51 protein-coding genes and 1 riboswitch (2 of these 52 only partly in view) are annotated in these 57271 nt (G+C 71.1%); of the genes, 33 read left to right on the top strand and 18 right to left on the bottom strand.

Annotated elements, in window-relative coordinates; translation table 11 throughout:
• Together rpe and OG709_RS05220 are read left to right on the top strand one after the other, a co-directional pair.
• On the top strand, positions 1 to 142 hold the end of the coding sequence (rpe, locus tag OG709_RS05225) for a ribulose-phosphate 3-epimerase (protein WP_250303588.1). The gene continues 545 nt to the left of window position 1, outside the view; the window shows 142 of its 687 coding nt (coding positions 546-687); the start codon falls outside the window, past its left edge; its stop codon occupies positions 140 to 142.
• Between the two features lie 108 nt (positions 143 to 250).
• Positions 251 to 1267 (top strand): sugar-binding transcriptional regulator, encoded by a 1017-nt coding sequence (locus OG709_RS05220; RefSeq protein ID WP_442815381.1) that lies wholly within the window; start codon positions 251 to 253, stop codon positions 1265 to 1267.
• Between the two features lie 49 nt (positions 1268 to 1316).
• Here OG709_RS05220 and OG709_RS05215 read toward each other — a convergent pair whose 3' ends face one another.
• Positions 1317 to 2681, bottom strand: a complete 1365-nt coding sequence (locus tag OG709_RS05215; RefSeq protein WP_250303599.1) for a cryptochrome/photolyase family protein — start codon at positions 2679 to 2681, stop codon at positions 1317 to 1319.
• Positions 2682 to 2723: 42 nt separating this feature from the next.
• Positions 2724 to 4250, bottom strand: a complete 1527-nt coding sequence (locus OG709_RS05210) for an SDR family oxidoreductase (protein WP_250303601.1) — start codon at positions 4248 to 4250, stop codon at positions 2724 to 2726.
• Positions 4251 to 4543: 293 nt separating this feature from the next.
• Between OG709_RS05210 and OG709_RS05205 the strand changes: the two genes are divergently transcribed.
• Both OG709_RS05205 and OG709_RS05200 read left to right on the top strand, forming a co-directional pair.
• Positions 4544 to 5986 (top strand): GuaB1 family IMP dehydrogenase-related protein, encoded by a 1443-nt coding sequence (locus tag OG709_RS05205; RefSeq protein ID WP_329165026.1) that lies wholly within the window; start codon positions 4544 to 4546, stop codon positions 5984 to 5986.
• A gap of 219 nt (positions 5987 to 6205) precedes the next feature.
• On the top strand, positions 6206 to 7075 hold the full coding sequence (locus OG709_RS05200) for an RNA polymerase sigma factor SigF (protein WP_266644012.1): 870 nt from the start codon (positions 6206 to 6208) through the stop codon (positions 7073 to 7075).
• Positions 7076 to 7130: 55 nt separating this feature from the next.
• Here the strand turns inward: OG709_RS05200 and OG709_RS05195 are convergent, their stop codons facing one another.
• Positions 7131 to 7490, bottom strand: coding sequence for an ATP-binding protein (locus OG709_RS05195; protein ID WP_250303645.1), 360 nt, complete (start codon positions 7488 to 7490; stop codon positions 7131 to 7133).
• Positions 7491 to 7728: 238 nt separating this feature from the next.
• Between OG709_RS05195 and OG709_RS05190 the strand changes: the two genes are divergently transcribed.
• The 3 genes from OG709_RS05190 to OG709_RS05180 all read left to right on the top strand — a co-directional run bounded on the left by OG709_RS05190 (position 7729) and on the right by OG709_RS05180 (position 10946).
• Complete coding sequence (locus OG709_RS05190; protein ID WP_250303606.1) at positions 7729 to 8181, top strand: Lrp/AsnC family transcriptional regulator; 453 nt, start codon at positions 7729 to 7731, stop codon at positions 8179 to 8181.
• Positions 8182 to 8337: 156 nt separating this feature from the next.
• Positions 8338 to 9135, top strand: a complete 798-nt coding sequence (locus tag OG709_RS05185) for a carbon-nitrogen hydrolase family protein (protein WP_250303607.1) — start codon at positions 8338 to 8340, stop codon at positions 9133 to 9135.
• 101 nt (positions 9136 to 9236) lie between these two features.
• The gene (locus OG709_RS05180) at positions 9237 to 10946 is read left to right on the top strand and encodes a flavin monoamine oxidase family protein (RefSeq protein WP_266644015.1); all 1710 of its coding nucleotides are present in this window, start codon (positions 9237 to 9239) and stop codon (positions 10944 to 10946) included.
• Positions 10947 to 10985: 39 nt separating this feature from the next.
• Here OG709_RS05180 and OG709_RS05175 read toward each other — a convergent pair whose 3' ends face one another.
• From OG709_RS05175 to OG709_RS05130, 10 genes are all read right to left on the bottom strand, one after another.
• Positions 10986 to 11834: a fumarylacetoacetate hydrolase family protein gene (locus OG709_RS05175; RefSeq protein ID WP_250303609.1), complete on the bottom strand. Its 849-nt coding sequence runs from the start codon at positions 11832 to 11834 to the stop codon at positions 10986 to 10988.
• Between the two features lie 42 nt (positions 11835 to 11876).
• Entirely contained in the window at positions 11877 to 12890 is a 1014-nt protein-coding gene (locus OG709_RS05170; protein ID WP_250303610.1) for a hydroxyacid dehydrogenase, read from the bottom strand.
• Complete coding sequence (locus OG709_RS05165) at positions 12874 to 13911, bottom strand: dihydrodipicolinate synthase family protein (RefSeq protein ID WP_250303611.1); 1038 nt, start codon at positions 13909 to 13911, stop codon at positions 12874 to 12876. Before OG709_RS05165 ends, OG709_RS05170 begins: the two co-directional genes overlap by 17 nt.
• Positions 13912 to 13919: 8 nt before the next feature.
• A complete protein-coding gene (locus OG709_RS05160; RefSeq protein WP_250303612.1) occupies positions 13920 to 14948 on the bottom strand; it encodes an NAD-dependent epimerase/dehydratase family protein in 1029 nt (342 codons plus the stop codon).
• A 6-nt stretch (positions 14949 to 14954) separates the two neighbouring features.
• Positions 14955 to 15917, bottom strand: a complete 963-nt coding sequence (locus OG709_RS05155; RefSeq protein ID WP_250303613.1) for a carbohydrate ABC transporter permease — start codon at positions 15915 to 15917, stop codon at positions 14955 to 14957.
• Positions 15918 to 15919: 2 nt separating this feature from the next.
• Positions 15920 to 16825 (bottom strand): carbohydrate ABC transporter permease, encoded by a 906-nt coding sequence (locus OG709_RS05150; RefSeq protein ID WP_250303614.1) that lies wholly within the window; start codon positions 16823 to 16825, stop codon positions 15920 to 15922.
• A 204-nt stretch (positions 16826 to 17029) separates the two neighbouring features.
• Positions 17030 to 18283 carry an ABC transporter substrate-binding protein gene (locus OG709_RS05145; protein WP_326695225.1) on the bottom strand — a complete coding sequence of 418 codons (1254 nt, stop codon included), beginning with the start codon at positions 18281 to 18283 and terminating at the stop codon, positions 17030 to 17032.
• A gap of 41 nt (positions 18284 to 18324) precedes the next feature.
• The gene (locus OG709_RS05140) at positions 18325 to 19581 is read right to left on the bottom strand and encodes a Gfo/Idh/MocA family protein (RefSeq protein WP_329165017.1); all 1257 of its coding nucleotides are present in this window, start codon (positions 19579 to 19581) and stop codon (positions 18325 to 18327) included.
• Positions 19582 to 19627: 46 nt separating this feature from the next.
• On the bottom strand, positions 19628 to 21820 hold the full coding sequence (locus OG709_RS05135) for a peptidase C14 (protein WP_329165016.1): 2193 nt from the start codon (positions 21818 to 21820) through the stop codon (positions 19628 to 19630).
• 210 nt (positions 21821 to 22030) lie between these two features.
• A complete protein-coding gene (locus tag OG709_RS05130; protein WP_329165014.1) occupies positions 22031 to 22876 on the bottom strand; it encodes an IclR family transcriptional regulator in 846 nt (281 codons plus the stop codon).
• Positions 22877 to 23109: 233 nt separating this feature from the next.
• Here OG709_RS05130 and OG709_RS05125 point away from each other — a divergent pair, with 233 nt between their 5' ends.
• From OG709_RS05125 to OG709_RS05100, 6 genes are all read left to right on the top strand, one after another.
• Positions 23110 to 24480 (top strand): aspartate aminotransferase family protein, encoded by a 1371-nt coding sequence (locus tag OG709_RS05125; RefSeq protein WP_250303647.1) that lies wholly within the window; start codon positions 23110 to 23112, stop codon positions 24478 to 24480.
• Positions 24480 to 25667 (top strand): mandelate racemase/muconate lactonizing enzyme family protein, encoded by a 1188-nt coding sequence (locus OG709_RS05120; protein ID WP_250303648.1) that lies wholly within the window; start codon positions 24480 to 24482, stop codon positions 25665 to 25667. The genes OG709_RS05125 and OG709_RS05120 overlap by 1 nt, the downstream gene beginning before the upstream one ends.
• The gene (locus OG709_RS05115; protein ID WP_250303649.1) at positions 25664 to 26509 is read left to right on the top strand and encodes an amidohydrolase family protein; all 846 of its coding nucleotides are present in this window, start codon (positions 25664 to 25666) and stop codon (positions 26507 to 26509) included. The genes OG709_RS05120 and OG709_RS05115 overlap by 4 nt, the downstream gene beginning before the upstream one ends.
• Before the next feature lie 270 nt (positions 26510 to 26779).
• Positions 26780 to 27619 (top strand): SDR family NAD(P)-dependent oxidoreductase, encoded by an 840-nt coding sequence (locus OG709_RS05110; protein ID WP_250303650.1) that lies wholly within the window; start codon positions 26780 to 26782, stop codon positions 27617 to 27619.
• 41 nt (positions 27620 to 27660) lie between these two features.
• Positions 27661 to 29829, top strand: coding sequence for a peptidase C14 (locus OG709_RS05105; RefSeq protein WP_329165008.1), 2169 nt, complete (start codon positions 27661 to 27663; stop codon positions 29827 to 29829).
• Positions 29826 to 30788 carry a GNAT family N-acetyltransferase gene (locus OG709_RS05100; protein WP_329165006.1) on the top strand — a complete coding sequence of 321 codons (963 nt, stop codon included), beginning with the start codon at positions 29826 to 29828 and terminating at the stop codon, positions 30786 to 30788. The genes OG709_RS05105 and OG709_RS05100 overlap by 4 nt, the downstream gene beginning before the upstream one ends.
• A 77-nt stretch (positions 30789 to 30865) precedes the next feature.
• Here the strand turns inward: OG709_RS05100 and OG709_RS05095 are convergent, their stop codons facing one another.
• Positions 30866 to 31798, bottom strand: a complete 933-nt coding sequence (locus tag OG709_RS05095) for an LLM class F420-dependent oxidoreductase (RefSeq protein ID WP_250306491.1) — start codon at positions 31796 to 31798, stop codon at positions 30866 to 30868.
• On the bottom strand, positions 31740 to 32618 hold the full coding sequence (locus OG709_RS05090; protein ID WP_329165002.1) for a DUF5995 family protein: 879 nt from the start codon (positions 32616 to 32618) through the stop codon (positions 31740 to 31742). The genes OG709_RS05095 and OG709_RS05090 overlap by 59 nt, the downstream gene beginning before the upstream one ends.
• Positions 32619 to 32994: 376 nt before the next feature.
• Here OG709_RS05090 and OG709_RS05085 point away from each other — a divergent pair, with 376 nt between their 5' ends.
• Positions 32995 to 34380: a uracil-xanthine permease family protein gene (locus OG709_RS05085; protein WP_250306492.1), complete on the top strand. Its 1386-nt coding sequence runs from the start codon at positions 32995 to 32997 to the stop codon at positions 34378 to 34380.
• A gap of 488 nt (positions 34381 to 34868) precedes the next feature.
• Positions 34869 to 36158 (top strand): alginate lyase family protein, encoded by a 1290-nt coding sequence (locus OG709_RS05080; RefSeq protein ID WP_266644039.1) that lies wholly within the window; start codon positions 34869 to 34871, stop codon positions 36156 to 36158.
• A gap of 71 nt (positions 36159 to 36229) precedes the next feature.
• Here OG709_RS05080 and OG709_RS05075 read toward each other — a convergent pair whose 3' ends face one another.
• On the bottom strand, positions 36230 to 37444 hold the full coding sequence (locus OG709_RS05075; protein ID WP_329164997.1) for an MFS transporter: 1215 nt from the start codon (positions 37442 to 37444) through the stop codon (positions 36230 to 36232).
• A gap of 118 nt (positions 37445 to 37562) precedes the next feature.
• On the opposite strand from OG709_RS05075, the gene OG709_RS05070 reads away from it, so the two are divergent.
• From OG709_RS05070 to OG709_RS05020, 11 genes are all read left to right on the top strand, one after another.
• Complete coding sequence (locus OG709_RS05070; RefSeq protein WP_250306495.1) at positions 37563 to 38735, top strand: ROK family transcriptional regulator; 1173 nt, start codon at positions 37563 to 37565, stop codon at positions 38733 to 38735.
• 112 nt (positions 38736 to 38847) lie between these two features.
• Positions 38848 to 38977, top strand: a riboswitch (FMN riboswitch).
• A 182-nt stretch (positions 38978 to 39159) separates the two neighbouring features.
• Entirely contained in the window at positions 39160 to 40206 is a 1047-nt protein-coding gene (gene ribD, locus OG709_RS05065; RefSeq protein ID WP_266645123.1) for a bifunctional diaminohydroxyphosphoribosylaminopyrimidine deaminase/5-amino-6-(5-phosphoribosylamino)uracil reductase RibD, read from the top strand.
• 5 nt (positions 40207 to 40211) lie between these two features.
• Positions 40212 to 40853 carry a riboflavin synthase gene (locus OG709_RS05060; protein ID WP_250306496.1) on the top strand — a complete coding sequence of 214 codons (642 nt, stop codon included), beginning with the start codon at positions 40212 to 40214 and terminating at the stop codon, positions 40851 to 40853.
• On the top strand, positions 40850 to 41503 hold the full coding sequence (locus OG709_RS05055; protein WP_329164991.1) for a nicotinamide mononucleotide transporter family protein: 654 nt from the start codon (positions 40850 to 40852) through the stop codon (positions 41501 to 41503). Before OG709_RS05060 ends, OG709_RS05055 begins: the two co-directional genes overlap by 4 nt.
• Positions 41500 to 42783 (top strand): bifunctional 3,4-dihydroxy-2-butanone-4-phosphate synthase/GTP cyclohydrolase II, encoded by a 1284-nt coding sequence (locus tag OG709_RS05050; protein WP_266644042.1) that lies wholly within the window; start codon positions 41500 to 41502, stop codon positions 42781 to 42783. Before OG709_RS05055 ends, OG709_RS05050 begins: the two co-directional genes overlap by 4 nt.
• Positions 42784 to 42803: 20 nt before the next feature.
• A complete protein-coding gene (ribH, locus tag OG709_RS05045) occupies positions 42804 to 43289 on the top strand; it encodes a 6,7-dimethyl-8-ribityllumazine synthase (RefSeq protein WP_250306499.1) in 486 nt (161 codons plus the stop codon).
• A 34-nt stretch (positions 43290 to 43323) separates the two neighbouring features.
• A complete protein-coding gene (locus OG709_RS05040) occupies positions 43324 to 43596 on the top strand; it encodes a phosphoribosyl-ATP diphosphatase (protein WP_250306500.1) in 273 nt (90 codons plus the stop codon).
• 64 nt (positions 43597 to 43660) lie between these two features.
• A complete protein-coding gene (gene hisG / locus OG709_RS05035; RefSeq protein WP_329164990.1) occupies positions 43661 to 44509 on the top strand; it encodes an ATP phosphoribosyltransferase in 849 nt (282 codons plus the stop codon).
• 23 nt (positions 44510 to 44532) lie between these two features.
• On the top strand, positions 44533 to 44979 hold the full coding sequence (locus OG709_RS05030; RefSeq protein ID WP_250306502.1) for a PH domain-containing protein: 447 nt from the start codon (positions 44533 to 44535) through the stop codon (positions 44977 to 44979).
• A gap of 188 nt (positions 44980 to 45167) precedes the next feature.
• Positions 45168 to 46511 (top strand): hemolysin family protein, encoded by a 1344-nt coding sequence (locus OG709_RS05025; protein ID WP_250306503.1) that lies wholly within the window; start codon positions 45168 to 45170, stop codon positions 46509 to 46511.
• Positions 46508 to 47608 (top strand): hemolysin family protein, encoded by a 1101-nt coding sequence (locus tag OG709_RS05020; RefSeq protein WP_266644044.1) that lies wholly within the window; start codon positions 46508 to 46510, stop codon positions 47606 to 47608. Before OG709_RS05025 ends, OG709_RS05020 begins: the two co-directional genes overlap by 4 nt.
• A 91-nt stretch (positions 47609 to 47699) precedes the next feature.
• Here the strand turns inward: OG709_RS05020 and OG709_RS05015 are convergent, their stop codons facing one another.
• Positions 47700 to 49577, bottom strand: a complete 1878-nt coding sequence (locus tag OG709_RS05015) for an AAA family ATPase (protein WP_250306505.1) — start codon at positions 49575 to 49577, stop codon at positions 47700 to 47702.
• Positions 49578 to 50011: 434 nt separating this feature from the next.
• Complete coding sequence (locus OG709_RS05010) at positions 50012 to 50593, bottom strand: hypothetical protein (RefSeq protein WP_250306506.1); 582 nt, start codon at positions 50591 to 50593, stop codon at positions 50012 to 50014.
• A gap of 172 nt (positions 50594 to 50765) precedes the next feature.
• Between OG709_RS05010 and OG709_RS05005 the strand changes: the two genes are divergently transcribed.
• The 7 genes from OG709_RS05005 to OG709_RS04975 form a co-directional block, all read left to right on the top strand.
• The gene (locus OG709_RS05005; RefSeq protein ID WP_329164983.1) at positions 50766 to 52148 is read left to right on the top strand and encodes a peptidase C39 family protein; all 1383 of its coding nucleotides are present in this window, start codon (positions 50766 to 50768) and stop codon (positions 52146 to 52148) included.
• A 558-nt stretch (positions 52149 to 52706) separates the two neighbouring features.
• Positions 52707 to 54005 (top strand): molybdopterin-dependent oxidoreductase, encoded by a 1299-nt coding sequence (locus tag OG709_RS05000; protein WP_374211381.1) that lies wholly within the window; start codon positions 52707 to 52709, stop codon positions 54003 to 54005.
• Positions 54006 to 54007: 2 nt separating this feature from the next.
• Positions 54008 to 54487, top strand: coding sequence for a hypothetical protein (locus OG709_RS04995; protein ID WP_266644047.1), 480 nt, complete (start codon positions 54008 to 54010; stop codon positions 54485 to 54487).
• Positions 54488 to 54691: 204 nt separating this feature from the next.
• On the top strand, positions 54692 to 55399 hold the full coding sequence (locus OG709_RS04990; protein WP_250306509.1) for a glycosyltransferase family 2 protein: 708 nt from the start codon (positions 54692 to 54694) through the stop codon (positions 55397 to 55399).
• Positions 55396 to 56040 carry a TIGR04282 family arsenosugar biosynthesis glycosyltransferase gene (locus OG709_RS04985; protein WP_326695235.1) on the top strand — a complete coding sequence of 215 codons (645 nt, stop codon included), beginning with the start codon at positions 55396 to 55398 and terminating at the stop codon, positions 56038 to 56040. Before OG709_RS04990 ends, OG709_RS04985 begins: the two co-directional genes overlap by 4 nt.
• Positions 56037 to 56681 carry a methyltransferase domain-containing protein gene (locus tag OG709_RS04980; protein ID WP_250306511.1) on the top strand — a complete coding sequence of 215 codons (645 nt, stop codon included), beginning with the start codon at positions 56037 to 56039 and terminating at the stop codon, positions 56679 to 56681. The genes OG709_RS04985 and OG709_RS04980 overlap by 4 nt, the downstream gene beginning before the upstream one ends.
• Positions 56682 to 56804: 123 nt before the next feature.
• Positions 56805 to 57271: the beginning of a glycosyltransferase family 87 protein gene (locus OG709_RS04975; RefSeq protein WP_329164977.1), read on the top strand. The gene runs 967 nt beyond the window's last position; 467 of the gene's 1434 nt are visible here — the first part of the coding sequence; it begins with the start codon at positions 56805 to 56807; its stop codon lies off the right edge, out of view.

Below are 57271 nucleotides of genomic sequence, written 5' to 3'. Positions count from 1 at the left end.
GCGGTGCGCGGAGGCCGGCGCGGACGTCTTCGTCGCGGGCTCCGCCGTGTACGGCGCGGACGACCCGGCGGCGGCCGTCCGCATGCTCCGGCACCAGGCGCAGGAGACGACCGCCGCGGCGGCCTGGTCCTGCGGCCATTGAGCCACCAGGAGATGAACGCGGCCCTTCGGGGCCGATCAAGATGTGCCCGGTCTGACAGGATGGCGGATTCGGGGAGTGAACAGCAGTGAGGAGATCGCGGTGTCTGCTATGTCGGCGGGTCGATCAGCCCTGCGGATGGGACCCGCGGAGCTGGTGCAAGCGGCGGCCATGGCCCGTCGTTTCTACCTGGAGGGAAAGTCCAAGATCCAGATCGCGGAGGAGTTCGGCGTCAGCCGCTTCAAGGTCGCGCGGGTCCTGGAAACGGCGCTGGAGCGTGATCTCGTACGGATCGAGATCCGGGTCCCCGCCGAGCTCGACGCGGAGCGCTCGGACGCCTTGCGGGCGCGGTACGGACTGCGGCACGCCGTGGTCGTCGAGTCCCCCGCGGACGCGGCGGACGACGCACCCGACCCCGAGAACCTCGGCGAGGTGGCGGCCGACCTGCTCGGCGAACTGGTGACCGAGGGCGATGTGCTGGGCCTGGCCTGGGGCCGGTCCACGATTCACATGGCGGCGGCGCTGGACGCCCTCCCGCCGTGCACGGTCGTCCAGCTCACCGGTGTGTACGACGCGGGGACCGCCGAGCGCGGCTCGGTCGAGGCCGTACGGCGTGCCGCCCAGGTGTCCGGCGGCGAGGCCCATCCCATCTACGCCCCGATGCTGCTGCCCGACCCGGCCACCGCCGCCGCGCTGCGCAACCAGACCGGGATCGCCCGTGCCTTCGAGTACTTCGACAAGGTGACGGTGGCCGCGGTGTCCATCGGCTCCTGGGAGCCGGGCATCTCCACCGTCCACGACATGCTCAGCGACGCGGAGCGGGCGCACTACGCCTCGCTCGGTGTGGCCGCCGAGATGTCCGCGCACCTCTTCGACGCCCAGGGGCGACGGGTCGGCCGCGATCTGGGCGAGCGGTGCATCACCGTCGAGGCCGACCGGCTGCGCCGTATCCCCGAGGTCGTGGCCATCGCGGGCGGCCAGCGCAAGGCGGCGGCGATCGGAGCGGTCCTGAAGTCCGGTCTGGTCACCAGCCTGGTCACCGACACCGCGGCGGCCGACTTCCTGCTCACCGAGACCGGGCCGGGGCCGCGCCCCGCGCTGGAGCGTGCCGACCCCGACGGGGTCTGACGCCGGGTCCCGAGCCGGCAACCGGCCCCGGAATGCGCCGGGGCCGGCCTCAGCCCAGGTCACGGGCCCGCTTGAAGCGGGCCAGGCCCTCGGAGAGTTCGAGCAGCGGCGGGGGATAGGCGCCGGCGGCGCCGCGGTGCTTCCACGGTTCGTGTACGGAGGCGCCTTCGAGCCCGTCGAGTTCGGGCACCCAGCGGCGGACGTAACCGCCGTCCGGGTCGTACCGCTTGCCCTGGGCGACCGGGTTGAACACCCGGTTCGGCCGGCTGTCCGTGCCCGTCCCCGCCACCCACTGCCAGTTGAGCTGGTTGTCGGCGATGTCCCCGTCCACCAGCAGCTCCAGGAAGTGCCGGGCGCCGACCCGCCAGTCCACGTACAGCGTCTTGGTGAGGAAGCTCGCCGTCAGCAGCCGCCCCCGGTTGTGCATCCAGCCCTGGTGGCGCAGCTGGCGCATGGCGGCATCGACCACGGGATATCCGGTACGGCCCTCCCGCCAGGCCGTGATCTCCTCCTCGACCGGGCCCCCGGACCGCCAGCGGTCGTGCCGGGTCCGGTAGTCGGCGTCGGCCGACTCCGGCCGGGCGGCCAGCACCTGGTGGTGGAAGTCCCGCCAGCACAGCTGCCTGACGAACGCCTCCGGGCCGGCCCCGCCCTGCCGGGCAGCCGACCGCACCAGCTCGACGGGGGAGAGGGTGCCGAAGTGCAGATGCGGCGAGAGCCTGGACGTCGCATCGCCGGACAGGTCGTCGTGACCGGCCGCGTAACCGGCGAGCCCACCGCGCCGCCAGGCCGACCACTGTGTGCGGGCCGCCGTTTCGCCGCCCCTTGCGAGCCCCGCGGAAATCCCGGTCAGGTCCTTACGGGACGGCAGCCGCTCCGAGCCGACGCCGTCCGGAACCCGCACCACCCGGGGCGCGCCCCGGACACTGCGCAGCCGCTCCTGAGACCAGCGCCTGAAGTACGGGGTGAACACCGCGAAGTGGTCCGACGCGGCCGGGGTGACCGCGCCGGGCGGCACGGCGGTGATCACCGCGTCGTGCACCCGCAGGCGGCGTCCGTCGGCCTCCAGCGCCGCCCGCAGCCGGTCCTCACGGCGCCAGGCGTACGCACTGACCCCCGCCGCCAGGTGCACCTCGGCGGCGCCGCTCTCCGCGGCGGCCCGGCACACCTGGTCGACCACGCCACCCGACCGTACGACGAGACGGCCGCCGCGCTCCCGCAGCCCCGCGTCGAGATCCGCGAGGCAGTCAGCGAGGAACGCCCGCCGGTTGGGGGCGGCGAACCCGGCGGACTCGATGCCCGCGTCGAGGACGAACAGCGGCACCACCTCGTCCGCCGACGCGAGGGCGGCGAGCAGCGACGGATTGTCGTGCAGCCGCAGGTCGGACGTGAACAGGACGACCGACACGGTCATGGCACCACTCCTGGTAGGGGGACGGGCGGGCTGGGACTCACGTCAACGGGCCCCGGCGGCCGACTGCTTGAGGGCGGACCGGCTCTCGGCCGCCCTCGCGATATTGCGCGCCATCCCGCCGAACACGACGGCGTGGAACGGCGAGACACTCCACCAGTACGCGTGTCCGAGCAGCCCGCGCGGGTGGAAGAGGGCGCGCTGCCGGTAGCGGGTGCGCCCCCGGTCGTCCTGCTCGGCGTACATCTCCAGCCACGCCAGGCCCGGCAGCCGCATCTCGGCCCGCAGCCGCAGCAGCCGCCCCGGCTCGATCTCCTCGACCCGCCAGAAGTCCAGCGAATCCCCGACCCTGAGCCGTTCCGCGTCCCGTCTGCCACGGCGCAGGCCGACCCCGCCGACCAGCCGGTCCAGCCAGCCGCGCACGGCCCAGGCGAGGGGGAAGGAGTACCAGCCGTGGTCCCCGCCCACCCCTTCGACGACCCGCCACAGGGCGTCCGGCGAGGCGTTCACGGTGATGTCACGGCGGTCGGTGTAGAGGCTGCCGCCCGCCCAGTCGGGGTCCGTGGGGAGCGGGTCGCTGGGCGCACCCGGCAGCGAGGCCGACGACCAGCGGGTGGTGACCTCGGCCTGCTTGATCCGCTGGAGGGCGAGCACGAGCGCCTCGCGGAGGGTGAACGGCTGCCCGGGGCCGTCCGGCACGTACCGCGCGATGTCGTGTTCGCGGCACACGACCTCGTAGCGCAGTGATTCCGCGAGCGGCCGGGCGATCGCGGCCGGGACCGGGGTGACCAGGCCGATCCAGTGGCTGGAGAGGCGCGGCGAGAGCATCGGCACGGGCAGGATGAGCCGGTGCGGCAGTCCCGCGACCGCCGCGAACTGCCGCATCATGCCCTCGTAGGTGATGACGTCGGGGCCGCCGACGTCGAAGCAGCGGTGCACCTCCTCGGGCATCCGCGCGCTGCCGACGAGGTACCGCAGCACGTCCCGGACGGCGATCGGCTGGATCCTCGTCCGCACCCAGCTCGGGGTGACCATCACCGGCAGCCGCTCGGTGAGATAGCGCAGCATCTCGAAGGACGCGGACCCGGAACCGATGATGACCGCGGCGCGGAGCACAGTGGTCGGCACCCCGGAACCGAGCAGGATACGGGCGACCTCGGCGCGCGAGCGCAGGTGCGGGGACAGCTCCCGCTCTGGGACGTCGGCCGGTGCGAGGCCTCCCAGGTAGACGATGCGCCGGACGCCCGCCGCCCTGGCCTGCTCGGCGAAGATCCGGGCCGCCCTGCGGTCCGTCTCCTCGAAGCCGGAACCGGTACCCAGCGCGTGCACCAGGTAGTACGCCACATCGATGTCCCGCATCGCCGCGGCCACCGATTCCGGATCCGTGACGTCGCCCCGTACGACCTCCGCCCGGCCGGCCCAGGGATGGTCGCGCAGCTTCACCGGCGACCGGACCAGACAGCGCACCCGGTGCCCGGCATCGAGCAGGGCGGGAGCCAGCCGCCCCCCGATGTAACCGGTCGCGCCGGTCACCAGACAGTGCGGTGCGGGCGTCGCTTCACTGTCACTCATGGAATCCTCCGGATGACGGGGGTTCGTACCGATCACTGTCCGCGCCATCCTTCCCGCCGTCGGGCCGTGAACCGGGGACGCGGCGCCGGACGGATCCGTGACCCCGGCGCCTTGGACGATGACACCAAGCGGGCCGTGCCGACTCTGGCGGAAGGCACAGAACAGCAGGCCGGAGTTCGCCAGGAAGGTGGGCATCGGCGATGATGGCCTAGGAGCCGCAGCCTGGTCCGAGTGCCGGACGGCGCTGACTTCCCGCCCGCCCATTCTGTATAACCGCAGGTGAGAGAGTTAGTATGCGTTTCCTCAATGACCTGAAGCCGCCGTACGACTTGACGTACGACGATGTGTTCATGGTGCCGAGCCGATCCGCGGTCGGTTCCCGTCAGGGCGTCGATCTGTCCTCCCCCGACGGCACCGGCACCACCATCCCCCTGGTCGTCGCGAACATGACCGCCATCGCGGGCCGCAGAATGGCCGAGACCGTCGCGCGCCGCGGTGGCCTGGTCGTCATTCCCCAGGACATCCCGATCGAGGTCGTCACCGACGTCATCTCCTGGGTGAAGACCCGCCACCACGTGCTGGACACGCCGATCGTGCTGGCCCCCACCCAGACGGTCGCCGACGCGCTGTCCCTGCTGCCCAAGCGGGCGCACAACGCGGGCGTCGTCGTCGACGAGGACGGCAAGCCGGTCGGTGTGGTGACCGACGAGGACCTCGCCGGTGTCGACCGCTTCACCCAGCTGTCCGAGGTCATGTCCAAGGACCTGGTGCTGCTCGACGCGGACATAGACCCGCGCGAGGCGTTCAACAGGCTCGACGGGGCCAACCGCCGCTACGCCCCCGCGGTCGACACGGACGGCAAGCTGGTGGGCATCCTGACCCGGCGGGCCGCGCTGCGCGCCACCCTCTACACCCCTGCCGTGGACGCCCGGGGCAAGCTGCGCGTCGCCGCCGCGGTCGGTATCAACGGCGATGTCGCGGGCAAGGCCGAGCAACTGCTCGACGCGGGCGCCGACACCATCGTCGTGGACACCGCGCACGGCCACCAGGAGTCGATGATCGCCGCGGTCAGGGCGGTACGCGCACTCGACCCCGCGGTGCCGATCGTCGCGGGCAACATCGTCGCCGCCGAGGGGGTCCGCGATCTCGTCGAGGCGGGCGCCGACATCATCAAGGTCGGCGTGGGTCCCGGCGCCATGTGCACCACCCGGATGATGACCGGTGTGGGCCGCCCGCAGTTCTCCGCGGTGCTCGAATGCGCCACGGAGGCAAGGAAGTTCGGCAAGCACGTCTGGGCCGACGGCGGCGTGCGGCACCCGCGCGACGTCGCCATGGCGCTCGCCGCCGGTGCCTCCAACGTCATGATCGGCTCGTGGTTCGCCGGTACGTACGAGTCGCCGGGCGACCTCCAGCAGTCCGCCGACGGCCGCTGGTACAAGGAGTCGTTCGGCATGGCCTCGGCCCGCGCCGTCCGCAACCGTACGAGCGAGGAGTCCGCCTACGACCGCGCCCGCAAGGGCCTGTTCGAGGAGGGCATCTCCACCTCACGGATGTTCCTCGACCCGGCCCGCCCGGGTGTCGAGGACCTGATCGACTCGATCATCGCGGGCGTCCGGTCCTCCTGCACCTACGCCGGTGCGAACACCCTGGACGAGTTCGCCGAGAAGGCGATCGTCGGTGTGCAGAGCGCCGCCGGATACGCCGAGGGCAAGCCCCTGCACGCCAGTTGGGGCTGATCCGAGCCCGCTCGCCGCACCACCGGAGCCGGTTCCCGCACCTCGCGGGGGCCGGCTCCGGCGTGTGTCCGCGCTTGCCGAATCCGGCCATGACGCGGGGAACTGGCGGTGTGACGGCCGGATTTGTGCGAATGGAGTGGCCCGTAACGGGTAGTCGGGACCTGCGCGACGCACCCGGAGTGCGCACACCGGGAACGAGAAGGGGAGGACACCGTGTCCATGGCGACCACAGTCCCGACTGGATTCGCACCGCACCTTCCCCGGCCGTCCGGCCGGACCGACGAGCAACTGCCGTACGTGGCGGACCCCGGGAAAGTGGCCCCCCGGGACGCGCGTGACCTTTCCAGGCTCTTCTTCACCGCACTGGCCACCCGGGAGGAGGGCACCCGCGCGTACCAGTACGCGCGCAACACCCTCATCGAGCTGAACCTCTCCCTGGTCCGCTTCGCAGCCACCCGCTTCCGCAGCCGTTCCGAACAGATGGAGGACATCGTCCAGGTCGGCACGGTCGGGCTGATCAAGGCGATCGACCGGTTCGAACTCTCCCGCGAGGTGGAGTTCGCCACCTTCGCGATGCCCTGCATCGTGGGCGAGATCAAGCGCTTCTTCCGCGACACCAGTTGGTCCGTCCATGTGCCGCGCCGCCTCCAGGAACTGCGGATCGCGCTGGCGAAGGCATCCGACGAGCTGTTCCAGACCCTCGACCGTTCGCCCACCACCGCGGAGCTCGCGAAGCACCTGGGGATGGACGAGGAGGAGATAGTGGAAGGGCTGGTGGCCGCCAACGGCTACACGGCCGGCTCGATCGACACGCCCTACGACGACGGCACGACCGGCAGTGTCCAGACGCTGGCGGACCGGCTCGGCGAAACCGACAGCGACATGGACCTCGTGGAGAACCTCACGGCGCTGAAGCCCCTCATCGCGCGCCTCGACCACCGGGACCGGAGGATCCTGCGGATGCGGTACGGCGAGGAGCTGACCCAGTCGCAGATCGGGGCCGAACTGGGCGTGTCCCAGATGCAGGTGTCGCGGCTGCTGGCCAGGATCACCGCGCAGCTCAGGGCCGGGCTGCTCGCGCAGGGGTGAGGGCCCGGAACCACGCCCGGCCGCGTCCCGGTTCGCCCGGGGCGCGGCCGGGGGCTCAGCCGGTCGCGGGCCGGGACCAGATCGCCCGTACCGTCTTGCCCGAAGGGCGCGGGCTGATCTCGACCCGGCCCGCCAGCTTCTGCACCATGTGCCAGCCGAAGCCCCCGCCGCCCGCGAAGTCGGGCTCCCGCGCCACGGGCGGGACGGGGCTGTCGTCGTCCATCTCCACCACCAGCAGCTCCGCCTCGGCGCTCAGCCGCAGCCGCCACCAGCCCGTGGTGTGGCGTGCCGCGTTGGCCGCCAGCTCGCTGATCACGAGCAGCACGGCATCGACATCCGCCCAGGGGCAGTTCTGGGACAGAAAACGGGTCGCGGCTTCGCGTGCCGTGGCACTGTCTGCAAGGGGCGAATCCATGACAACCACAGGCGGCTCCTCAGTCATCCGCTGCTCGCCTACCCCGACTGCGCCGGTCCATCTCTCAAGAGTTGACGGTTCACCCGCAGCAGAATGACGGCGCGCCGCTTCCGCCGGTCCGGTCGCCGTACCAGGGCCGGGTCCGTCCCGGCCAGGAACCGCACCGGCCTCGTGATCTACTGCCGGTGCGGGACGCGCCGCTCCCGCACCGGCACCGCACAGAAGTGAACCCCCGGCCTTGCTGAACGAGCTCGACGCACGCATCGTGCACGCCCTCGCCGAAGACGCCCGCCGTACCTTCGCCGACATCGGCTCACTGGTCGGCCTCTCGGCCCCCGCGGTGAAGCGCCGGGTCGACCGGCTGCGCGCCGACGGTGCCATCACCGGCTTCACGGTCCGGGTCGACCCGGCTGCCCTGGGCTGGGAGACCGAGGGTTTCATCGAGATCTACTGCCGCCACAACACCTCGCCCGAGGCCATCAGGCGTGGGCTGGAACGCAACCCCGAGGTGGCGTCCGCCTCCACGGTCACCGGTGAGGCGGACGCGATCGTCCAGGTCTTCGCGTCCGACATGCGCCACTTCGAGCGCGTCCTCGAACGCATCGCGGGGGAGCCCTTCGTCGAGCGCACCAAGTCGGTCCTGGTGCTCTCCCCCCTGCTCAGGCGGTACGGATCGGGATCGCCCGCCTAGAACCGTCCGGGTGACGCAACGAATCACCGGACCGTGACGGTCGCACGCAACGAATCGCGCGGTGATGCGCAACAGGCGCGTCTTGTCGGTGCCGGGCTGCTGAACGTACCGTCGATCTGTCCCCAGAACACCCTTCTGCACCGTCCGAGGTCTGCCATGACACCGCTGCGTACCGCCCTGCTCCAGAGCTCCGGGCAGCCGGGCGACACCGCCGGGAACCTCCGGGTGCTGGACGAGGCCGCGGGCCGGGCGGCGGGCACCGGCGCCCGGCTGCTCGTCTGCCCGGAGATGTTCCTGACCGGGTACGCGATCGGCGACGACGTACCCCGGCTGGCCGAGCCCGCCGACGGGCCGGGTGCACGGGCCGTCGCCGACATCGCCGTACGGCACGGCCTCGCGGTGCTCTACGGGTACCCGGAGCGCAGCGGCGACCTGGTCCACAACGCGGCCCAGCTGATCGGCGCCGACGGCGCCCGTCTCGCGAACTACCGCAAGACCCATCTCTTCGGCTGCTTCGAGCAGAAGTGGTTCACACCGGGAGACCGGCCCGTCGTCCAGGCCGAGCTGGACGGGCTCCGGATCGGGATCATGATCTGCTACGACGTGGAGTTCCCGGAGAACGTCCGCGCGCACGCCCTGGCGGGCACGGACCTGCTGCTGGTCCCCACCGCGCAGATGCACCCCTTCCAGTTCGTCCCCGAATCCCTGGTGCCGGTGCGGGCCTTCGAGAACCAGCTGTACATCGCCTACGTCAACCGCACGGGCCAGGAGGGCGAGTTCGAGTTCGTCGGACTCAGCTGTCTGGCGGGACCCGACGGAGTGGCCCGTGCCCGCGCCGGACGTGGCGAGGAACTGGTCGTCGCCGACGCCGACCCCGCGTTCCTGCGGGATTCACGGGAGAACAACCCGTATCTGCGTGACCGCCGCCCCGGTCTGTACAGCTCGCTGACCTGAACGCCGCAGCTGCCTCGGCCCACCCCGCCGCCCTCCCCTCCCTCTCCCCTCGCGACCCGCTTCCCGGCTCTCGCGACCTTTGTGCAAGGAGTCCGTACCCCATGACGTCCACGGTGCCCACCACTGCCGTTCAGCACGCCGACGGGCAGCCGCCGATCACCATGTCCGGGCCGGACTTCCCCTACGCGTACGACGACTTCCTGTCCCACCCGGCTGGGCTGGGGCAGATACCCGCGACCCGGCACGGCACGGAGGTCGCCGTCATCGGCGGCGGGCTCTCGGGCATCGTCACCGCGTACGAACTGATGAAGATGGGCCTCAAGCCGGTCGTCTACGAGGCCGACCGGATCGGTGGCCGGCTCCGTACCGTGGGCTTCGACGGCTGCGACCCCGGACTGACCGCCGAGATGGGCGCCATGCGCTTCCCGCCCTCCTCCACGGCGCTCCAGCACTACATCGACCTGGTGGGGCTGGAGACCAGGCCGTTCCCCAACCCGCTGGCCCCCGGGACCCCTTCCACCGTCGTCGACCTCAAGGGCGAGTCGCACTACGCCACGTCCGTCGACGACCTCCCGCAGGTCTACCGCGAGGTGATGCACGCCTGGAACACCTGCCTGGAGGAGGGCGCGAACTTCGCCGAGATGAACCGCGCCCTGCGGCAGCGCGACGTCCCGAGGATCCGCGAACTGTGGGCGCGGCTGGTGGAGAAGCTCGACGACCAGACGTTCTACGGCTTCCTCTGCAGCTCCGAGGCCTTCGCCTCCTTCCGGCACCGGGAGATCTTCGGCCAGGTCGGCTTCGGCACGGGCGGCTGGGACACCGACTTCCCCAATTCCATCCTGGAGATCCTGCGCGTCGTCTACACCGAGGCGGACGACCATCACCGGGGCATCGTCGGCGGCAGCCAGCAGCTCCCGCTGCGGCTGTGGGCGCGCGAGCCGCAGAAGATCAACCACTGGCCGTCCGGTACCTCGCTCGCCTCGCTGCACGGCGGCGAGCCCCGTCCCGCGGTGACCCGGCTGCACCGCACCGCGGGCAACCGGATCACCGTCACCGACACGTCCGGAGACATTCGCACCTACCCGGCGGCCGTCTTCACCGCCCAGTCCTGGATGCTGCTCTCCAAGATCGAATGCGACGACGCGCTGTTCCCCATCGACCACTGGACGGCGATGGAGCGCACCCACTACATGGCGTCGTCCAAGCTGTTCGTGCCGGTCGACCGGCCGTTCTGGCTGGACCCGGCCGTCGACGCCAAGGGAGTGCCGACCGGGCGGGACGTCATGTCGATGACGCTCACCGACCGGATGACCCGCGGCACCTACCTCCTGGACGACGGCCCGGACCGGCCCGCGACGATCTGCCTCTCGTACACCTGGTCCGACGACAGCCTCAAGTGGCTGCCCCTGTCGGCACACGAGCGGATGGAGGTGATGCTCACGTCGCTCGGCGAGATCTACCCGGACGTCGACATCCGCGGGCACATCATCGGCAATCCGGTGACCGTCTCCTGGGAGGACGAGCCCTATTTCATGGGCGCGTTCAAGGCCAATCTCCCCGGCCACTACCGCTACCAGCGGCGCCTGTTCACGCACTTCATGCAGGACCGCCTCCCCGAGGACCGGCGCGGTCTCTTCCTCGCGGGCGACGACATCTCCTGGACGGCGGGCTGGGCCGAAGGCGCCGTCCAGACCGCGCTCAACGCCGTCTGGGGTGTCATGCACCACCTCGGCGGGACGACCGACGCGACCAACCCCGGACCCGGGGACCTGTACGAGGAGATCGCGCCGGTCGAACTGCCGGAGGACTGAACGCCCTTGCTGTGGCTGCCTGTTGCGTGGGACGGCCTGCTACGCGGGGCGGCAGACGCTGCGCTGGCCGCCCAGGCCGGAGATCTCCAGCTCCATCACGTCACCGTCGCCGAGGTAGGGGAAGCGCCCGGACAACGCCACGCCCTGCGGCGTACCGGTGTTGATGATGTCGCCGGGCTCCAGCACCAGGTACTGCGACAGATGGTGCACCAGATGCGCCACGCCGAAGATCATGTCCGCGGTGCCCGAATCCTGCCGCGGCTCGCCGTTGACGTACGAACGCAGCCGCATCCCCTGCGGGTCACCGGCCTCGTCGGCGGTCACCAGCACCGGGCCGAGCGGGTTGAAGGTCGCGCAGCTCTTGCCCTTCGACCACTGGCCGCCGGACTCCTCCAGCTGGAAGGCGCGTTCCGACACGTCGTTGCTGACGGCGTAGCCCGCGATGTGGGCGGCGGCATCGGCGGGCGAGTCGAGGTAGGAGGCGCGGCGGCCGATGACGACGGCCAGCTCGACCTCCCAGTCGGTCTTCTTCGCGCCGCGTGGGATGAGTACGTCGTCGTACGGGCCCACGATCGTGTTCGGCGACTTGTAGAAGAGGATCGGCTGCTCGGGCGGGGCCGCGCCCGACTCCGCCGCGTGGGCCGCGTAGTTCTGGCCGATGCAGAGCAGCGCGGACGGGCGGGCCACGGGCGGGCCGATCCGGTGACCGGTGATGTCGGTCTCCGGCAGCCGCTCCGGCTCCGGTACGAGACCGGGGTCGTCGGCGAGCGCGGCGAGGAAGGCGCCATCGATGTCGGCGGTGACCGACGACAGGTCGTGGTGACGGCCTTCGGGGGAGGCGAGAACGGGGCGTTCGTGGCCCGGCTCGCCGATGCGCATCAGACGCATGAGGGGGAACTCTCCTGAAGGGTGAGGGGGTTGGGGCGCCGGTCAGTGCAGCCGGCTGAGCGCATCGGCGCCCACCGCGTGGACCAGCGGCTGACCGGCCAGCAGACGCAGCACCTCGCCGACCGCACTGGCACCGAGCCGCAGCCGGCACTCCACACTGCCCGCCGCCTGGTGCGGGGTCAGCAGGACGTTCGGCAGCGCGCGGAAGGGATGGTCCACCGGTAGCGGCTCGGCGTCGAACACATCGATCGCCGCGTCCAGCCGCCCCGACGCCAGCTCGGCGAGCAGCGCGTCCTCGTCGACCAGCCAGGACCTGGCGGTGTTCACCAGACCCGCACCGTCGGGCATCAGCGCCAGCTGCTCCGGGCCGAGCATCCGGTGGGTCTCGTCGGTCACCGGGGCGTGGACGGCGACGACCCTGCTCCGTGACAGCAGGGTCTCCAGCGGTACGGACTCCACCCCGAGCGCCGCAGCGTCGGCGTCGGTCAGGAAGGGGTCGGTGACGCTCACCCGTGCCCCCATGGCCCGGACGAGCGCGATGTACGCCCGGCCCGTCCGGGACGCGCCGATCACTCCGATGTCACTGCCGTGGATCTCGTGGCGCGGCGGGGCCTGGCTCGCCTCCTGCCACGGGGCGCCGGTGCGCAGTGCCCGGTCGAAGCGCTGGATGCGGTACAGCAGCGACAGTGTGAAGGCCAGCGCCACCTCGGCGACCGGCCGCGCCATCTCGTCACCGGCCTGGCTGACCCGGATACCGCGCCGGAACACCTCGGCGGTGACGTAGGGCGCGACGGCGGATCCGGTGTGCGAGACGAGCGCCAACCGGTCGGCCGCATCGAGGAGTTCACTGTCGATCCGCGGCGTTCCCCAGGCGGTGACCAGCGCACGGGCGCCGGGCAGCGCGGCGGCGAGCGCCGCCCGGTCGCGGTGCGCGTCGAGCACCGTCAGCTCCGCGGCCCGCTCCAGGTCCTGCCACACCTCGGCCGAGAAGAACTGCGCGCGCAGCCCGGGAGGTACGGCGACCACCACCCGGGGGCGGTCAGGAGAGCCAGTCATCGAGGTGCTCCGCAACGAAGGCGTCATCGGTCAGCCAGGGGTAGGCGGCGGCCACCCGGGTGATCTCGTCCGCCTGCCCCGGAGAGAGGGTCTCGGCCGGGTCCAGACACCAGGTCCCCTCCAACAGCCCCTGACGCCGGAGTACTTCGTGGACACCGGCGATGCAGCCGCGGAACGCGCCGCGCACATCGAAGACCGCGCTGTTGGCGTCGGTCAGCTCCGGGCCGCGGGCCAGGCAGCGCAGCATCGCCTCGTGGTCCCCGGCGCGGGCCGCCCGTACGTCGTCGAGGAGGGACACCGCCGAGCCGGTCCACACCGCCCACTGGCCGAGCAGCCCGCCCGCGAACCAGCGGCGCTCGCCGCCCGCCGTCTCGTAGGGGGTCAGCAGATCGCCGATGATGCCGTCGTCGTTGCCGGTGTACAGGGCCACCTCGCCCGCGCGGTCGGCGCCCGCGACGGCCCGTACCGCGTCGGCGGTGCGGTAGCGGTCGAAGGGGGCGATCTTCACGGCCACGGTGGACGGCAGATCGGTGAAGGCCGCCCAGAAGCGCGGCGACAGATAGCGCCCGCCGACCGCCTCCTGGAGGTAGAAGCCGATCACCGGCAGCACCTCGCCGACCGCGCGGGCCCGCTCCAGCAGCCCCTTCTCGTCGGCGCCCGGCACCGCGGGGCTCAACAGCACCGCGTCATAGCCGAGTTCGGCGGCCGTCTCGGCCTCGGAGACCGCCTGGGCGGTGTAGCCGCAGGCGCCCGCGATCTTGATGAAGGGACGCCCGGCCTCGGCCCGGATCGTCTCGGCAGCGAGTTCCAGTACCGGCCGGAAGAGACCGACCTGGGGCTCCCGGATCTCGAACTGGGTGGTGTGCACGGCGACAGCGGCGCCGCCCGCGCCGGAGGCCAGGTAGTAGCGGGTCAGGGCGCGCTGCCGCCGCTCGTCGAGCTTGCGGCTCGCGTCCAGTGCGAGTGGATGGGCGGGGATCACCGCACCGTGGGCGAGGGCGTCCAAGGAGGGAGTGGACATGGAGTGGATCAGAACCTTCCGTCACGGACCTGGAACTTGGTGGGCTTGCCGGACAGCGGCAGCCCGCGGCGCAGCCAGTCGGCCTGCCACTCGACGAGAGTGCGCAGTGCGACCTCCGGATAACCGAAGAGCGCATGGCAGCGGCTCGCGTCGGAGAGCAGCGCGGTCGGCGACTCCGCCCCGATGTACACCGGCTCCCGGTCGAACTCCTCGCCGAACCACTGGGCGAGGCGGCGCACCGAAGCGGTCTCGGGGCCGGTGAGGTTGAGGGTGAAGGCCTCGCCGTCCGTGGCGTGCAGCAGCGAACGGAGGGCGACCTCGTTGGCGTACCCCTGCCACACCACGTTGGCGTGACCGGTCGTCAGGTCGACGGGCTCGCCCGACTGTACGCGGGATGCGATGTCCGCGAGCACGCCGTAGCGGAGGTCGACCGCGTAATTGAGCCTGATGTTGGTGACCTTGGTGCCACGGGTCAGTGCGGCGTGGTCGAAGATCCGCTCGCGGCCGAGGCAGGACATCGCGTACTCACCGACCGGGCCGACCGGATCGGACTCGGTGCAGCCGCCGGACGACAGGGGCACCAGCGGGTACACGTTGCCGGTGGAGAACGCGGCGATCCGCGAGGTGGACCAGCGGCGCGCCACCCGGTCCGGCATGGCGGCGTTGACCGCCCAGGCGTGCGAAGGCGCCCCGGCCGAACCGAACTTGGCGCCGACCATGAAGATCACGTTCCCGGCGTCGGGGAGTGCGCCGAGATCGGCGGCCGGATCCATCAGGTCGAAGGCGACCGTACGGACCCCGTCGGCCTCCAGCTCCGCGGCGGCGGCCTTGTCCGACCAGCGGGACACGGCGTACACCGTGACGTCGGAGCGGCCCCCGGCGTCCAGCGCCCGGCGGGCCAGCCGGCACAGGCTGGGGCCCATCTTGCCGCCGGCGCCGAGCACCAGCAGGTCGCCTTCGAGGCGGGCGAGGTCGGCGACGAGCGCGGGGGAGGGGGTGGCGAGCCGCTCTTCCAGAGCGGCCTCATCGGTGAACATGCGTGGCTATCCCTTGATTCCGGACGCGGTGACGCCCTCGGTGAAGTAGCGCTGACCCACCATGTACGCGGCGAAGATGGGCACGAACGCGATGACGGAGCCGGAGAGCACCACGTTCAGCGGCACGTTCTGCTGCTGGAGCGAGGCGATCCCGACGGTGAGCGTGCGCATGTCGGTGGACTGGCCGATGACCAGCGGCCACAGGAAGTCGTTCCAGTGCCAGAGGAAGACGAAGACACCGAGGGTGGCGAGGATCGGCTTCAGCAGCGGCAGCACGATCCGGTAGAAGATCTGCCACTCGCTGCAGCCGTCCAGCCGGGCCGCCTCGAAGAGTTCGTCGGGCAGTCCCATGATGAACTGCCGCATCAGGAAGACCGCTTGGGCGTTGGCGAGGGTCGGGATGATCAGACCCCAGTAGGTGTCCACGCCGCCCAGCTTCGCGATCATCGCGAACGTCGGGATCATCGTGACGTGGTAGGGGACCATCACCATCGAGAGGAACGACCAGAACATCGCCTCACGGCCCGGGAAGCGCTTCTTGGCGAAGGCGTATCCGGCGAGCGCGGCGAGCAGCAGCACGCCGACGACCGAGACCACCGAGTAGATCAGGGTGTTGAGCAGCCAGCGCGGCACGTCCTGGGCGCTCATGACGGCGTGGTACGCCTCGCCGGTCAGCGGCCAGGGCAGCAGACTGCCCGGGAAGTCGACCGCCGCGGACGGCTTCAGCGACAGCACGACCATCGCGTAGAACGGGAAGATCGTGACGAGCGCCGCCACCGTCAGCAGCAGGGTGCGCGCGACACGGCCCACGGGGGTGGCACGCATGCCGTGCGGCACGGTGTCGCGGTCCGCCGCCTTGCGCAGCCGCCGCTCGGCCCGCCGGGCGGCCCGGAGGTCCACCTTCTGCGGGGCGCCGGACGTACCGCCGGCGGACACGTCGGCCGGGGTCTCCACAGGTGCTGCGGTCATGGTCACTGGTCCTTCCCGATCACGAGCCGCTGGAGTACGGCGACCACCACGGTCAGCACGAAGAGCGCGACCCCGATGGCGGAGGCGTAGCCCAGGTCGAAGTACTTGAAGCCCGCGTCGTAGAGCTGGAAGACGAGCGTGTAGCTGCCGTTGGCGGGTCCGCCGCCGGTCATCGTGTAGACCGCGTCGAACACCTGGAACGAGGCGGTCGTCTCGATGACGGCGAGGAAGAACAGCGCGGGCTTGAGCTGCGGCAGCACGATGTACCGGAACCGCTGCCAGGGACCCGCGCCGTCGGTGAGCGCCGCCTCCTCCAGCTCACGCGGAATGTCCTGCATCCGGGCGAGGAGGATCAGCATCCCGTAGCCGAAGCGGGACCAGATGCCGACGATCGCGAGCGCGGGAAGCACCAGGACGTCGTCGGAGAGCCAGGAACTCTGCGACATCCCCAGCCAGCCCACCATCGTGGACCACGGGCCGCCGGTGGAGAAGATCCACACGAACACGGTGGCGGCCAGCACCAGTGAGGTGACGACCGGCAGGAAGAACACCGAGCGGAAGAACTTGGCGCCGCGGAAGGCCCGCCGGGTGATCAGCGCCAGCGCGACCGAGGCGATCAGGGTGCCGGGCACCGCGATCACCGTGTAGAGCACCGTCACCTTCAGCGCCTGCCAGAACAGCGGGTCGGCCCAGAGGCGGGTGAAGTTGTCGACGCCGACGAAGTGGCCGCCGCCGGTGAGCGAGTAGTCGGTGAGGCTCATCAGCACACCGGCGACCCCGGGGCCGAACCGGAAGGCGAGGAAGAGCAGGAAGCACGGGAGGACGAAGAGCAGGCCGATCCGGGCCTCGCGGCGCGCCTGCGGCCCGCTGCGACGGCCCCGGCGGGTGGGTTCCGCGACGACTGCCACGGGGATCTCCTTGCGGTACGGGGGAATTGCGGTGGATGTGTGAGCCGGGACCCCGGCCGGGCCGGGCGCGGGTCACGCGGGTGGTGCGGACCGGGCGGGTGCCCGGCGGTGGTGCGGGCCCTCGGGCACGGGCGGGTGCCCGGCCGTGGTGCGGGCCCTCGGGCGGGGGGAGAGGTTCCGTCCCCGCCCGAGGCCGGTCCCGAGTCAGCGACCGAGCATCGCCTGGGCGGCCTTGGCCGCCGTGTCGAGCGCCGCCTGCGGGCTCTTCTTGCCCAGCAGCGCTGCCTGGATCTCCGGGGCGAGCACCCCCTGGACCTCACGGGACTTGTCCTGCAGCGGTCCCACGTCCATGCTCGGCAGGGTGGCGCCGACCGCCTTCTGCAGAGCGTCGCCGGGGTACAGGTCGCCGCCGGACTTCCGGGCCGGGAAGTACCCCGCGCCCTTCTCCAGGCCCGCCGCGTTCTTCGACTCGGCGACGAAGTTGAGCCAGTCGCCGGTGGCCTTCTTGTTGGCGCCCTTCAGCATGGAGAGGGCGCCCACGGTGCCGTAACCGACGGACCGGACGTCCTTCAGCGGCGGCTGGACGACGATGTTCTCCTTGCCCCAGAACGGCTCGACGTCCGCCGGGGTGTTCTGCCAGGTGCAGGCCACCTTGCCCTTGGCGACCGGCGTCTGTTCCAGCTTGGGCGTGGTGGTGACCAGGTCCCGGTCGGTGTAGCCGCCGTCGACGAGCGTCTTGAGGTACGACAGCGCCTTGACCCCGGCGGCGTCGTTGAACGTGATCTGCTTGCCGTCCTTCGAGAAGACGTCACCGCCCGCCTGCCAGAGCAGCGGGTAGAAGGTCATGTTCAGCGTCTGCTGGGTGTCACCGCTGTAACTGGTGGCGTAGTAGCCCTTCTTCTTCAGCTTCGGCGCCAGCGCGGCCAGATCGGCCCAGCTCGTCGGGTAGGTCTTCTCGCCGATGGCGGAGAACACCCGCTTGTCGCAGATCAGCGGGTTGGCACTGGTCAGCACCGGGGTGCCGAGCGCCTTGCCGTCCACCGTCACCGACTTCATCGCGAAGTCCGTGTAGTCCGCCCTGTCGGAGGCCGGGGTGTACTCGTCGGCCGGGACGATGTTCCTCGCGTACTTCGGCAACTGGTCGGGGATGAGATACACCGCGTCCGGGCCCTTGCCGGAGGCGATCGCGGTGGCCAGCGCGGTGTCACGGTTGGCCCACGGGAAGGTCTCGACCTTCACCTTGATCCCCGTGTGCTTCTTCTCGAACTCCTTGACCAGGCCGTCCCAGTAGGACTTGTTCTTGGCCTCGTCGAAGATGACCGGGTAGGTCCACATGGTGACGGTGTTGCCGTCGCCGCCACTGCCGCACCCGGCCAGCACTCCGGCGGCGAGCGCGGTGGCGAGGACGGGGGCGGCGACGGCACGCAGCCGGGAACGGCGCTTCAGGGCACGGGACATGAGGGAACACTCCGAGGACGTGAGGGCGGGCGGAAGAGGGGTCATGCGACCGGGACCGTCTGGACGGTGCCGGTGTGCCGGGCACGTTCGGCGGCGAACGCCGCGAGGTGACTGCCGAGCGAGGTCGCGGTGCCGGAGCGCACGGCCCCCGCGTCACCGGTCGCGACGGCCCGTACGAACGCCTCGATCAGCGCGTCGTCACCGCCGCCGTGCCCGTCGGCCGCGTTGGAACCGGACGTGCCGAGTTCGTGGACGGTGGACTCGCCGGTACGGAAGTCCTGGACGGTCACCCGCTCGCCGTCACCGGTCAGCCAGCCGTGCGAGCCGAAGATCCGGGTCTGCCGGTGGGTCTGCTCGGTGAACGCCACCATCTGGAAGGTCGCGGTCACCCCGCCCGCCAACTGCATGGCCAGCACCTGGTGGTCGACCACGTCGTTGTCGCTGCGGTACGCGCACACCCCGTACGGCCCCTCCCGCAGTGCCCGCACGAGCCCGGCCTCGTCGGTCGCCTCGGTGACATGGGTGACCGGCCAGACCGCGCCCTTCTCGCGCAGCGTCGGCATGTACAGCTTCAGCGCGCTGTACGGGCAGTTGTCCTCGACCGCGCAGTCCAGGCAGCGGTCGGCGGAGCCGGCCGGCGCGTTCTCCGGCCGGAAGTGCTTGAGTCCGCCGAAGCCGGTGACCTGTTCGATGCGCCCGCCCATGACGTACGAGATCCAGTCCAGGTCGTGGCAGGACTTGGCGAGCAGCATGGGGGACGAGTCGCTCTCGCGGCTCCACGGGCCGCGTACGTAACTGTGCGCGTAGTGCCACCAGCCGACCGGCTCCAGGTGGTCGATGGAGACCAGCTGCCCCAGCACCCCCGAGTCCACGACCTGCTTCACCAGATCGGTGTAGGGCGTGTACCGCATCACGTGACAGACCGCGAAGAGCACCCCGGCCCGTTCCACGCCCTCGACGATGGCCCGGGTCTCGTCCTCGGTCGGGGCGAGGGGCTTCTCGACGAGGATCGCGTACCCGGCCGCGGCGAGGGCCAGTACCGGCTCGACGTGATCGCGGTCCTGGGTGGTGACGATCACGGCGTCAGCGATGCGGTTCTCCGCGAGCGGGCGCCAGTCGTCGAACTGCACGGGCGCGCCCGCGGCGGCCCGCGCCGCGGGGCGCGGATCCGCGACCGCGACGAGTTCGGCGGCCTCGGGGTGGTTCTTGATCCACTCGGTGTACGTCAGGCCGCGGTTGCCGGCGCCGACGAGCGCGACCCGTACGGGCCGGCTGGTGATCGGAGTATGCGTGGACACGGGGGTTCCCTCGGTGCGGGTGGGGGTGGCTGGCGGAGGAGGAGCGTCAGAAGCGGAGCGTGGCCGCGGTGTGCGACACCCGGGCGCCCTCGTCCGGCAGGGCGGTGCGCTCGGTACCGTCCTCGACGCAGCCGGTGTGCAGCAGATGGCTGTCCGCGCCGGTGAAGGCCGCGGGGCGCAGTTCGAGCCGGCCGCCGGTGAAGGTGGAGCCGGTCGCCCGGTAGCGGTTGGCCCCCTCGGTCACCAGCAGATGGGCGGTGCCCTTGGGCGCGGTGGAGGTGACACCGTTCAGCTGCCAGTCGACGGTCCGCGCCGAGCCGGTACGGGAGAGCAGGGCGCCGTCCTTGTTGGTGCCGCCGACGCGGGCGCCGTCGACCCGCAGCAGCTGGTCCTTCGAGGACGTCAACTTCAGCCCGGTGTCGCGCAGTTCACCGCCGTCGACCGTGATGTCGGGGTGCGCGAGCGAGACGGGCGCCGCGTCCTCGGCGCCGGTGAGGGTGCACTGGTCCAGGACGAGCGGCCCGGTGCCGTTGAACACCGCGGCGCCGACCCCGTCGAGGACGGTCCGCTGGAGCGTGAGCGGTGCGCTCACGTTTCCCTGGGTGATCTCGGCGCCCGCGGCGAAGGAGAAGTTCGAGTCGGCGATCACATTGGGCCGCCCCGACAGCTTGGACGCCTGGGAGACGATCAGCGGTCCGCTGGCGGTGCATCCGCGTATCTGCACACCGTCGGCGTTCACCCAGAGCATCCCGGAGCCGTCCAGCGACTTCTTGCCGATGACCAGCATGTCCTCAAGGGTCAGATCGGTGACGTTGACCCGGGCCACGAACCAGGAGCAGGCGTGCCGCCGTACGGTGATCCGCTTGGCCGCGCCGCCCCAGGCCGCCCCGGAGTTGGCGAACGTCATCAGTCCGGAGTTGCCGGTGTAGACGAGGTCGTGCTCGAACTGCCCGTGGGTGACGAAGGGGCCCTGGTCGTCACCGTCGCCGTGGCAGTTGGTGACGTAGCAGTAGGCCGACGCCGTGAAGTCGTTGAGATGGCGGGCGTTGGAGGTGTGACAGTCCTCGACGTGCCCGTACAGGCAGTAGATCTGCTGGGTCAGATAGCCCGCGCCGCCGTACGTGACGTCCTTGGGGTTGGTCAGCGAGCACTGCTCGGTGCGGTAGTAGGTGCACCAGCGGCGCATGATCACCGGCCAGAAGGTGCCGGTGGCCTCGATCCCGGAGACGTCGCAGCGCACCGCGTACTCGTAGCTCACCGGGTGCGAGCCGGTCATCTCGTCGTCGCCCCAGCCCTCGAACACCAGGTTGCGGACGTGGGCGCGGTCGACGGGCTCGATGCGGGTCCAGGTGAGGGTGCGGCCCGCGGCCAGGTCCCAGCCGATCTGGTAGTTGACCCGGATGTGCGTGGCGTCGACGACGTCGGTGACCTGGACGAGCCGCTGGATCTCCTTCTCGTACGTCCCCGACAGGGCGTTGACCTCCACGGCCCACCACTGGCCGACGGCGAACTTCCCGGAGTCGCCGACCTCGAAGAGATCCGAGAGGTCCGGCATGTCCGCACCCAGCTTGTGGGTGACGGTGGTGGTGGTGACGGTGCCGCGGAAGGAGAGGACGGCGCCGAAGGGGTTGTCGTGGGTGTTTTTCTCGATGCCGGTGGTGGTGATGTGGTGTCCGCCGAAGTCGAGTTCGATGTTCGAGCGGTTCCAGAGGTGGCGTTTTTGGAAGTGGAGGTCGGTGTGGGCTTCGATGCGGTGGACGGTGGGGTCGTCGATCATCGCGTCGAGTGCGGTGTCGGCGGGGTGGGTGGTGTCGAAGTGTCCGAAGGTGCGGAAGTCGAGTACGCCGGTGTGGAGTTGGTGCCAGCGTCCCTTGCCGGGTTTGTTGCCGGGGTTTTTGTTGCCGGGGTTTTCGGGGGTGATGACGGTGCCGCCGTTGTGCGGGGCGGTGGAGTTCTTGTTCCAGCGCAGGGCCATGGCTCCGCCGTCGCCGGCCCGGTGGTAGCCGGCGAGGAGGAGTTGCGTTCCGTCGCTGAGGGTTTTGGTGTTCAGGGCGCGCAGGTCGTCGACGGTGTCGGCGTGCAGGACACCCGTACCACTGGTGGTGGGTGCGGCCTGCGCGGTACCGGTGGTGACGGCCGAACCGGCCACGACCAGACCGGCCAGACCAGAAACCCGCAGCAGGCTGCGGCGCCCGGTGTTCGCGGGCTGTTCGGTGGTGCGGTGATGCGGAACGCTCATGACGGACTTCGCCTTCCGAGAAGTGCCGGGAATGAGGGAGCGTTCCTGCGGTGGACTGCCATGAGGCGGATGGCTGAAAAAGGGGCCGGCCGTGGGGTGTTCGCAGCGCGGTGGGCAGGCGCCGGAAGCGGGCCGGAAGGGATGAAACACCGGTGACCTGGAGATGTCACCCTGGTTGGCAGGGAACATACGGCGGGTCCTGCGGATCGGTCAAGACCTGATCGCGCCGGAGGTTTCGTCACCGGGGTGCGGTTGTTCGCCGTCCCAGCCCAGCGCCCGGCTGATCCGATGGGCCGCGTCACGCACCTGACCTCCCAGTTCCTGGTAACGCCAGGCGGGCAGACCGAGCTTGAGACCGGTGATGCTGACCGCGCCCGCGCAGACCCCCTGGTCGTCGAGGACCGGCGAACCGATGCAGATGATGCCCTCGGCGTCCTCCTCGTCGTCGACCGCGTAGCCGACCCTGGCGATGTCGCGCAGATGCGACAGGAAGGTCGCGGGGTCGGTGATGGTGCGTGCCGTACGGCGGGGCAGCCCGAACCGTTCGACGATCGAGGCGGCCTCGGTCTGCGGCAGCGCCGAGAGCAGCGCCTTGCCCAGTCCGGTGCAGTGCGGCAGCTCGCGCTGACCCATCCGCAGATCGAGCCGGACCCGCTGGTCGAGCTCGACCTGGTCCACCACGACGGCGTGGCCGTCCTCGGGCAGGGCCAGCCGGGACGCCATGCCGGTGGTCCGGGTCAGCTCCCGCAGCACCGGCTGGGCGACCCCGCGCAGGGACACCTGGGAGCGGGCCCGGTCACCGAGCCGCGCCAGGCTCATGCCCAGCCGGTAGCGGCGGTTCATCCCCTCGCCGTCGTCCGAGACCAGTCCGTACGCACGGAGGGTCTGGAGCATGCCGAAGGCCGCGCTCTTGGAGATGCCGCAGGTCTGGCCGACCTCGGTGACGCTCATGCCGCTTCCGGGCGCGGGGGCGGCGAGCGCTTCGAGGATGTCCGCTGCCCTGGCCACGCTCTTGACCCAGTACTTCGGTTCTTCTGGGGCGGAACTGTTCGTCATAGCAGAACAGCCTAGTCGCTCAAGGGGGGTTGACTGCCGTGTTCGCCCGGACGTAACATCCAGCATCTGTTCTGCTCTACAGAACAGCGTTCTGAAAATGCTGAACAGCACCACCACTCAGCCACCACGCACCACCTCTTCCTGCGGCGACTGCCGGGCGGATGGCGCCAGGGACTCACGGGCCGGGCAGGGCCTGTGAAAACCGACGACTCTCGACGCAAGGAGCAAGCACCATGGGTTCAGGCCCGGTAAGCACCACCTCCGGAGCCCGGCTCGCCGAACGCGCCCGCCAGGTCGTGCCCGGCGGCGTGAACAGCGGCCAGCGCAGCGTGCCCGGACTGACGGACCTCGTCGTCACCGGAACCGACGGCGCACGCTTCCGTACCGCGGACGGACGGGAGTACACCGACTTCCACTCGGCCTTCGGCCCGCCCCTGCTCGGCCACAACGACCCGGACGTGGCCCGCGCCACCGCCGAGGCCGGAGCCACCCTCGGCCACATGGGCGTCGGCGTCACCGAGGGCGAGGTCCTCCTCGCCGAGCAGCTCACCGAACTGATCCCGTCCGTCGAGAAGGTCCTGCTGACCAGCACCGGCAGCGAGGCCACCTTCCACGCCCTGCGCGTCTCCCGGGCCGCCACCGGCCGCCGTCTGGTCGTCAAGTTCCAGGGCTGCTACCACGGTTGGCACGACTCGGTCAGTCTCAACGTCATCTCCGCGCCGGAGAAGGTCGGCGGCCACGACCCGATCTCCACCGGCATCCTCCCCGAGGTGCTCGAAGCCACCCTCGTCCTGCCGTTCAACGACAGCGAGGCCGTCCGCCGCACCTTCGCCGAGCACGGCCAGGACATCGCCGCCGTCATCGTCGAGCCCGTCCCGCACAACGTCGGGGCGCTCCTGCCGTACCAGGAGTTCCTCACCACGCTGCGCGAGGAGACCACGAAGGCCGGCGCCGTCCTGATCTTCGACGAGGTCATCACCGGCTTCCGGCACGACATCGGCGGCTGGCAGAAGATCTCCGGCGTCACCCCCGACCTCACCACCCTGGGCAAGGCCATCGCCAACGGCGCCCCGGTCGGCGCCATCGGCGGCCGGGCCGACCTGATGGACCTCTTCTCCACCCGCCCCGGCGCCCCGGCCTTCTTCGCCGGTACGTACAACGGTCACCCGTCCGTCGTCGCCGCCGCCCTCGCCACCCTGCGCAAGCTCCGCGAGGAGCCGGTCCACGCACACGTGTTCCGTCTCGGCGACCGGGTCCGTACCGAACTGACCGCACTGTACGAGCGGCTCGGCGTCCCGGCCGTGGTCACCGGCTACGGCTCGGTCTTCGTCAGCTACTTCATGCCGGGCGAGACCCCCCGCACCTACGCCGACCTGCTGCACAACGACGCCTCGCTGTTCGTCGGCTACCGCCGCAAGCTCCTGGACCACGGACTGTTCGAGCTGCCGCTCAACCTCAAGCGCAGCCACATCAGTTACGCGCACACCGACGCGGACGTGGACCGTCTGATCGAGGGCACCGAAGCCGCCGTCCGGGCCGTGCTCGCCGAAGGCGGCGCCCGCGACCTGGAGAACACCTCGACCATGGGCGGAGCCGTCAGCTGATGCTCACCGTCAACCGCACCCGCCCGGCCGGTCCCGCAGGACGGATCAGCCGCGTCGAGACCCTGATGCTCGGCACCTCCTGGCGCGACTTCGGCTACGTCCGGGTCCACACCGACGAGGGCCTCACCGGCATCGGTGAGATCACCCACCCCTACCGGGTGCGTGAGGTCTGCGCCCTCACCGAATCGCTCGCCGGGCGCCATCTCATCGGCGCCGACCCCTTCGACATCGAGGAGCTGTGGCTCCGCGTCTACCAGGGCGACTTCCTGCGCGGCGGTGACATGGGCGGCATCGCCCTGTCCGGCCTCGACCAGGCGATGTACGACCTGATGGGCAAGGCGCTCGGGGTCCCCGCCTACCGGCTGACCGGGGGCGCCTGCCGGGACAGGGTCCGGATCTACGCCAACGGCTGGTACACCGGCGAACGCGAGCCGGAGATCTTCGCCGCGAAGGCGAAGGAGACCGTCGCCAAGGGCTTCACCGCCCTCAAGTTCGACCCGTTCGGCCCCGGGCTGCACGAGCTGGAGCGCGCCGAACTGCGCCGCTCCGTCGAGCTGGTGGCCGCGGTGCGCGACGCCATCGGACCGGACGTCGACCTCTTCATCGAGGGCCACGCCCGCTTCGCCATGCCGACCGCCGCCCGGCTGGTCCGCGAGCTGGAGCCGTTCGACATCGGCTGGTTCGAGGAGCCGATGCCCTGGACACACATCGAGCGGTACGCGGAGCTGCGGCAGCGCGCCGCGTTCCCGATCTCCGGCGGCGAGCACTTCCACAACCGCTACGAGTACAAGCAGCTCTTCGCGACCCACGCCGTCGACATCATCCAGCCCGACCTGTCGATGGCCGGCGGCTTCACCGAGGTCCGCAAACTGGCCGCCATCGCCGACACCCACGGCATGCTGGTCGCCCCGCACAACTCCAACTCGCCGCTGTGCACCACCGTCTCCGTCCACGCGGCGCTCGGCATCCCCAACCTCAAGATCCTCGAAACCTTCGACGGGCTCCTGGAGCCGTACGTCTTCGACGCCCTGCAGGGCACCCTGCCGATCACCGACGGGCACATCGGCCTGCCGACCGCCCCCGGCCTCGGCGTCGAACTCGTCGACGAGGTCTTCGAGGAACACCCGCCCAGCCACCGGTTCTGGAACATGTTCGCGGACGGCTGGGAGAAGCGGAACCGCACATGATCGTCGACGTCCACTCCCATCTCTTCCGGCACAGCCACGACTTCACCGACCCCTTCAAGTCCGACTCGGCCCGTGCCCACGCGGGCGAGGTCGACCTGACGGTCACGTGGGAGGAGTACGCGGCCACCGCGCCCGAGGGCACCCGTACGGTCGTCGTCGGCGGCAAGGCCCGCCGCAGCGGCCTGTGGGTCGACGACGCGGCGGTCGCCTCGTACGTCGCACGCCGCCCGGACCGGCTCATCGGCTACCTCTCGATCGACCCCACCCAGCCCGGCTGGCAGGACGAACTCCGCTACGGCCACCAGGAGCTGGGCCTGCGCGGCATCAAACTGATGCCGATGTACGCCGGGTTCGACCCGGCAGCTCAGGAGTACGACGAGCTGTACGGCTACGCGGAACGGCACGGGCTGCCGCTCCTCGTCCACACCGGCACCACCTTCGTCTCCACGGCCCCGCTCGAATGGGCCATGCCCCGCCATCTGGACGCGGTCGCCATCCGCCACCCCGAACTGCGGATGGTCCTCGCCCACCTCGGGCATCCCTTCGAGGGCGAGTGCATCGCCGTCATCCGCAAGCACCCGCACGTGTACGCGGACATCAGCGCCCTGCACTACCGGCCCTTCCAGCTCTGGCACAGCCTCCGGCTGGTCCAGGACTACGGGGTCTGGGACAAGCTGATGTTCGGCAGCGACTACCCCTTCACCACGGTGGACGACTCGATCGCGGGGCTGCGCGAGATCGCCCGTATCCCCGGTATCCCGGGACTGCCGCCGCTGGACGCGGACGCCGTGGAAGAGGTCATCCACCGGCAGTCGCTCGGTCTCCTGGGACTGGACGGCTGACCGGGCCGGGACCCCCGGACCCCACCGGGCTCCGATCCCGCCGGGCCTCCCGCCGGGCTTCTGGTCCCGTCGGCCTTCCGACTCCGCCGGGCTTCCGATCCCGCCAGGCCCTCGATCACGTGGGCCCCTGAACCTGCCGGGCGGCGGACAGCCGGAGAATCCCCCTCTCCTGTTGTCCCCTCTCCCGGCAGCCGGGCCGCCGCGCACCCCGCCCCCCGGTGTGGCGCGGCGGCCCACCTCTCGTACCACTTCCTCCGAAGGAACCCCGCCATGACCGCAGCTGTCCCGCCCCGCGGCACCGACCGTTTCGATCTCACCGGCCGCACCGCGGTCGTCACCGGAGCCGCTCGTGGCCTGGGCCGGTCCTTCGCCGTCGGCCTCGCCGAGGCCGGCGCCGACGTGGTGCTGGTGGATCTGCCGGGCGCGGACGGCATCGGTACGACCGCGGCGGCCGTCGAGTCCTTGGGGCGGCGCGCCTGGACCTACGGGCAGGACCTCGCGGAGACCGGCGAACTGGCCGCGTTCGTCGACGCCGTACGGGCCGAGGCCGGGCCGCTGCACATCCTCGTCAACAACGCGGGCACCGCCGCCCTGGAACGCTTCAACGAGATCACCCCCGCCAGCTGGTCCCGCGTCATGAGGGTCAACGTCGACGCGGTCTTCTTCCTCACCCAGCGCATCGCCGAGCACATGACCGCCGACGGGGTGGCCGGCCGCATCATCACCATCACCTCGAAGAACGCCCTGGTGGCCGAGGCCGGGCTGGCCCACTACAACGCGTCGAAGGCCGCCGCCCAACTGCTCACCGAGACCCTGGCGGTCGAGCTGGCCCCGTACGGCATCACCGCCAACACCCTCGCGCCCGGCATGGTCGAGACCCCCATCGACGGAGAGTTCCCCTTCGACCGGGAGGCGTTCGAGGCCGCGTACCGCGAGCGGATTCCGCTCGGGCGGTACGCGCAGCCCGACGAGTGCGTGGGCGCGCTGCTGCTGCTGGCCTCGGACGCCGGGGCGTACCTCACCGGTGCCCGCATCGTGGTCGACGGGGGAGTGCTCGCCGATCAGATGCCGCGCATGCGATTCATGCCGCCGTACCGCAACACCCTCTGATTCATCCTGACTTCATCGAGAGCGCGAGGAGCACCTCCGTCATGTCAGCCATGGATTCATCACGCCGTCATCTGCTGCGGGTTTCTGGTCTGGCCGGTCTGGTCGTGGCCGGTTCGGCCGTCACCACCGGTACCGCGCAGGCCGCACCCACCACCAGTGGTACGGGTGTCCTGCACGCCGACACCGTCGACGACCTGCGCGCCCTGAACACCAAAACCCTCAGCGACGGAACGCAACTCCTCCTCGCCGGCTACCACCGGGCCGGCGACGGCGGAGCCATGGCCCTGCGCTGGAACAAGAACTCCACCGCCCCGCACAACGGCGGCACCGTCATCACCCCCACCGGAAAAAACCCCGGCAACAACGACAAGACCCCTACCAAGGGACGCTGGCACCAACTCCACACCGGAACACTCGACTTCCGCACCTTCGGACACTTCGACACCACCCACCCCGCCGACACCGCACTCGACGCGATGATCGACGACCCCACCGTCCACCGCATCGAAGCCCACACCGACCTCCACTTCCAAAAACGCCACCTCTGGAACCGCTCGAACATCGAACTCGACTTCGGCGGACACCACATCACCACCACCGGCATCGAGAAGAACACCCACGACAACCCCTTCGGCGCCGTCCTCTCCTTCCGCGGCACCGTCACCACCACCACCACCGTCACGTACGCCCTCCCGGGCAAGGTCATCGAACTCACCGACAACTTCCCGGTCCCCGACGCCAAGGCCTTCACCGTCGGCCAGTGGTGGGCCGTGCAGGTGGCCCCGGTCGAGGGCGGCGGCGGGGACGAGCGGGAGCTCCAGAAGCTCGTCGAGATCACCGAGATCATCGACGCCACCCACGTGCGGGTCGGCTACCTCAACGGCTGGGAACTCGCCGCGGGCCGCACCCTCACCTGGACCCGCGTCGAGCCGGTGCGCGACACCCATGTCCGCAACATGCTCTTCGAGGGCGCGGGCGACGACGAGTACACCGGCTCGCACCCGGTCAGTTACGAGTACGCCGTCGGCTGCGACGTCTCGGGCATCCACGCCACCGGCACGTTCTGGCCGGTGATCATGCGGCGCTGGTGCACCCGCTTCCGTACCGAGGAGTGTTCGCTGAAGAACCCGCCCACCGTGATGTACGGCGGCGCGGGCTATCTCACCCAGCAGATCTACTGCCTCTACGGCCGGGTCGCCGACTGCACCACCAGCAATGTCCGCCACCTCAACGACCTCACCGCCTCCGCCTACTGCACGGTGGTCAACTGCCACGGCGACGGCGACGACGAGGGTGGCAACCCCTTCACCACGCACGGCCAGTACGAGCACGATCTGCTCTTCGACGGCAATTCCGGGCTCATGGACATCGCCAACTCCGGCGCCCAGTGGGGAATATCCGCCAAGCGGATCACGGTACGCAGACATGTCTGCTCCTGGTTCACCGCCAACACCAAGATCACCGATCTGACCCTTGAGGACGTCACGGTCATCGCCCGTCCGACGTTCGACCAGGCGGGCACCCTCACCGTCAACGCCGACGGCGCCCAGGTGCGTGGCTGCACCGCGAAGACCTTCGCGGTCGCTCAGCGCTCCGCGCGCTCCACCCGTCCCACGGTCATCAGTGACTGCTCGTTCGAGCCGCCCGCCGAAGCGGTCCTCGTACAGACTCCGGTCACCGCGCCGGTCCACTTCGTCCGCTGCACCTTCACCGGGCTCGACGGAGCCGTCCTGCGCGGCGCCGGCCCGGTGCACTTCACGGACTGCACGCTCACCGGCGCGGACGGCGCCGCCCCGCTCTCCGTGGGCTCGGCCGACCTGCGGATCGACGGAGGTACGTACACGGACACCGGCATCGAGCTGAGCGCCGCACGTGACCAGCGCATCACGGTCACCGGCGGTGCCCGCCTCACCGGCACCAACAAGGCCGGGGCCCTGCTCGGCCGGACCGCGGGCAGCGGCACCGTCATCTGGGACCTCTCGGCGGTCAGCAGCACTACCAGCGGCGCCGGCACCGCCCATGTACGGATCCAGGACGGCACCAACCACTACGCGGCGACGGGGTGCCGCTTCACCGGCGGCACGCTGCATCTGCTCCCCGCCGCCCTCGATTCCGCTCTGCACACCTCCTGTGTGGAGCAGGGCACCCGTCGCACCGCCATGCCGGCGAACGGCGGCACGGCACGCACGGATGGAAACCTGACCCTGTGACCACGACATTCCGGACGGCCACCGCCGCCGACGAACCCGCCCTGTTCGCGCTCTGGGACCAGTGCTTCGCCGCCTCGCACCTCCCGGACCTCTACACCATGGACGCCGACCGGCACCGGCGTACCTTCGTCGCGGAGACGGACGGCGGGATCGACGCGGTCGTCGTGTACGTGCCACGGCTGATCCGTGACGCGCACGGCACCCCGCAACGGGTCGGCGGCATCGGCAGCGTCGCCACCCGGCCCGAGGCCCGGGGGCAGGGCCTGGTGCGCCGGCTCCTCGTCGAGGCCGAACAGGTCATGAGGGCGGACGGCTGCGCCTGGTCGCTGCTGTTCACCGGCACCCCGGGGGTCTACCGGGGCTCGGGATGGCAGGAGTTCCGCAGGACCTACGCGGAGGGCACCATCGCTCCGGCTACCACTGCCGCCGCACCCCGGTTCCGGATCCGGCCGGCGCTCCCCGAGGACCTGCCCGCGGTGGCCTCACTGCACGCGGTGTACAACGCGACCCGGCCCCTCACCTCCGTACGCACCCCCGAGGACTGGGCTGTCCGCGTCCCCGCCTGGTACGGAAGGGACACCCACGCGCTGATCGCCGAGGACCCCGTGTCCGGCGACCCTGTCGGGTGGATCGTCGCCCGGTACGTCGCCCAGCGGGACGCGGCGGCGGCACCGGCCGTGGCGGTGACGGAGTGCGCGCTCGCCGCCGACCCCGGAGAGGCGCTCGGCGAACTGCTCGCCGCGGTCGGCGACCGGGCCCGCGCGGACGGACTGACCGTCGCCCGCGTGCGGCTGCCCGACACCCCCGACAGCCGGGCCGCGCTGCCCCGGCTGCTCAGCGACGCGCGGACGCACGAGGAGTGGGTGGGCATGACCCGTCCCCTCACGGGCGCGCCCGAAGCGATCCGCGAAACGGTCACGGCGGCCGGAGCGACGTACTGGTACGGCGATTCGTTCTGACCCCGGGGGGCCTGCCGGACCGGCGAGGACAGCCGGGTCGGGCAGGCCCCATCAGACCGGACGGGCCCTCGTCGGGGTCAGACCCCGGCCGCGCGCGCTGCCGCGTACACCTCGGCGGCCACGTCCGTCAGCTCCTGCGCGTCCCGCATGGTGCCCTGGAGGTCGAGCAGGAACTCGCTCGCCACCCCCACCTCCGCGTGGGCCGCGAGGTCCTCGACGATCTGCTCCGTGCTGCCCTGGAACGGCTTGCGGTCGTCGCCGTCGTACGGCTTGGCGCTGTGGCTCGCGTTGAGGCGCACCGTCACGGCGAGCGGACGCTCCCGGCCCCGCTCGGCCGCCAGGTCCTGCACCTTCCGCCAGTCATCGGCCAGTTGGGCCGGGCCCATGGCGACCGGTATCCAGCCGTCCGCGCGATCGACCAGCCGCCGCGTCGCACGCGGACCGCTGGCCGGCAGATGGACCGGGATCGGCCTGGCCGGTTTGGGTCCGACCACCGAGGGCGCGATGGTCGTGAACTCCCCTTCGTACGACACCGGGTCGGGGCCCCACACCGCCTGGAACACATCCAGCAGCTCGTCCAGGAACGCCCCGCGCTTGGCGAACGGGGCCACCGAGGCCGCCGCGTACTCGTCGCTCGACCAGCCCGTGCCGATCCCCGCCACCACCCGGCCGCCGCTTGCCGCGTCGATCGAGGCGAGTGAACGGGCCAGTTGGAAGGGCACATGCAGCGGTGCGACCAGCACACTCGTGCCCAGCCGGGCGCGTCCGGTCGCCGCGGCAGCCAGTGTCAGGGTCACCAACGGGTCGGCCACCGAGCGGTAGTGGTCCGGCCAGGGCAGTCCCGGTATGCCGTACAGACCCTGTGTCGCGGGCTCCGGGAAGAGGATCCGCTCGAACACCCACAGGGATTCGTAGCCGGTCTCTTCGGCGGCGCGGGCGACTGCGGGCACGTCACGGCCGATGGCGTACTGCTTCATCTGGGGCAGTCCGAGACCGAGCGGGATCGCCATTCGTGTGCTCCTTCGTCGCGAGAGGTTGCTGCAGGGGAGTGAGCAGGCACCGGCCGACCAGGCCGGCGTCCGCGTCCATCCTCTCCGTGAACTCTCCGGCCAGCACCGGAAGTTCCCGCAGCTCCCAGAGAATCCTGGCCGCCGACCAGGCGGCGTCGCGGGCCCGCTCCGGACTCCACGAGCCGATCAGATGGGTGAGCGGGTCGACGATCTCCAGCAGACCGGGCCCCGGCAGCAGCTCCTCGCGGATCCGCTCCTCCAGCAGCACGAGCGTCTCGCCCACCCGGTCGAAGTCCCCTTCCAGGTCGTCCGGTCCGCAGTCGAGCAGGCGGCAGGTGTCGACGACGGCCAGCGCCAGGTCGTGCCCCATGTGGGCGTTGAGCCCGGCGAGCGCGAACTGCACCGGGCGTACACCGGGGTGGTGCCGGTACTGGAAGAGCGGGCGCCAGCAGGCGGGCGGCCGGCGCCCGTCGGCCACCGCGTCGACCGCCGCCAGATACCGCCCGGCGAACACCACGTCGAGCGTCCACGCACCGCGCGGATCGGTGAACGTCGGCTGCCCGCCGCGCCGCCGCCATCCGCGCTGGTTTGTGCCGTGCTGGTGTCCGACGCTCTCCTGGGCGGTTGTCAGACACCTCCGGTACATCCCGTCGAAGACCGCGACACCGTCAGCAGGAGGCCACGACGCACCGACCGCCCGCATCCGTGCCGACAGCCGGTCGACCGACAGTCCGTCGACCGACAGTCCGTCGACCGACAGTCCGTCGACCGGCGGTCCGCTGCGGGCCGAGCGGGCTGCGAAGTGTTCCGTCTGCGCCATGGAGGCAGCCTGGCACCCGGCACTCCCGCCGGACGCGGTCAGCACCGGACTTCCTCAGAACGAGGGAGGCGGCGGACCGCCCCGGTGGACTTCGCGGGTCCTCCGGCCCTGCCGGGACAGGCGCGCGGCAGCGCCGCACGCCCGCAGCCGGCACGATCACTCGTCTGCCCCCTCGTACCGGATTGGTCGGCAGCCGGCCGTTCGGATATTAATGAGTCCTTCTGATCGTCGACGTGGCGGATGAGCCGCGTGCCCTTCGACCTGCGTCCGGACCCGCTTCGACCTACGAGCGGGCCGGTTCGCACGCGTGGCGGTCGGTGGGTAGGGACGATGCGGCTCCGCCTGTGCGAAGCGAGCGAGGAACTGGAGAGTGGCCATGGCGGGCTTCGGGTGGAAGCTGCACGGTGACGGCAAGCACCTGGGGCCGGGAGAGGTGGTCAAGCCGGGGGAGCGGCTGACCTGGGGCCGCACGATCGGGCTCGGCGCCCAGCACGTGGTGTCCATGATCGGTGCGTGTTTCGTCGCGCCGGTCCTCATGGGCCTCGACCCCAGTCTGGCTCTCATGGCCTCCGGCGTGGCCACCGCGATCTTCCTGCTGGCGACGCGGGGACGCGTGCCGAGCTACCTCGGCTCCTCCCTCTCGTTCGTGGGGGTCTCCGCCGTCATCGCGGGGCAGGGCGGGGACGCCGGGACCCTGACGGGCGCGATGTTCGTCGTCGGCGCCTGCCTGGCGGGCTGCGGCATCGCGGTGCAGGTGGTCGGGGCGCGGATCATCCATGCCGTGCTGCCACCGCCCGTGACGGGCGCGGTCGTCATGCTCATCGGCTTCAACCTGGCGCCGGTCACCGCGTCCACGTACTGGCCGCAGGACCAGTGGACCGCGCTGGCCACCATGCTCTTCACCGGCCTGGCCCTCGTGGTGCTGCGCGGTTTCTGGTCCCGGATCGCCATTTTCCTCGGCTTGCTGCTGGGCTACGTACTGTCCTGGGTCCTCGACCGTACGACGGGGAAGATCCATTCCCCGGACGGTTCGGGCCGGACGGTCGATCACTGGCGCATCAACTTCTCCGACGTGGCCCATGCCGACTGGATCGGCCTCCCGCACGTCCACGCGCCGAACTTCTCGGGTGCGGCCATCCTGGTCGCGCTGCCGGTGCTGGTGGCGCTGATCGCGGAGAACGCCGGACACGTGAAGGCCGTCGGTGAGATGACCGGTGACCCGCTGGACGACAAGATGGGCGCCGCGATCATCGCGGACGGCGCGGCGAGCATGCTGTCCACCGGGTTCGGCGGACCGGCCACCACGACGTACGCGGAGAACATCGGCGTCATGGCGGCGACGAAGGTCTACTCCACGGCGGCGTACTGGGCAGCCGCCTGCTTCGCCCTGCTGTTCGGCTTCTGCCCGAAGATCGGCGCGCTGGTCGCCGCCATCCCGGGCGGCGTACTGGGCGGAATCACCGTGATCCTCTACGGCATGATCGGCCTGCTGGGCGCCCAGATCTGGATCCGCAACAAGGTCGACTTCTCCCAGCCGCTGAACCTGGTCCCCGCCGCGGCCGGGGTCGTCATCGGCGTGGGTGACGTCTCGCTGAAGATCACCGACAACTTCGTCCTCAGCGGTATCTCCCTGGGCACCATCACCGTACTGACCGGCTACCACGCCCTGCGCTGGCTCTCGAAGACGGCCGGTACGCCGCAGCCGCCGCTGCTGGACGGCGGGACCGCGGGCTACGGCGACGGCACGGAGCGGACCGAGTAGGGCCGGTGCCGAACGCGGGGTGTCGGCGCCGCGGTCGGTCAGCCGCGTGTTCCGACAGCCCCGCGCGCAGCCGTGGCGACATCAAGCTCCGGCCGGCGTCCGCCCCGGACACCCCGGTCCTCCTGCGGGGGCAACCTCCGGGACGCCGTGCCGATGGGGCAGAACTCTGCCCGTAAGCAAGGGACTTCGGCCGCCCGGGGCCCGAATGTCCGCTCCCCGGCAGGCTCCTGACGGCGAGTCGTACGAGTCACCCCGTTGCGCGCGAATCGTTCCCCGGCGCTGCGCGGCCTCGCCTTCGATGACGCACCCTCGCTGGTCGACCCCGCCTTCGATGACGCGCCCCTGCCGGTCGGATCCACGGGTCCGGTGAGGCGGTCAGGATCCCATCCGTGAATCGTGCGCTGGGCATTGTCAGCCGGAGCAGGCGCCTCTACGCTCGCACGGTCTCGCTTATGAACTCAGTTCATATATCTGATGGGAGCGTTCCAATGAACGGAAGATCCCGCCGACGTCTGGGTGCCCTGATCGCCGCCGCGGCCACCGTCGCCGCCGTGCTCGTCCCGGCCGCGTCCTCCGCTGCGGCCCCGCGGCACAGCCCCACGCCGAAGGTTCCCCGGACGTCCGTGATCGACGGCAAACGGCTCCAGCAGGCCCGGATCCGTCTCGACCACGGCGACCCGGCACTCCGTAAGTCGCTCAAGCAGCTGACCGCGACGGCGGACAGCTGGCTCGGACAGGGGCCGTGGACGGTCGTCGACAAGCCGAAGCCCGCGCCCGGCGGGGATCCGCACGACTACCTGAGCCAGGCGCCCTACTGGTGGCCCTCCCAGCCGAAGACCGCCGACAACCCCTGGGGCTGCCCGTACGTCCAGCGCGACGGCGAACGCAACCCCGAGGTCGACACCGGGACCGACCGCCCGGACGTCGGCAAGGTGATGAACTCCGTCACCTCCCTCAGCCTGGCCTGGTACTACACGGGCAGGAAGGCGTACGCGGAGCACGCCGCCGAGATCCTGCGCACCTGGTTCGTCGACCCGGCTACCCGGATGAATCCGAACCTGGACCACGGGCAGTTCATCCCCTGCAAGTACGACGGCAGGGCGATCGGAATCATCGACTTCTCCCAGCAGTACACGAGCGTCGTCGACGCCGTCGCGCTCCTCGACACCGGTGCGCCCGGCTGGACGAGGAGTGACAGCGCAGGCATGTCCGCCTGGAACAAGGACTTCCTGGGCTGGCTGGTCGACTCCGACTTCGGCAAGCAGGAGTCGGCGGCCGAGAACAACCACGGCACCTTCATGGACATGCAGGTCGCCGGACTGGCACTGGCCACCGGTGACCGGGCGCTCGCACGCAAGGTCGTCCTCGACTCCCGTACCAGGCGGATCGACGCCCAGATAGCGGGCGACGGCACCCAGCCGCAGGAGCTCGCGCGGACCCGCAGCTGGCACTACTCCACCTTCGACCTGGTCGCCTACACCCGGCTCGCGGCCATCGGCAAGCAGGTCGGGGTGGACCTCTGGGGCTACCGGGGTCCGCAGGGGCAGAGCCTGTTCAAGGCGGTCGACCTGCTGCTGCCCGCCGCCACGGGCAAGGCCGACTGGCCCTACCCGGAGCTGGAGTTCTACCGGTACGCCGCGAGCGACATCGTGCACGCCGCCGCCGACGCCGGGGACGCCGAGGCCCGCGCCGCGCTGCCGGAACTCCAGGCGCCGCCCGGCGGGGACCTGTGGGCGCTGCGCCCGGCGGCCGAGCAGCTGGACTCGATCGCGGGCTGAACCCGCAGGGACGTACTTCTGCGACGGGTGCGGCAGGAGCCCCGGGGGTCCTGCCGCACCCGCCGACCGGTTCAGCTCAGTGGCCCGGGAACCTCCGCGCCCGTGGAATCCGCCTTCGCCGCCACCCGGCCCGCCGAGCGCAGCACACCGCCGCCCAGCACCAGCCCGAAGGCGAGCACCGTCACCAGGACGAACGACCCCACCAGGGAGGTGGCGTTGGCGATCCCGCCGATCGCCGACGGTGCGACGAGTCCCGAGGTGTACGTGATGGTGGCGACGCCCGCGATGGCCTGGCTCGGGTTGGGGCCGCTGCGTCCGGCGGCGGCGAACGCCAGCGGAACGACGACCGCGACCCCGAGACCGATCAGTGCGAACCCCGCAATCACTATCGGGGGGTTGGGCGCCAGGACCACCAGCAGACCGCCGAGCGTCGCCAGCACCCCGCCCGCGCGCACCGTGCGTACCGCGCCGAACCGGTCGACGACCCGGTCCCCGGCGAGCCGGGCCACCGCCATGGTGAGGGCGAGTGCGGTGGTGGAACCGGCGGCCAGTCCCGCCGAGGTGTTCAGGGTGTCCCGCAGGAAGACCGCGGACCAGTCGAGACTCGCGCCCTCCGCGAAGACCGCGCAGAAGCCGACCGCGCCGATGATCAGCGCCGACCTGGGCGGCAGGGCGAACCGTGGCGGCGACGGCTCCTCGTGGGTACTGCGCAGATCGAGTACGCCCTGGCAGGCGGCGAACCCCAGCACGGTCAGCACCACGGCCGCGATGCAGTGGTGGAGCCTGGCATCGGCGCCCAGGTGCGCCGCGAAGGTCCCCGCGGCCGACCCGATCAGCGCACCCGCGCTCCACATGCCGTGCAGCCCGGACATGATCGACCGGCCGAGCCGGTTCTCGGTCTCGACGCCGAGGGCGTTCATCGCCACGTCCGACGTGCCCGCCATGGCGCCGTAGACGAAGAGCACCGCGCAGAGGGTGAGCAGATTGGGTGCGAACGCGGGCAGCGCCAGCGCGAGGGTCCACAGGGCGAGCAGCCCGCGCAGCGCGTTGCGTGCACCGAAGCGGTGGCTGATGGCCCCGGACACCGGCATCAGCAGGGACGAGCCGATCGCGGGGAAGGCCAGCGCGAGGCCGAGCTGTCCCGCGCTCGCCCCGATGTGGTCCTGGATCCACGGGATCCGGGTGGCGAAGCTGCCGGTCACCGCGCCGTGCACGCAGAACACCGCGGCCAGGGCGTACCGAGCCCGTTTCAAGCGTTGCGGACTGAAGCCCGTGTCCCCGGCCATGCGCCCTCCCCGAGCGTCGTATCCCTGGTGTTTCCGCGGCATCGGGGAGCGGGCCCCGAACGCGCACCGTAAACTATCAGGGAACCTGCCTGATAAATAGATCTGGAAGGATCCAGGCATGCCCGCATCCTCGATCACCGCTCGGGCCATCAACGACCGGGTCGCCCTCGATCTGCTCCAGGGAGAAGGCCCGCTGACGGCCGGTCAGCTGAAGACACTGACCGGCCTCTCCCGTCCGAGCGTCGCCGACCTCGTGGAGCGGCTGCAGGGGGCCGGACTGATCTCCGTCGTCGGCGAGGTGGGCGCGGAACGCCGCGGGCCGAACGCGCGGCTCTACGGGATCGTGGCCGACCGCGCCCATCTCGCGGCCCTCGACGTACGGACCGGTAGCGTCGCCGTCGTCGTCACCGACCTGCTCGGCGCCACCCTCGCCGAGGCCACGCTGCCCATCGGCCACGACACCGGCACCGAACCCGCCGTCGAACAGGCGGTGGCACTGCTGGAGCGCACCGCGCGGCAGGCGGGCGCCGCCCGCCTGCACAGCGTCGGCATCGGCGCTCCCGGCCTGATCGACCCGGCCACCGGTGAACTGCGCGACACCACCGGCCTGCCCGCCTGGCACCGCAGGCTCGTCGGCGCGCTCCAGGAGCGCCTGCCCGCCGCCGTCCTCGTGGAGAACGAGACCAACCTGGCGGCCGTCGCCGAGCAGCGCACCGGATCGGCCCGCGGACTCGACACCTTCCTCCTGCTGTGGCTGGGCGACGGGGTGGGCGCCGCCGTCGTCCTCGACGGGAAGGTGCGCCGCGGGGCCTCCGGCGGCGCCGGGGAACTCGGCTTCCTCCCCGTACCCGGCACCGGCGGACTCCCGTCGGCCACCGGCTGCGACGAGGGCTTCCACGCGCTCGCGGGCAGCGCGGGAATCTGCGCGCTCGCCGCCCGGCACGGCATCGACGCGGTCCCGCGGCCGCAGGAACCGGCCGCTGCCGCCGCCGTACGGGAAGCGCCGTCGGCCGGGCCGCGCGGCGAGGACTTCCTGGAGGCGCTGGCCGCGCGGATCGCCGTCGGTGTCGCCGCCGTCGCCGCTGTGCTCGACCCCGGCTGTGTGGTGCTCGGCGGCGAGGTCGGACGTGCCGGGGGCGCGGCGTTCGCCACCCGCGTGGAACGCCGGGTGGCCCTGCTCTCCCCGCTGCGCACGGAAGTACGCGCGGGGACGCTCGGCGGTGGCGCCGTGCTGCGCGGCGCCCTGCTGACCGCACGCGACGCCGCCCAGGACGAACTGTTCAGCGGCTGACCGGCAGCTCCGCACAGGCCGTGACCGCGTGTCGCCTCCCTGTGAGCCAGCCCACAGCAGGGTCCCCGCATGGCCGACGGCCGGACGTGGCAGACTTGTTCTGTATCAGCAGCAGCGCACTCCGGGGTCGGTGTAATTCCGAACCGGCGGTATAGTCCGCGACCCGTCCGCATCCAGCGGCCGGTTGACCAGGTGAAACTCCTGGACCGACGGTGAAAGTCCGGATGGGAGGCAGTGCGCGGCGGGCCGTACAGGTACGTCGCAGTCGGTGGTACGTCCTTCGGGCGTACTCCTTTTCCGGCCTCGGCGTCCCCGTGTGTTCCGCTCTCTCTGTCGTCATCGACAGGCCCCGGAGTCCGTGCCCGAAGAGGCAGGAGACCCGGTGGCCACCGCAGCCGCACCATCCGCGCAGGCAGTGAATGCCATGCGCCGGGCCGTTGGGCTCGCCGCGCGCGGACTCGGCTCCACCAGCCCCAACCCGGTCGTCGGATGCGTCATTCTCGACGCCTCGGGCGAGACCGTCGGCGAGGGCTTCCACCAGCGGGCCGGCGGCCCGCACGCCGAGGTGAACGCACTGACCGCCGCAGGCGGCCGGGCACGCGGCGGCACCGCCTTCGTCACCCTCGAACCCTGTAACCACACCGGCCGCACCGGCCCCTGCGCCCAGGCGCTCGTCGACGCCGGGATCGCCCGTGTCGTGTACGCGGTCGGAGACCCGAATCCGCAGGCCACCGGTGGCGCCGACACCCTGCGCGCGGCCGGGGTCGAGGTCACGGCCGGTGTCCTCGCCGCCGAAGCCGAAGCGGGGAACGCCGCCTGGCTGACCTCCGTACGCCTCGGCCGCCCCCACGTCACCTGGAAGTACGCGGCGACGCTCGACGGCCGGATCGCGGCAGCCGACCGCACCAGCCGCTGGATCACCTCGTCGGAGTCCCGCGCCGACGTGCACCGGCTGCGGGCCGTATCCGACGCGGTCGTGGTCGGCTCCGGAACGGCCCGCGCCGACGACCCGCACCTCGCCGTCCGCGGCATCGACGGCACCCGCCAGCCGCTGCGGGTGGTGGTCGACACCAACGGCACCGCGGTCCGGGCCGGCGCACGGATCCTCGACGACGCCGCGCCCACCCTCGTCGCGGTCGCCGACGACGTCACCACCGACCTGCCGGACGTCGTACGCCTCCCGCGCACCGAGCAGGGGCTGGACATCCCGGCGCTCCTCGCCGCACTCCACGCGCGCGACGTCCGCTCCGTACTCCTCGAAGGCGGGCCGACGCTGGCCGGGGCCTTCGTCGCGGCGGGCGCCGTCGACCGGGTCATCGGCTACCTCGCCCCTGTGCTGCTCGGCGCGGGCCCCGCAGCCCTGGCCGACGCCGGAATCACCACTCTCACCGAAGCGTTGCGTCTCGACGTCAGCGAGACCGTCCGCATCGGCCCCGATCTGCGGATCACCGCCACCCCGAAGGAGCGCTGAGCGCCGTGTTCACCGGAATCGTCGAAGAACTGGGTGAGGTCACCTCCGTCGAGCACCTCGGCGACGCCTCCCGCTTCCGCCTGCGCGGACCGGTCGTCACCGAGGACGTCAAGCACGGCGACTCGATCGCCGTCAACGGCGTCTGTCTCACGGTGGTCGACTTCGGCGGCGGCGCGTTCACCGCCGATGTCATGGCCGAAACCCTCAACCGCTCCAGCCTCGGGGCGCTCGACGTCGGCTCCCGGGTCAATCTGGAACGGCCCATGGCGCTCGGCGGCCGACTCGGCGGACACCTCGTCCAGGGGCACGTGGACGGCACGGGCACCATCGTCGAGCGCACCTTCTCCGAACACTGGGAGATCGTGAAGATCTCCCTCCCCGAGGGTCTCTCCCGTTACGTCGTCGAGAAGGGCTCCATCACCGTCGACGGCGTCAGCCTCACGGTCGTCGACGCGGGCCCCGACTACTTCACCATCAGCCTCATCCCGACCACCCTCGCGCTGACCACGCTCGGCATCAAGCAGCCGGGCGAACCGGTCAACCTGGAGGTGGACGTACTCGCCAAGTACGTCGAGCGGCTGCTCGGCGCCGGCGTGGCCCCCGCGCCCACGCCCGGGGATCCCGGGACCGGGGAGCCGTCGAAGTGACCGCCCTGTCCTGGCTGAACACCGAGGCGTTCGCCGTCTTCGGGCAGCACATCATGTGGTCCGACATGATCGGCAACACGATCGGCCTGCTCGCCCTGGCCCTCGGCTGGCGCCGCTCCATATGGACCTGGCCCGCGCAGTTCCTGTCCGGGGTCATCCTGGTCGGGGCCTACTACTCCGCCCACCTCAGCGGCGGGATCGGCAAGCAGCTCCTGGTCATCGGCATCGCGCTGTGGGGCTGGCGGGCGTGGACACAGGGCAGGCGGCAGGCCCAGGACGGCAGCATCGCCGTGCGGTTCGCCACCTGGCGCGAGCGCGGCCTGCTGCTGGGCGGCGCGGTGGTCGGCACACTCGCCGTCGCCGGACTGTTCCTGGCCTTCCCGACGCTCTCCTGGAGCCCGTGGGCCGACGCCTACATTTTCGTCGGCACCCTGGTCGCGATGGTCGCCCAGGCACGCGGACTCGTCGAATTCTGGTTCGCGTGGCTGCTCGTCGACCTCGTCGGCGTCCCCCTCGCCTTCCACAGCGGCCTGGCCTTCTCCGGCCTGGTCTACGTGGTCTACTTCGCGCTCGTCCTGTGGGGCATGCGCGACTGGTGGCTCCGTTCCCGTACGACTGCCGAGCCCGCCCTGGAAGGAGCAGCGGTATGACTGCCCAACCCGTCCGGTACTCGACCGACAACGCCGAGGACCTCTCTCTCGACCCCGTCGAGAAGGCCGTCCGCGACATCGCCGCGGGCCGCCCCGTCGTGGTCGTCGACGACGAGGACCGCGAGAACGAGGGCGACCTCGTCATCGCCGCCGAGAAGGCCACCCCCGAGATCGTCGCGTTCATGATGAGCGAGTGCCGCGGACTGATCTGCGCGCCCATGGAGGGCAGCGAGCTGGAACGGCTCGACCTCCCGCAGATGGTCGCGCACAACACCGAGTCGATGAAGACGGCCTTCACGGTCTCCGTCGACGCGAGCACCGCGCACGGCGTCACCACCGGGATCTCCGCCGCCGACCGCGCCACCACCCTGCGGCTCCTCGCGAACGGCCGGGCCGGCGCAGGCGACTTCGTACGCCCCGGACACGTCTTCCCGCTGCGCGCCAGGCCCGGCGGGGTGCTCGTGCGCAACGGTCACACCGAGGCGGCCGTCGACCTCGCCCGGCTCGCGGGCCTGCGCCCCGCCGGTGCGATCGTCGAGATCGCCGGTGAGGACGGGGTGATGCTGCGGCTGCCGGAACTGATCCCGTTCGCCCGTAAGCACGGCCTCACGATCATCTCCATCGAGGACCTGATCGCCTACCGCCGCAGCTCCGAGCCGACCGTCCGCCGTGAGGCCACCGTCCAGCTCCCCACGTCCTTCGGGGAGTTCACCACGTACGGCTACCGTTCGGTCGCCGACGGCATCGAGCATGTCGCCCTGGTACGCGGCGACATCGGCGACGGCGACGACGTCCTCGTCCGGATCCACTCCGAATGCCTCACCGGGGACATCTTCCACTCGCTGCGCTGCGACTGCGGCCCCCAGCTGGAAGCCTCCATGGAGCGCATCACCGAGGAGGGCCGCGGCGTCGTGGTCTACCTCCGCGGTCACGAGGGGCGCGGCATCGGGCTGCTCTCGAAGCTGCGTGCCTACGAACTCCAGGAGCGGGGCCGGGACACCCTGGACGCCAACCTGGAACTCGGGCTGCCCGCCGACGCCCGTGACTACGGGGCGGGCGCGCAGATCCTGGTGGACCTCGGCGTCCACAGCGTGCGGCTGATGACCAACAACCCCGAGAAGACCGCCGCACTCGTCCGGCACGGCCTGAAGGTCAACAGCCGGGAGGCGATGCCCGTCCAGGCGGGCGAGCACAACCTCCGGTACCTGCGGACGAAGCGCGACCGGATGGGACACGACCTGCCCTGGCTGGACACCACGTCCGCCTGCGGCAACCAGTAAGTACAGGCAGAGGGAGAGACATGAGCGGCAAGGGCGCACCCGAACTCACCGTGAAGAACTGCGGCGACCTGCGCGTGGCCGTCATCGCGGCCCAGTGGCACGAGAAGGTCATGGACGGCCTCGTCGACGGCGCGCTGCGCGCCCTCGGCGACCTGGGCATCGACGAACCGACCCTGCTGCGGGTCCCCGGCAGCTTCGAGCTCCCGGTGGTCGCCAAGGTCCTCGCGGGCCGCGGGTACGACGCGATCGTGGCCCTCGGCGTGGTCATCCGGGGCGGCACCCCGCACTTCGAGTACGTGTGCCAGGGCGTCACCGGCGGCCTCACCCAGGTCTCCGTCGAGACCGGGGTACCGATCGGCTTCGGCGTCCTGACCTGCGACACGGAGGAGCAGGCCCTGGACCGGGCGGGCCTGGAGGGCTCCCGGGAGGACAAGGGGCACGAAGCGGTCACCGCGGCCGTCGCCACCGCCACCACACTGCGCACCGTCAGCGAACCCTGGCGCTGAGTGCGGACCCGGACCCCGTACTCTTAGCAGCATCATGGCGAACAAAACCTTCGAAGAGCTCTTCTCCGAGCTCCAGCTCAAGGCCGCCACCGGCGACCCCTCCACTTCCCGCACCGCCGAACTGGTGGGCAAGGGCGTGCATGCCATCGGCAAGAAGGTCGTCGAGGAGGCCGCCGAGGTCTGGATGGCAGCCGAACACGAGGGCAAGGAAGCCGCAGCCGAGGAGATCTCGCAACTGCTGTACCACGTCCAGGTGATGATGGTCGCCCGCGGGATCTCACTCGACGACGTCTACGCCCATCTCTGAGCAGCACCTCCGCACATCACTCCGAAGACCCCAAGACTCCCTCCGCACAAAGGAAGCCGACCTCATGCTGCGCATCGCCGTACCCAACAAGGGTTCACTCTCCGGGCCTGCGATGGCGATGCTCCATGAGGCCGGCTACCAGCAGCGCAAGGAGTCGAAGGAACTCGTCCTCGTCGACCCCGTCAACGAGGTCGAATTCTTCTATCTGCGCCCGCGCGACATCGCCATCTACGTCAGCTCGGGCAAGCTCGACATCGGCATCACCGGCCGCGACCTGCTGCTGGACTCCGGGGCCGATGCCGAGGAGATCCTCCAGCTCGGGTTCGCCCGCTCGACCTTCCGGTACGCGGCCAAGCCCGGTACCGCGAACGGCCCCGCGGACTTCGGCGGCATGACGATCGCCACCTCGTACGAGGGAATCGTCGCCAAGGCCCTCGGGGACCAGGGCATCGACGCATCCGTCGTCCACCTCGACGGCGCCGTCGAGACGGCGATCGAACTGGGCGTCGCCCAGGTCATCGCGGACGTCGTGGAGACCGGGACCTCGATGCGCAACGCCGGACTCGAAGTCATCGGTGAGCCCATCCTGAAGTCCGAGGCCGTCGTCATCCGCCGGGTCGGCGCCGCCGCCGACGAGCCGAAGGTGCAGCAGTTCCTCCGCCGCCTCCAGGGCGTCCTGGTGGCCCGCAGCTACGTGATGATGGACTACGACTGCCGGGTCGAGCACCTGGAGCGCGCCGTGGCCCTCACGCCCGGCCTGGAGTCGCCGACGATCTCCCCGCTGCACCACGAGGGCTGGGTGGCCGTCCGCTCCATGGTCGCCGCGAAGGAAGCCCAGCGGATCATGGACGATCTGTACGACCTCGGCGCCCGCGCCATCCTCACCACGGCCATCCACGCCTGCCGCCTCTGACCAGCCCGAAGGACCCACGGATCATGACCGCCGCCGAACTCCCCGCCCTCCCGGTCACCTTCAGGCCCACCCGCACCCGGGTGGTGCTGCTGAGCGTGGGGACCGTCCTGTTCGTGGTCCTCACGGTGATCTCCCTGATCCTGGAGACACTGACTCCGGGGGAGCGGGCCAGCTTCATCCTGACCGCGCTGATCTTCTTCGGCGTACTGGCACTGCTCAGCCGCCCCAAGGTCGTCGCCGACGCGGACGGGGTCACTGTCGTGAATCTCACCTCCCGGCGCCGGCTGGCCTGGCCCGAGATCCTGCGGGTCAACCTCCGCCCCGGTGACGCCTGGGTCTTTCTCGACCTCAGCGACGGCACCAGCCTCCCGGCCCTCGGTATCCAGCCCGGCATCGGCAAGGCCCAGGCGATCCGCGACGCCCGCGCGCTGCGCGCACTCGCGGAGTCCCACGGTGCGCACGCCGGGTAGGGCGCTGCTCCACTGCCGCTAACGGCCGCTGTTTGATTACTCTGGGGCGGGGCGCCAAGCGCGCCCCGCCCCGCACCTGTGACCCTCGCGGTCCGCGGGGCACCCCTGCGACATGAGGAGTGATTCCTTCCAGCAATGGACGGATCATCCGGTAGTACGTACGCCGCCCCCCTCCTGGAGGCGGCGGCATGACCATCCCTCTGCTGCTCCTCGGTGCAGCTTTCCTTCTGATTCTCGCCAACGGATTCTTCGTCGCGGCCGAGTTCGGCCTCGTCACCGTGGAGCGGCCGGACGCCGAACGCGCCGCCGCCGAAGGCGACCGGCGGGCCCGTACCGTCGTCAAGGCCCTGCGGGAACTCTCCTTCCAGCTCTCCGGCACCCAGCTGGGCATCACCATCACCTCACTGGTGGTCGGCATGCTCGCCGAGCCCGCGCTCGCCCAGCTGCTCGACGGACCGATCGCCGCCACCGGGCTGCCCGAGGGCGCCGTGTCCGGCATCAGCGTGATCCTCGGCATGATGCTCGCCGCCGCCGTGCAGATGGTGATCGGTGAACTCGTCCCGAAGAACTGGGCGGTCTCCAGGCCCCTCCAGGTCGCGCGGTTCGTCGCCGGCCCCCAGCACCGCTTCTCGACCGCGTTCCGGCCGGTGATCACCCTGCTGAACACCGTCGCCAACCGGCTGGTCCGGGCGCTGGGCGTCGAGCCCGCCGACGAGCTGGCCTCGGCCCGCACCCCCGGTGAGCTCGTCTCACTGGCCCGGCACTCGGCCGAGGCCGGGACGCTGGAACAGGACACCGCGGACCTCTTCGTACGGACCCTGTCCCTGGCCCGGCTGACCGCCCAGCACGTGATGACACCGCGGGTGAAGGTCAGCGCACTCCAGTACTCGGCGACCGCGGCCGACGTACTCAACCTCACCCGGGCCACCGGCCTCTCCCGTTTCCCCGTCTACCGGGAGCGCATCGACGAGATCGTCGGCATGGTCCACCTCAAGGACGCCCTCGCCGTGGCACCGGACGACAGGCACCGGACCTCGGTGGGACGCGTCGCCGTCGCACCGCTCCTGGTGCCCGAGACCCTGCCCGTGCAGCAGCTCCTGGAGCGGCTGCGGACCGAGCAGCCGATCGCCGTGGTGGTCGACGAGTACGGCGGCACCGCCGGGGTCGTCACCCTTGAGGACATCATCGAGGAGCTGGTCGGCGAGGTCCGGGACGAGCACGACGGCGCGGACGCCGCCCGGCCCGAGCTGTCACCGGCCCCTGCCGAGGACGGCAACCCGGCCTGGGAGGCCGACGGCAGCTGCCGGGTCCTGACCTTGCGGCGGATAGGGCTGGAGGTCCCCGAAGGGCCGTACGAGACGGTGGCCGGGCTGGTCGCCGATCTGCTGGGGCGCATCCCCGTCCCCGGTGACCGGGCCGAACTCCCCGGCTGGCGGCTCTCGGTCCGCAGGGTCGAGCGCTACCGGGCCGAGCGGGTGCGGTTGGTCCGCACCGCGGATGTGCCTGCCGGGGTCCTGGAGGGTGTGCGATGAGCGTCCTCCAACTCCTCTTCGCGGTCCTTCTGGTGCTCGCCAACGGGTTCTTCGTCGGCGCCGAGTTCGCCCTCGTCTCGGTACGCCGCAGCCAGGTCGAACCGCTCGCTGCCGAGGGCTCGGCGCGGGCCCGCAAGGTGCTGTACGGCCTGGAGAACCTGCCCCGCATGATGGCCGCGGCACAGTTCGGCATCACGGTCTGCTCACTGACGCTCGGCGCGGTCGCCGAGCCGACCGTCGCCCGGCTCCTGGAACCGGTCTTCGAGGCGGCCCGGCTGCCCGAGGGCCTGATCCATCCGCTGGGTTACGTCATCGCCCTCGCCCTGGTGGTCTCGCTGCACCTCGTCATCGGCGAGATGGTCCCGAAGAACCTGGCCATGGCCGCCCCTGAGAAGACGGCGCTCTGGCTCAGTCCCGGCCTGGTCGGCTTCGCCCGGCTGTGCCGTCCGGTGACCGTCGCACTCGGCTCCTGCGCCCGTCTCGTACTGAAGCTCTTCGGCGTCGAGCCGAAGGACGAGGTCGAGGCCGTCTTCACCAGCGAGCAGCTCAACCGGCTCGTCGAGGACTCGGGCCAGGCCGGGCTGCTGGACTCGGAGGCGCAGGAACGCCTGGAGGACGCGCTGGAGCTCGGCAGCCGCCCGATCTCCGACGTGCTGATCACCCGCGCCGAACTGGTCACGGTCGCCCCCTCGGTCACCCCCCGGCAGATCGAGGAACTGACCGTCAGCACCGGCTACTCGCGCTTCCCGGTGTGCGCCGACGGCGGTGCCTTCATGGGCTTCCTGCACGTGAAGGACGTCCTCGACCTGGAGGAGCGGGAACGCGCGGTGCCGCAGCAGATCTGGCGTCCGATGGCCACGCTCCGCGCGGAGCTGCCGCTGGACGACGCGCTGACGGTGATGCGGCGCGCGGCCACCCATCTGGCCCAGGTCGCCGACGGGTCGGGGAAGGTGCTCGGCCTGGTGGCGATGGAGGACGTGCTGGAGATGCTGGTCGGTGAGGTACGCGACCCGGCGCACCGCGGGGTCGAGCCGGGCCCGCTGGCCCGGGTGTCGGAGCCGCGCACGCTGCGCAGCGAGCAGGCCCTGGCCGGGTAGCCCCCGCCCCTCGACCGCCCGTACGGGCCCGGACACGGCACGGCCGGTCCGGGCCCGTACGGCCCGGAGCGTGTGCCGCTCCCGTTCCCACTCAGAGCGGTGGCGGTTCCCGCCGGTCCGCCGGGCCCCGCCCGGACAGCACTTCGCCGTACGCCTGCATCAGGTCCGGCAGCCGCAAGGTCGACAGATCGTCCCGGTCCGGTGTTCCCGCGTACCCCGACAGCCGCAGGTCCCGGTACGCGCAGCTCTTCTCGTACAGCGTCCGCAGGAAGCGGCCGTTGCCGAGCTCGTCGATCCAGCCCTGGTCCACCACGTGCCCGGCGATCGAGCGCAGTTCGTCGAGGGACTCCTCGTCCCAGACGTCCCCGTTCTCGGCTGCCAGCACCTGGCCGATCGAGGTGAGCTCCAGCGGCCGGTAGCTCGGGAAGTCCACGCGGGAGGTGAAACGGGACGACAGGCCCGGATTGGTGGCGAGGAGACGGTCCATGCCCTCGGGGTAGCCGGCCAGGATGACGACGAGGTGATCGCGGTTGTCCTCGGCACGCTTGAGCAGCACCTGAAGGGCTTCGTCGCCGTACGCGTCGCCCTTGCTGTAGCCGGAGTTGGAGAGGCTGTACGCCTCGTCGACGAACAGCACCCCGCCGAGCGCCGAGTCGATCAGTTCGTTCGCCTTGACCGCCGTCTGGCCCAGGAACTCGCCCACCAGATCGGCCCGCTGGGCCTCGACCAGATGATCGCCGCCGAGCAGCCCCAGCGCGTAGAAGACCCGCCCCAGGATGCGTGCGACCGTCGTCTTGCCGGTCCCCGAGGGCCCGGAGAAGACGAAGTGCCGCTTCGGCGGCTGGACGGGTAACCCCTGGCCGGTCCGCAGCCGGGCCATGTTGAGCTGCGCCGAGAGCGCCTTGACCTGACGCTTCACGGGTTCGAGGCCGACCATGCCCTCCAGCTCGGCCAGCGCCCTGGCCAACAGTTCCGGATCGGTGGGGCCGGTCGGCAGCTCCGGCGGGAAGGGCTCCACCGGAACGGCCTCCCTGTTCCGTACGGGATCGGGCGCCGCGGGGGCGCCGAGCGGGTCGTTGCCGAGGCGCAGTTCCCGGCCCTCGGTGAGGTCGCTCTCCAGGACCACACCCTCGCTCTGGCCGTCCACCGTGTCCTGGCCGAACCCGGTCAGTGACACGGCGGCGTAGTCCACCGAGTCGTCGAACCCGTCGCCCTCGGCGATGGCCGCCAGCCGCGCCGCGGTGTCCATGAACGCAGGATCCACCCGGTGCACGGCCCGGTACAGGGGCAGCGCCGCCGCACTGCGGCCGGTGCCTTCGTGGGCGCGGGCGAGCCAGTACCGCAGTTCCTTGCGCTGCGGCTGTTCGCTGCGGCAGCGCATCAGGGCGGCGGAGAGCAGCGGTTCGGCCTGCCCGTACATTTCCAGCCGTACCCGCGCCATGCCGCCGAACAGGCCCGCTTCGATCCCGAGCACCGGGTCGTCGACCAGCGAGGCGGTGTGCCGGACCAGCCGCTCCCAGTCCTTGGCGAGGTACGCGCGACACGCGTGCAGGAACCGCACCTGCGGGTCCGTGTCGACCGGCGGCAGCCCCGCCAGCGCCCGGTCGAGTTCCGGCACGTGGCGGCCGTCGAGCCAGTGCGAGGCGTGCGCGAGCAGCAGATCGCGCGGGCTCTCCAGCACCGGCTGCACCCACCAGCCCAGCCAGTACCAGGAGTTGAGGGTGCGGCGCAGTCTGCCGCGCTGTTCGCCGAAGCGCTCCCGGTGGCGGAACATCCGCAGGAGTGCGGTCGTGGTGTCGACCCGCAGCGCGTGCAGCCCCAGCCAGCCGTCCGCCATCCCCGGATCGAGCCGCACCGCGGCCCTGAACTCCTCCTCCGCCTGCGGATACGCGCCCATCGTGTAGGCGTCCACGCCTCGCAGCCAGGCGAGATCGGCCGGGGCGTGCGAGCCCTGCATGCCGAAATCCATCACGTCCCCCACAGACCGTGCCCCCGTACCGTGCCGCCGGGCGCCGAGAGCGTCCTGCGGCCTGTGAACCGCTGTGCAGCGGACGGGAATTGACCGGTGCCGCCCATAGGGCATCGTACCTGCGCAGAGGCCGTGGACCGAAGGGCGGCGGAGCGCCGATCGACGCGCGTCACACGTTGCTCCGTGGTGACCGAGGGTGAGCGATCGGAGAGCCGGAGTGTCCACTTGAGGACGGAGTGGGCAGAACGAAGCCCCCGATCACGGGGGAACAACCGGGGGCTTCGCGTCTGCGGCGGCTCCGAAAAGCCGCACATTGAGAACGTAAGACCTGTACGGGCCCTGGGTCAAGCGGAGTTGGCGCACTGGGAGGGTGGTTTTGCGCCGGGCGCGAGTGACGCGGAGAGGTCGCTACGGTCGGTGACGGACCGGATCGCTCACGCTGTCACAGCAGGGGCCTGGAACCACTCGTATCCCTCCTTGCACTCACGGACCATCACATCTGCGAATGGCCGGGAAGGGTCGCCGGCGAAGTGGCGCATCTCGGCGAGGGTCCAGCCGTCCCAGAAGTCCGCCAGCGCCGGCCCGTCGCGGTGGCGCCCCCGCGACCAGGAGGATCCGGCGGGCCGGTCCATCCACAGCAGCCGCGCGAGATACGGGCGCAGCGCCCGGCGCCCGGCGCCCACCCCCTCGACAACGACGACGTCAGCGGGGTCCATGGTCCGCTCCGGGCCGAAGTCGCGCAGGGTCCAGTCGTACGGTGCGTACCGCGCGGGTGCACCGCGGGTGAACGGCTCGATCACCTGGGCGTGCAGCCGGTCCGTCCAGTCGAACAACTGCTGGTGGGTGGCCAGATCGTCCAGATGCAGTACGGGCGCGCCACCGAGCGCACCGGCGAGCTTGGCCGAGAAGGTGCTCTTCCCCGAGCCCGCGTGGCCGTCCACGGCGACCAGCCGCACAGGCCCGCAGGAGACGGGCAGCGTACGGATCGCGGCGGCGAGGCGGTCGAGGTCTTTCATGGGGCCAGCCTAGGAGCAGCGGGCCCCGATGCAGGTCACGTCAGTGGTCGATACCAATATTGGTGGCAGGACGCGAGGGGAATCACTGGCAGAAAACCGTCGGGAGCCGCGATAGTTGGCCCACTGTCGTGCACCTGCCGCCCCATCCGTACTCGACTGGGGGTCCACCACTGTGACCAGTTCCACTCCGCGCAGAACCGTGCTCGCCGCCGCGCTCGCGGCCGCTGCGGGCACTGCGGCGGCATCCGCCGCTTCCGTCGCTCCCGCCGCCGCTGCGGCCCCGCCGTCCGACACTCCGTCCGCAGCCGCGGGAGCTCCGGCACGCCCGCTCGTGGACAACGGCGTCTGGACCTCCTACACCGACTGGCGCTCCGGCGACGCCGCCGGGACCAGGGCCGTCGCGGGACGTCGTCCCGGGCTCACCATCGGCGCACCGGCCGGCCGTACCGACTACACCGACCCGCACACCCAGCAGACGGCCACTTGGGAGTACGCGACCTGGACCTCGCCGGTCCACCGCTCCCGCGTCCCGGCCACCGAGGTCATCGCCTCCTGGAACGCGCACACCCCGGAGGGGACCTGGCTCCAGGTCGAACTGTGCGGCGACTACGCCGGCGGCGGGCGGACCCCCTGGTACGTGATGGGCCGCTGGGCGTCCGGCGACGGGGACATCCGGCGTACCTCCGTCGACGGCCAGAGCGACGGCAAGAGCTCCGTCTGGACCGACACGTTCTCCATCGACGACGCCGCGAGCGGGCTGCGCGTGGTCTCGTACCGGCTCCGGCTGACCCTCTACCGCAAGCCGGGCACCCGGCTCACCCCCACGGTCTGGCGGCTCGGCGCGATGGCCTCCGACATCCCGGACCGCTTCACCGTCCCGGCCTCGGTGCCCCGGCTCGCCCGCGAGCTGACGGTCCCCCGCTTCTCGCAGAACGTGCACGCCGGTCAGTACCCCGAGTACGACAACGGCGGAGAGGCATGGTGCAGCCCCACCTCGTCCTCGATGATCATCAAGTACTGGGGGCGCGGGCCCAGTGCCCAGGACCTCGCCTGGATCGATCCGTCGTACGCCGACCCCGAGGTCTGCCAGGCGGCCCGCTACACCTACGACTACCAGTACGAGGGCTGCGGGAACTGGCCCTTCAACGCCGCCTACGCCGCGACGTACCAGGACATGAGCGCGGTGGTCACCCGGCTGGCCTCGCTCGACGACCTGGAGACGCTGATCGGGGCGGGCATCCCGGCGATCACCTCGCAGTCCTTCCTCAAGGAGGAACTGACCGGCGCCGGGTACGGGACCTCCGGCCATCTGATGACCGTGATCGGGTTCACGCCCGAAGGCGATGTGATCGCCAACGACCCCGCTTCACCGGACGACGACGCCGTACGGCACGTCTACAAGCGGTCGGAGTGGGAGAACATCTGGCTCCGGACGAAGCGTTACGACGCAAAAGGCCAGGTCACAAGCGGTACGGGTGGTGTCTGCTACCTCTACTGGCCTGCTAACCCAGCACCAAGTCAGCACCGGGTTCTGAAGTCGTTCGGCCTGCTGTGAGCATGTGCGGCGCGAAGGCTGCCTCGACGACCTGACGGCAGCGTTCCTGACCGTCCTGTGCGGGGTGGCCGTACCCGTCCACCGTGACCTCGACCGGGCGATGTCCGAGCCATCGGGACACTTCGTGGCTGGACACTCCGCTCGTCGAGGTCACGGTGGACCAACGGGGGGCCATCTGTGACGCAGGTCGTGCGGATCGCGTTCAAGGAGTCCAAGTCGCTCGATGACGCGCGCCCATGACTTTCGGTGCAGACCTGGACACGGAGGACCGCCCGTCGTCGTGCCGCGAGTTCTCGGAAACGGGGTACCGGCGGGTGCGACCGCTGTCGTGCGGGACCTCCTCACCTGCCGCTTGTGGGCCGTGCGACTGATGTATGCCTCAGCCGACCGCGTGCACCGGACCGATGCGGCAGACGGAAGCGAGGATCAGAACCTCTTCGGCAGCGAGACAAACGGGTGGCCACGGTGGCAGGAACCAGTGACGGCGATGCGCGGGAGTCCGCCCCGGCAACGGGTGCCACCCCTTGGCGGAAGACACCTGACCCGCGTACGGACGGCGTGGTCGGACTGCGCGGGCGGGCGAGGTCCCTGGCCGCCGTCGCGCCGCCCGGCCCGTTCCGGCCCGGGTTCTGGCGCAGTCCGATCCGCGGAGCGTGGCTGACCGCGGTCCTCGGTCTGATCCTTCTGTTCGGCATCACGATCCTGTTCGTCACCGGGCTGTTGTCGTACGCCGCGTACAACCCGAACCTGGGCGTACTCAACGACAAGACCCCCGACAAGGGCCTGCTGGGCTTCTACCTGTTCACCTGGCCCACCCACCCGTACTGGCTCTACCGCCTGACCCAGGGCGTGCATGTGACCCTCGGGATCGTCCTCATCCCCGTCCTGCTCGCGAAGCTGTGGTCGGTGGTCCCCAAGCTCTTCGAGTGGCCGCCGGCACGCAGCCCCGCACACGCCCTGGAGCGGCTGTCGCTGATCCTGCTGGTCGGGGGCGTCCTGTTCGAGTTCGCGACCGGTGTGCTCAACATCCAGCTCGACTACATTTTTCCCGGTTCCTTCTACACCCTGCACTTCTACGGCGCCTGGGTGTTCATCGCCGCCTTCGCCGCCCATGTGGCGCTGCGCCTGGGCCGGATGTGGCGGGCGGTGCGCTCGCGCAGCCTTCGCTCGGTGCTGGCCACCGATACCGCCCACACCGAGCCGGAACCTCGCGATCCGTACGGTCTCGTCGCCGCCGCCCCGGCCCGGGCGACGGTGAGCCGACGTGGTGCGCTGGGTCTGGTCGGTGCCGGGTCGCTGGCCCTGCTGGTCGTCACCGCAGGGCAGAGCATCGGTGGCTCCCTGCGCCGTACCGCGTTGCTCGCCCCGCACAACCGCAACCCCGGCTCCGGCCCGAACGGCTTCCAGATCAACAAGAGCGCCACGGCCGTCGGCATCACGGCGACCGACATCGGTCCCGACTGGCGCCTGGAACTTCGGGGGGCACGGAAACTCTCCTTCACCCGCGATCAGCTGCTCGCCATGGCTCAGCACACGGCGGAACTGCCGATCGCCTGTGTGGAAGGCTGGTCCACCGACGATCAGGGCTGGTCCGGCCTTCGGCTGTCCGACCTCGCGGCGCTCGCCGGAGTGCCCCGTGCCGCCGGCGTGTTGGTGGAGTCGGTGCAGCGGCAGGGTTCCTTCCGCCAGGTGCTCCTGGCCGGCAACCAGATCCGTAACCCGCTCTCCCTGCTCGCCCTGCACGTCAACGGGGCACCACTCTCCGTCGACCATGGCTATCCCGCGCGCGTCATCGTTCCCGCCAACCCAGGCGTGAACAACACCAAATGGGTCCGCCGCCTCACCTTCCGGACGTGACCATGAGCCTCTTTTCCCGCCGCTACGGCGCCCACCCCTTCCACCTGCTCGCCATGGCCTGCTGTTTCCTGGTCGCCGGTTACGCAGCGGTCCAGCTCCTCAACGGCCGTACCGTCGCTGTCGCCGTGTGGTTCATCGGCGCCGCGCTCCTGCACGACCTGGTTCTGCTGCCCCTCTACAGCGGTGCCGACCGCACGGCCCAGGCAGCCATGCCGCTCCGCAGCGGGCGTGCGCCGGGCACGGGCTGGATCAACTATCTGCGTGCGCCCGTCGCGCTGTCCGCGCTGCTGCTCCTGGTCTGGTTTCCGCTGATCCTGCGCAAGTCGGCCCCGTACCACGGGGACACGGGGCTCTCGGACCACGTCTATCTGGGCCGATGGCTACTGATCACGGCAGGCCTGTTCGCTGCCTCGGCTCTTGCCGCGCTCATCAACACGGTCCGCCGGCGCCGTCGTACCCGGCCACACGTCCGGGGGATGTGACGGGCCGGGCGTGCTCCCGCACCTGCCGGGAAGGTGAGCTCGAAAGGGCAGCCGTCCGACGGCTGTGCACGCCTTCGGCCCGCCGCACCCGGCCGTGTCCCGTACGCCCGCCGGGCTGACGCCGGAGCGCACCCGTGGGGCGGCGTCCGCGTTTCGCAAGGCACCTGTACCCCTTTGTCGCCTTTTGATTCGTATGGTGAAGCTGTGACCGATCTGAACTTCTCAGTGGTACCGCGGCCGGCCTCCGTGGATGTCGTCCTGCCCTGTCTGGACGAGGCGGCGGCCCTGCCCTGGGTACTGGAGCGCGTCCCGGCCGGCTGGCGCGCGATCGTGGTCGACAACGGTTCCACCGACGGGTCGGCGGACCTCGCCCGTTCGCTCGGTGCCACCGTGGTGACCGAGACCCGGCGGGGCTTCGGTGCGGCCTGCCATGCGGGGCTGCTCGCGTCGGACGCGGAGCTCCTCTGCTTCTGCGACTGCGACGCCTCGCTCGACCCCGGGCTGCTCGTCCCCTTCGTGACTCAAGTCGCCTCGGGGGACGCCGACCTGGTGCTCGGGCGGCGCCGCCCGCAGGGCAGCGGTGCCTGGCCTGCGCATGCCCGTGCGGGAAACCTGGCGCTGGCCGGAATGCTGCGGCGCAGGACCGGATTGCGGCTGCACGACCTGGGGCCGATGCGGGTCGCCCGGCGCGAGGCGCTGCTGGGCCTCGGCCTCACGGACCGGCGCAGCGGCTATCCGCTCCAGATGGTGGTCCGGGCGGCCGACGCGGGCTGGCGGGTGCGGGAGAGGGACGTGCCGTATCTGCCGCGCACCGGGAAGTCCAAGGTCACCGGCACCTGGCGGGGCACCTGGCAGGCCGTGAGGGACATGCGCAAGGTTCTCGCCGAGGCACCCCGGGCGGCCGTGGGGTGACCCGCGCGACCACGATCCTCGTCATCGCCAAGGAGCCCCTGCCCGGTCGGGTGAAGACCCGGCTCACCCCGCCGTTCACGCCGGAGGAGTCGGCCCGGCTGGCCGAGGCCGCCCTCGCCGACACCCTGGAGGCCGTGCTGGCCACGCCGGCCGATCGTCGGGTTCTGGTGCTCGCAGGGGCTCCTGGGCCCTGGTTGCCACCCGGCTTCGAGGTGGCCGAACAAGGCGCGGGCGGCCTCGACAGCCGACTGGCCGGGGCCTTCGCGATCTGCACCGGGCCCGCGTTGCTGATCGGCATGGACACCCCGCAGGTGACACCCGGACTCCTGGCGCAGGGGCTGGAGTTCAGCGGGTCGGACGCCTGGTTCGGGCCTGCGGAGGACGGTGGCTTCTGGGCGCTCGGTCTCGCGGCCCCCGACCCGGAGCTCCTGCGCGGCGTGCCCATGTCGACGGCGCACACGGGAGCCGTCCAGCGGAGGCGGCTGACCGCGGCGGGTCTCGCCGTCCGCGATCTGCCGGTGCTCCGGGACGTGGACACCGCTGCCGATGCCGCCGCTGTGGCCTCCGTGATCCCGGGCAGCCGATTCGGCGCCCTGCACGCCGTGTTCACCACGGACCGGGCGGGAGCCGGGGTCCGGTGAGCGTGCGGGCCTGGCGGGCCGATCCGTACCGTGAGGCGCTGCTGACCGGGCAGGGGCCGCTCTTCCTTCGACGGGACGACGGCTGGCTGCTGCCTCTGGAGGTGGAGCGCTGGTGCGCCGCGCCGGACAGCGCCGACGTCACCGTGCTGGCACGCTGCCGGGGCCCGGTGCTCGACATCGGTTGCGGTCCCGGACGTCTGGTCGCGGCACTCGCCGCGCTGGGCACCACCGCACTCGGCATGGATGTGAACCAGGAGGCAGTCGACCGCACCGTGCGGGAGGGCGGGGCCGCACTGTGCCGTTCCGTCTTCGATCCGCTGCCGGACGAGGGACGCTGGGGGACCGTATTGCTGATGGACGGCAACATCGGTATCGGAGGCGCCCCCGAGGCCCTGCTCGGCCGGGTCTGTGAACTCATCGACCCGAACGGCACGTTGATCGTCGAGACAGTGGCGCAGGACATCGATGAACGCGTCGAGGTCCGCTTCTGCGACGGCCGCGTCACCCGGGGCACGACGGCCTTCCCCTGGGCGAGGGTCGGCACCCCGGCGCTGCTCGGTTACGCCGAGGCCACCGGCTGGATCGCCGAGGACCAGTGGCGGGCGGCAGGCCGCACCTTCCTTCAACTGAGGCCCCGCTGAAGCGCCGGCGGCCCTCGTGAGCCGGGTCTCAGGGAGTACCGCCAGGGCATGCGGATTCCTGCGGTACGCGGACGTCGGGGCGTCGCACCGCTGATGGCCGGGGACGCTGAGAGGCTGAGCAGCGTGATCACCCCCCGTACCGCCGGACTTCGCAGCCTCTGCCCCCGCACCGTACGCGCGGGACTCCTGCTGGCAGCCCTCACCGCGGCCCTGGTGTTCACCATCGGCTATGACGGGTACCACGCCGACCCGGCGGGACTGTCCTGGTGGTACGCGGCGTCCTGGCTGCTCTTCGCCGCCGCCGTCGGGTCGCTGCGCAAGGTCCCCGGACGCCAGGCCGCCGCTCTCGTCCTCGCGGGATCGGCGATGGTGGCAGCCACTGGACTCGTCGCGCCGCCACGTACCAGTACCGACGCCTTCCGCTACGCGTGGGACGGCCGGGTCCAGGCGGCGGGCATCTCGCCGTACGACCACGCCCCGGCGGACCCGGCTCTCGCCCGGCTCCGGGACAGCTGGCTCTTCCCCACCGGTCCAGCGTGTGCGGGCCCCGACCGCGCACCTGTCCCGTCGCCCGGTGACACACCCCACTG

This window comes from Streptomyces sp. NBC_01267, assembly GCF_036241575.1.
GTDB lineage: Bacteria > Actinomycetota > Actinomycetes > Streptomycetales > Streptomycetaceae > Streptomyces.
The sequence above is the reverse complement of the archived record's forward strand: the minus strand, read 5'-3'. Positions and strand labels throughout refer to the sequence as shown.

Coding starts and splice junctions, on each gene's coding strand:
- OG709_RS05155 (WP_250303613.1), bottom strand. CDS start 15,917: ATGACCGCAGCACCTGTGGAGACCCCGGCCGACGTGTCCGCCGGCGGT.
- OG709_RS05160 (WP_250303612.1), bottom strand. CDS start 14,948: ATGTTCACCGATGAGGCCGCTCTGGAAGAGCGGCTCGCCACCCCCTCC.
- hisG (WP_329164990.1), top strand. CDS start 43,661: ATGCTGCGCATCGCCGTACCCAACAAGGGTTCACTCTCCGGGCCTGCG.
- OG709_RS05070 (WP_250306495.1), top strand. CDS start 37,563: ATGCCCGCATCCTCGATCACCGCTCGGGCCATCAACGACCGGGTCGCC.
- OG709_RS05075 (WP_329164997.1), bottom strand. CDS start 37,444: ATGGCCGGGGACACGGGCTTCAGTCCGCAACGCTTGAAACGGGCTCGG.
- OG709_RS05050 (WP_266644042.1), top strand. CDS start 41,500: ATGACTGCCCAACCCGTCCGGTACTCGACCGACAACGCCGAGGACCTC.
- OG709_RS05130 (WP_329165014.1), bottom strand. CDS start 22,876: ATGACGAACAGTTCCGCCCCAGAAGAACCGAAGTACTGGGTCAAGAGC.
- OG709_RS05205 (WP_329165026.1), top strand. CDS start 4,544: ATGCGTTTCCTCAATGACCTGAAGCCGCCGTACGACTTGACGTACGAC.
- OG709_RS05145 (WP_326695225.1), bottom strand. CDS start 18,283: ATGTCCCGTGCCCTGAAGCGCCGTTCCCGGCTGCGTGCCGTCGCCGCC.
- OG709_RS05105 (WP_329165008.1), top strand. CDS start 27,661: ATGTCAGCCATGGATTCATCACGCCGTCATCTGCTGCGGGTTTCTGGT.
- OG709_RS05125 (WP_250303647.1), top strand. CDS start 23,110: ATGGGTTCAGGCCCGGTAAGCACCACCTCCGGAGCCCGGCTCGCCGAA.
- OG709_RS05195 (WP_250303645.1), bottom strand. CDS start 7,490: ATGGATTCGCCCCTTGCAGACAGTGCCACGGCACGCGAAGCCGCGACC.
- OG709_RS05025 (WP_250306503.1), top strand. CDS start 45,168: ATGACCATCCCTCTGCTGCTCCTCGGTGCAGCTTTCCTTCTGATTCTC.
- OG709_RS05020 (WP_266644044.1), top strand. CDS start 46,508: ATGAGCGTCCTCCAACTCCTCTTCGCGGTCCTTCTGGTGCTCGCCAAC.
- OG709_RS05170 (WP_250303610.1), bottom strand. CDS start 12,890: ATGACTGGCTCTCCTGACCGCCCCCGGGTGGTGGTCGCCGTACCTCCC.
- ribD (WP_266645123.1), top strand. CDS start 39,160: ATGCGCCGGGCCGTTGGGCTCGCCGCGCGCGGACTCGGCTCCACCAGC.
- OG709_RS05040 (WP_250306500.1), top strand. CDS start 43,324: ATGGCGAACAAAACCTTCGAAGAGCTCTTCTCCGAGCTCCAGCTCAAG.
- OG709_RS05110 (WP_250303650.1), top strand. CDS start 26,780: ATGACCGCAGCTGTCCCGCCCCGCGGCACCGACCGTTTCGATCTCACC.
- OG709_RS05200 (WP_266644012.1), top strand. CDS start 6,206: ATGGCGACCACAGTCCCGACTGGATTCGCACCGCACCTTCCCCGGCCG.
- OG709_RS05210 (WP_250303601.1), bottom strand. CDS start 4,250: ATGAGTGACAGTGAAGCGACGCCCGCACCGCACTGTCTGGTGACCGGC.
- OG709_RS05120 (WP_250303648.1), top strand. CDS start 24,480: ATGCTCACCGTCAACCGCACCCGCCCGGCCGGTCCCGCAGGACGGATC.
- OG709_RS05010 (WP_250306506.1), bottom strand. CDS start 50,593: ATGAAAGACCTCGACCGCCTCGCCGCCGCGATCCGTACGCTGCCCGTC.
- OG709_RS05220 (WP_442815381.1), top strand. CDS start 251: ATGTCGGCGGGTCGATCAGCCCTGCGGATGGGACCCGCGGAGCTGGTG.
- OG709_RS04995 (WP_266644047.1), top strand. CDS start 54,008: ATGAGCCTCTTTTCCCGCCGCTACGGCGCCCACCCCTTCCACCTGCTC.
- OG709_RS05165 (WP_250303611.1), bottom strand. CDS start 13,911: ATGTCCACTCCCTCCTTGGACGCCCTCGCCCACGGTGCGGTGATCCCC.
- OG709_RS05215 (WP_250303599.1), bottom strand. CDS start 2,681: ATGACCGTGTCGGTCGTCCTGTTCACGTCCGACCTGCGGCTGCACGAC.
- OG709_RS05030 (WP_250306502.1), top strand. CDS start 44,533: ATGACCGCCGCCGAACTCCCCGCCCTCCCGGTCACCTTCAGGCCCACC.
- OG709_RS05085 (WP_250306492.1), top strand. CDS start 32,995: ATGGCGGGCTTCGGGTGGAAGCTGCACGGTGACGGCAAGCACCTGGGG.
- OG709_RS05175 (WP_250303609.1), bottom strand. CDS start 11,834: ATGCGTCTGATGCGCATCGGCGAGCCGGGCCACGAACGCCCCGTTCTC.
- OG709_RS05115 (WP_250303649.1), top strand. CDS start 25,664: ATGATCGTCGACGTCCACTCCCATCTCTTCCGGCACAGCCACGACTTC.
- OG709_RS05180 (WP_266644015.1), top strand. CDS start 9,237: ATGACGTCCACGGTGCCCACCACTGCCGTTCAGCACGCCGACGGGCAG.
- OG709_RS05080 (WP_266644039.1), top strand. CDS start 34,869: ATGAACGGAAGATCCCGCCGACGTCTGGGTGCCCTGATCGCCGCCGCG.
- OG709_RS05015 (WP_250306505.1), bottom strand. CDS start 49,577: ATGGATTTCGGCATGCAGGGCTCGCACGCCCCGGCCGATCTCGCCTGG.
- OG709_RS05090 (WP_329165002.1), bottom strand. CDS start 32,618: ATGGCGCAGACGGAACACTTCGCAGCCCGCTCGGCCCGCAGCGGACCG.
- OG709_RS05185 (WP_250303607.1), top strand. CDS start 8,338: ATGACACCGCTGCGTACCGCCCTGCTCCAGAGCTCCGGGCAGCCGGGC.
- ribH (WP_250306499.1), top strand. CDS start 42,804: ATGAGCGGCAAGGGCGCACCCGAACTCACCGTGAAGAACTGCGGCGAC.
- OG709_RS05095 (WP_250306491.1), bottom strand. CDS start 31,798: ATGGCGATCCCGCTCGGTCTCGGACTGCCCCAGATGAAGCAGTACGCC.
- OG709_RS05135 (WP_329165016.1), bottom strand. CDS start 21,820: ATGAGCGTTCCGCATCACCGCACCACCGAACAGCCCGCGAACACCGGG.